At 34.8% G+C, this 57,671-nt stretch carries 39 protein-coding genes (2 of these 39 only partly in view); 17 read left to right on the forward strand and 22 right to left on the reverse strand.

Translation table 11 applies throughout. The features are described 5' to 3' along the window. Together GSY47_RS23145 and GSY47_RS23150 are read right to left on the reverse strand one after the other, a co-directional pair. On the reverse strand, positions 1-8 hold the 5' portion of the coding sequence (locus GSY47_RS23145) for a PKD domain-containing protein (protein WP_179004132.1). Its footprint begins 364 nt before the window's first position; 8 of the gene's 372 nt are visible here — the first part of the coding sequence; its start codon is at positions 6-8; its stop codon lies beyond the left edge, outside the window. A 115-nt stretch (positions 9-123) separates the two neighbouring features. Continuing rightward, positions 124-1,029, reverse strand: a complete 906-nt coding sequence (locus tag GSY47_RS23150; RefSeq protein WP_179004130.1) for a LysR family transcriptional regulator — start codon at positions 1,027-1,029, stop codon at positions 124-126. An 85-nt stretch (positions 1,030-1,114) separates the two neighbouring features. On the opposite strand from GSY47_RS23150, the gene GSY47_RS23155 reads away from it, so the two are divergent. Both GSY47_RS23155 and GSY47_RS23160 read left to right on the forward strand, forming a co-directional pair. Further along, positions 1,115-1,876 carry a type 1 glutamine amidotransferase domain-containing protein gene (locus tag GSY47_RS23155; protein ID WP_179004128.1) on the forward strand — a complete coding sequence of 254 codons (762 nt, stop codon included), beginning with the start codon at positions 1,115-1,117 and terminating at the stop codon, positions 1,874-1,876. A 143-nt stretch (positions 1,877-2,019) separates the two neighbouring features. Continuing rightward, positions 2,020-3,177 carry an iron-containing alcohol dehydrogenase gene (locus GSY47_RS23160; RefSeq protein ID WP_179004126.1) on the forward strand — a complete coding sequence of 386 codons (1,158 nt, stop codon included), beginning with the start codon at positions 2,020-2,022 and terminating at the stop codon, positions 3,175-3,177. A gap of 234 nt (positions 3,178-3,411) precedes the next feature. On the opposite strand, the gene GSY47_RS23165 is transcribed toward GSY47_RS23160, so the two are convergent. Next, positions 3,412-5,823, reverse strand: coding sequence for a toxin-antitoxin system YwqK family antitoxin (locus GSY47_RS23165; RefSeq protein WP_179004125.1), 2,412 nt, complete (start codon positions 5,821-5,823; stop codon positions 3,412-3,414). Between the two features lie 253 nt (positions 5,824-6,076). On the opposite strand from GSY47_RS23165, the gene GSY47_RS23170 reads away from it, so the two are divergent. The 5 genes from GSY47_RS23170 to GSY47_RS23190 all read left to right on the forward strand — a co-directional run bounded on the left by GSY47_RS23170 (position 6,077) and on the right by GSY47_RS23190 (position 14,229). Beyond that, a complete protein-coding gene (locus tag GSY47_RS23170) occupies positions 6,077-7,072 on the forward strand; it encodes an NAD(P)H-dependent glycerol-3-phosphate dehydrogenase (RefSeq protein ID WP_179004124.1) in 996 nt (331 codons plus the stop codon). Between the two features lie 402 nt (positions 7,073-7,474). Next, the gene (locus GSY47_RS23175; protein WP_179004123.1) at positions 7,475-10,156 is read left to right on the forward strand and encodes a TonB-dependent receptor; all 2,682 of its coding nucleotides are present in this window, start codon (positions 7,475-7,477) and stop codon (positions 10,154-10,156) included. Positions 10,157-10,168: 12 nt separating this feature from the next. Then, a complete protein-coding gene (locus GSY47_RS23180) occupies positions 10,169-11,479 on the forward strand; it encodes a DUF4876 domain-containing protein (protein ID WP_179004122.1) in 1,311 nt (436 codons plus the stop codon). Positions 11,480-11,490: 11 nt separating this feature from the next. Then, positions 11,491-13,086, forward strand: coding sequence for a DUF6850 family outer membrane beta-barrel protein (locus tag GSY47_RS23185; RefSeq protein ID WP_179004121.1), 1,596 nt, complete (start codon positions 11,491-11,493; stop codon positions 13,084-13,086). Between the two features lie 3 nt (positions 13,087-13,089). Continuing rightward, the gene (locus GSY47_RS23190; RefSeq protein ID WP_179004120.1) at positions 13,090-14,229 is read left to right on the forward strand and encodes a cytochrome-c peroxidase; all 1,140 of its coding nucleotides are present in this window, start codon (positions 13,090-13,092) and stop codon (positions 14,227-14,229) included. A 139-nt stretch (positions 14,230-14,368) separates the two neighbouring features. On the opposite strand, the gene GSY47_RS23195 is transcribed toward GSY47_RS23190, so the two are convergent. The 4 genes from GSY47_RS23195 to GSY47_RS23210 form a co-directional block, all read right to left on the reverse strand. Beyond that, positions 14,369-14,776, reverse strand: a complete 408-nt coding sequence (locus GSY47_RS23195; protein WP_179004119.1) for a hypothetical protein — start codon at positions 14,774-14,776, stop codon at positions 14,369-14,371. A 113-nt stretch (positions 14,777-14,889) separates the two neighbouring features. Continuing rightward, positions 14,890-15,909 carry a phenylalanine--tRNA ligase subunit alpha gene (gene pheS / locus GSY47_RS23200; protein WP_179004118.1) on the reverse strand — a complete coding sequence of 340 codons (1,020 nt, stop codon included), beginning with the start codon at positions 15,907-15,909 and terminating at the stop codon, positions 14,890-14,892. A gap of 114 nt (positions 15,910-16,023) precedes the next feature. After that, on the reverse strand, positions 16,024-16,473 hold the full coding sequence (locus tag GSY47_RS23205) for a hypothetical protein (RefSeq protein WP_246611380.1): 450 nt from the start codon (positions 16,471-16,473) through the stop codon (positions 16,024-16,026). Between the two features lie 165 nt (positions 16,474-16,638). Then, positions 16,639-16,995, reverse strand: coding sequence for a hypothetical protein (locus GSY47_RS23210; protein WP_179004116.1), 357 nt, complete (start codon positions 16,993-16,995; stop codon positions 16,639-16,641). A gap of 254 nt (positions 16,996-17,249) precedes the next feature. Here GSY47_RS23210 and GSY47_RS23215 point away from each other — a divergent pair, with 254 nt between their 5' ends. The 4 genes from GSY47_RS23215 (at position 17,250) to GSY47_RS23230 (ending at position 21,080) form a co-directional block, all read left to right on the forward strand. Continuing rightward, entirely contained in the window at positions 17,250-17,795 is a 546-nt protein-coding gene (locus tag GSY47_RS23215) for a CvpA family protein (protein WP_179004115.1), read from the forward strand. Between the two features lie 259 nt (positions 17,796-18,054). Beyond that, a complete protein-coding gene (locus tag GSY47_RS23220) occupies positions 18,055-19,158 on the forward strand; it encodes a helix-turn-helix domain-containing protein (RefSeq protein WP_219071549.1) in 1,104 nt (367 codons plus the stop codon). Between the two features lie 247 nt (positions 19,159-19,405). Continuing rightward, complete coding sequence (locus tag GSY47_RS23225; RefSeq protein ID WP_179004112.1) at positions 19,406-20,398, forward strand: alpha/beta hydrolase; 993 nt, start codon at positions 19,406-19,408, stop codon at positions 20,396-20,398. A gap of 7 nt (positions 20,399-20,405) precedes the next feature. Next, complete coding sequence (locus GSY47_RS23230) at positions 20,406-21,080, forward strand: hypothetical protein (protein ID WP_179004110.1); 675 nt, start codon at positions 20,406-20,408, stop codon at positions 21,078-21,080. A 228-nt stretch (positions 21,081-21,308) separates the two neighbouring features. Here GSY47_RS23230 and GSY47_RS23235 read toward each other — a convergent pair whose 3' ends face one another. The 11 genes from GSY47_RS23235 to GSY47_RS23285 all read right to left on the reverse strand — a co-directional run bounded on the left by GSY47_RS23235 (position 21,309) and on the right by GSY47_RS23285 (position 45,072). After that, entirely contained in the window at positions 21,309-23,717 is a 2,409-nt protein-coding gene (locus tag GSY47_RS23235) for a glycoside hydrolase family 95 protein (protein WP_179004108.1), read from the reverse strand. Between the two features lie 185 nt (positions 23,718-23,902). Then, on the reverse strand, positions 23,903-25,849 hold the full coding sequence (locus tag GSY47_RS23240) for a sialate O-acetylesterase (RefSeq protein ID WP_179004106.1): 1,947 nt from the start codon (positions 25,847-25,849) through the stop codon (positions 23,903-23,905). A 114-nt stretch (positions 25,850-25,963) separates the two neighbouring features. After that, positions 25,964-27,469 carry a cellulase family glycosylhydrolase gene (locus GSY47_RS23245; protein WP_179004104.1) on the reverse strand — a complete coding sequence of 502 codons (1,506 nt, stop codon included), beginning with the start codon at positions 27,467-27,469 and terminating at the stop codon, positions 25,964-25,966. A 97-nt stretch (positions 27,470-27,566) separates the two neighbouring features. After that, on the reverse strand, positions 27,567-29,804 hold the full coding sequence (locus tag GSY47_RS23250) for a glycoside hydrolase family 3 C-terminal domain-containing protein (RefSeq protein WP_179004102.1): 2,238 nt from the start codon (positions 29,802-29,804) through the stop codon (positions 27,567-27,569). An 87-nt stretch (positions 29,805-29,891) separates the two neighbouring features. Beyond that, positions 29,892-31,457, reverse strand: coding sequence for a GH39 family glycosyl hydrolase (locus tag GSY47_RS23255; protein WP_179004100.1), 1,566 nt, complete (start codon positions 31,455-31,457; stop codon positions 29,892-29,894). Positions 31,458-31,679: 222 nt separating this feature from the next. Then, complete coding sequence (locus tag GSY47_RS23260) at positions 31,680-33,686, reverse strand: glycoside hydrolase family 97 protein (RefSeq protein ID WP_179004098.1); 2,007 nt, start codon at positions 33,684-33,686, stop codon at positions 31,680-31,682. A 190-nt stretch (positions 33,687-33,876) separates the two neighbouring features. Beyond that, positions 33,877-36,276, reverse strand: a complete 2,400-nt coding sequence (locus GSY47_RS23265) for a glycoside hydrolase family 31 protein (RefSeq protein WP_179004096.1) — start codon at positions 36,274-36,276, stop codon at positions 33,877-33,879. 127 nt (positions 36,277-36,403) lie between these two features. Next, positions 36,404-38,887 carry a glycoside hydrolase family 2 TIM barrel-domain containing protein gene (locus tag GSY47_RS23270; RefSeq protein WP_179004095.1) on the reverse strand — a complete coding sequence of 828 codons (2,484 nt, stop codon included), beginning with the start codon at positions 38,885-38,887 and terminating at the stop codon, positions 36,404-36,406. A gap of 77 nt (positions 38,888-38,964) precedes the next feature. Then, positions 38,965-40,332: a hypothetical protein gene (locus tag GSY47_RS23275; RefSeq protein WP_246611381.1), complete on the reverse strand. Its 1,368-nt coding sequence runs from the start codon at positions 40,330-40,332 to the stop codon at positions 38,965-38,967. Between the two features lie 24 nt (positions 40,333-40,356). Beyond that, entirely contained in the window at positions 40,357-41,931 is a 1,575-nt protein-coding gene (locus GSY47_RS23280; protein ID WP_179004093.1) for a RagB/SusD family nutrient uptake outer membrane protein, read from the reverse strand. A gap of 12 nt (positions 41,932-41,943) precedes the next feature. Then, positions 41,944-45,072, reverse strand: coding sequence for a SusC/RagA family TonB-linked outer membrane protein (locus GSY47_RS23285; RefSeq protein ID WP_179004092.1), 3,129 nt, complete (start codon positions 45,070-45,072; stop codon positions 41,944-41,946). Positions 45,073-45,653: 581 nt separating this feature from the next. Between GSY47_RS23285 and GSY47_RS23290 the strand changes: the two genes are divergently transcribed. The 3 genes from GSY47_RS23290 to lepA all read left to right on the forward strand — a co-directional run bounded on the left by GSY47_RS23290 (position 45,654) and on the right by lepA (position 49,077). Next, entirely contained in the window at positions 45,654-46,370 is a 717-nt protein-coding gene (locus GSY47_RS23290) for an NUDIX hydrolase (protein WP_179004091.1), read from the forward strand. A 46-nt stretch (positions 46,371-46,416) separates the two neighbouring features. Continuing rightward, positions 46,417-47,118 (forward strand): NUDIX hydrolase, encoded by a 702-nt coding sequence (locus GSY47_RS23295; RefSeq protein WP_179004090.1) that lies wholly within the window; start codon positions 46,417-46,419, stop codon positions 47,116-47,118. Between the two features lie 162 nt (positions 47,119-47,280). After that, positions 47,281-49,077, forward strand: a complete 1,797-nt coding sequence (gene lepA / locus GSY47_RS23300) for a translation elongation factor 4 (protein ID WP_179004089.1) — start codon at positions 47,281-47,283, stop codon at positions 49,075-49,077. A 97-nt stretch (positions 49,078-49,174) separates the two neighbouring features. Here the strand turns inward: lepA and GSY47_RS23305 are convergent, their stop codons facing one another. Then, on the reverse strand, positions 49,175-49,699 hold the full coding sequence (locus GSY47_RS23305) for a hypothetical protein (protein WP_179004088.1): 525 nt from the start codon (positions 49,697-49,699) through the stop codon (positions 49,175-49,177). Positions 49,700-49,949: 250 nt separating this feature from the next. On the opposite strand from GSY47_RS23305, the gene GSY47_RS23310 reads away from it, so the two are divergent. Further along, entirely contained in the window at positions 49,950-50,567 is a 618-nt protein-coding gene (locus GSY47_RS23310) for an outer membrane beta-barrel protein (RefSeq protein ID WP_179004087.1), read from the forward strand. Between the two features lie 79 nt (positions 50,568-50,646). Here GSY47_RS23310 and GSY47_RS23315 read toward each other — a convergent pair whose 3' ends face one another. Continuing rightward, positions 50,647-51,141, reverse strand: a complete 495-nt coding sequence (locus GSY47_RS23315) for a hypothetical protein (protein WP_179004086.1) — start codon at positions 51,139-51,141, stop codon at positions 50,647-50,649. A 167-nt stretch (positions 51,142-51,308) separates the two neighbouring features. Here GSY47_RS23315 and GSY47_RS23320 point away from each other — a divergent pair, with 167 nt between their 5' ends. Next, complete coding sequence (locus GSY47_RS23320; RefSeq protein ID WP_179004085.1) at positions 51,309-52,268, forward strand: helix-turn-helix transcriptional regulator; 960 nt, start codon at positions 51,309-51,311, stop codon at positions 52,266-52,268. Positions 52,269-52,307: 39 nt separating this feature from the next. Here GSY47_RS23320 and GSY47_RS23325 read toward each other — a convergent pair whose 3' ends face one another. Together GSY47_RS23325 and GSY47_RS23330 are read right to left on the reverse strand one after the other, a co-directional pair. After that, positions 52,308-52,805, reverse strand: coding sequence for a DinB family protein (locus tag GSY47_RS23325; protein WP_179004084.1), 498 nt, complete (start codon positions 52,803-52,805; stop codon positions 52,308-52,310). Between the two features lie 47 nt (positions 52,806-52,852). Next, the gene (locus GSY47_RS23330; protein ID WP_109190986.1) at positions 52,853-53,332 is read right to left on the reverse strand and encodes a DinB family protein; all 480 of its coding nucleotides are present in this window, start codon (positions 53,330-53,332) and stop codon (positions 52,853-52,855) included. Positions 53,333-53,646: 314 nt separating this feature from the next. Between GSY47_RS23330 and GSY47_RS23335 the strand changes: the two genes are divergently transcribed. Continuing rightward, a protein-coding gene (locus GSY47_RS23335) for a T9SS type B sorting domain-containing protein (protein WP_179004083.1) crosses the window boundary here: on the forward strand, positions 53,647-57,671 show its 5' portion. Its footprint extends 31 nt past the window's final position; 4,025 of the gene's 4,056 nt are visible here — the first part of the coding sequence; the start codon lies at positions 53,647-53,649; the stop codon falls past the right edge of the window.

The following is a 57,671-nucleotide window of genomic DNA, read 5'->3' on the forward strand; positions in this document are numbered from 1 at the left end:
TTTTTCATAATTGGAAATTTTAGTGGTTTGTATTCTCAAATTTATTCTTTTTAAAAGACATATTCAAAAGAATAAGAAAGAATTTTCACTCGAAAGACAAGGGTAATCAATTGATAAAGTGCATCATAAACGATTTCCAAAAAACAACTTCAGTTCTTTTTCAATGATATCAAAAAACGATTTTAAGTTGTTATTCTTCGGAGCCAATAAATACACGAATTCTTCTGGCACATGAAAACTGTTCCACAATAACTGTAGTTTATTCTTTTTAATAAATTCTCTCGCGTTACAATTCCATGTAGCCGCAACTCCTTCATTTTTGCCTAAAAGACGAAGCATTTCTGATTCTGAAGGAATAATATAATTAGGAACCATCGAAGGTCTTTTTTTATTGAAAGCATGAAGCCAAAACACTTTTATATGCGGAATTCTCGCATCATGGCTGTACCACTTTTGTGCATTGAGCCACTGTTCGATTTCAGTAAAATTATCTGATTTTAATTTCTGACGGAATTCAGTTATATCCAAAGAAGTTGGAGCAACTAATATCAATTTGATTTTTCCAACAACTTCGTAAGTTGTATCAAACGTATCAAATCGTTTTGTGGTAATGGCAAAATCTAATTTTTTAGCATCAACTAATGCAAAGAGTTCATCGTTTTCTGCGAAAGTAAAATCGATTAAATCAAATTTTGAAATCAGGAGATTTCCAACACACTCAAAAAGATGTTTCGAAATGCCGACAGATATTAAACGATTCGCATCTTCTGCTTTAGCTCTGAAACTAGTTTCGACACTTTCGAGACGATCAAGCGCATCTATTATCAAATTATTCAGTAACTTAGCGTATTCTGTTGGTTCAACGCCTTTTGATTTTCGGTTGAATAATTTATTACCAACATGCGCTTCTAACATAGAAATTTGCTGACTAACCGCAGGCTGACTCATAAACAACTCTTTGGCGGCTACTGAAAAATTACCATTTTTATAAACCGCCTTAAATGTTCTGTACCATTCAAGATTTACCATGATATAAATTTGTTTATAACAAACATAGTTTATTTTATTTTTACTGATATCACATAAGCCGTAAATTTGTTCAAAATTTAATCTTATGAAGAAAATAGCATTACTCGCAATAATTGCATTTACAGCTGTAAGCACATCTGCTTTGGCTCAAAAATCAAATAAAAAAAGAATGAAAAAAGTATTATTTGTTGTAACCAGCAACGATAAGCTGGGCAATACAGGAGAAAAAACGGGATTCTGGTCTGAAGAATTTGCTGCTCCTTATTATGAATTATTAGATCAAGGTGTTGAAATTACAATTGCGTCTCCCCTTGGAGGACAACCGCCAATTGACCCAAAAAGTGCTGATCCTGCTTCGGCAACAGAAGACACCAAACGTTTTGACGCTGATAAAGTTTTACAAGAAAAATTAAAAAACACTTTAAAACTATCCACTGTTAATCAAAAAGATTATGACGCTGTATTTTATCCAGGAGGACATGGTCCGCTTTGGGATTTGGTGCAGGATCAAAACTCTATTGCTTTAATTGAATCCTTCTATACGCACAATAAACCAGTAGCTTTTGTTTGCCACGCTCCTGCTGTTTTGAAAAACGTAAAAGTAAAAGGGGAATATTTAGTAAAAGGTAAAAAAGTAACCGGATTTACTAATGATGAAGAAGAAGCGGTTGGTTTAACAAAAGTGGTTCCGTTTTTATTAGAAGACGCTTTAGCCTCAAACGGAGGTATTTTTTCTAAAGGACCAAACTGGCAGCCATATGCAGTAGAAGACGGACTTTTAATTACAGGTCAAAACCCGGCATCATCTAAATTGGTAGCTGGAAAATTATTACAGAAATTGAACTAAAGATTCTGAGATACTAAGTTGCTAAGGTTCTAAGATTTTAGCAACTTGGCTTTTTATCAAAAATTAAAAGAATAAAATTAACCCGATGCTAAAAAAACTTAGAATCTCAGTTTCTTAGCATCTTAGAAACTCTAAAAAAAATCATGTTAAACTTTGAATTATACAATCCAACAAACTTAGTTTTCGGGAAAGGACAAATTGAAAAACTTTCAACTCTAGTTCCAAAAGAAGCTAAAATTCTTTTGGCTTATGGCGGTGGAAGTATTTTTAAAAACGGAATTTACGATCAGGTAATTGCCAACTTAAAAGGTTTTGAAATTGTGGAATTTGGCGGAATCGAACCGAATCCAAGATTTGAAACTTTAATGAAAGCGGTTGATGTTATTAAAGCCGAAAAAATCGACTTTATTTTGGCTGTCGGCGGTGGATCTGTGATTGATGGTGTGAAATTTATTTCGGGTGCTGTGAATTTTGAAGGAAATCCGATTGACATTTTACAGAAACGCATTTTGATTAAAGAAAATGCAGTGCCATTTGGAACAGTTTTAACACTTCCAGCAACGGGAAGTGAAATGAATTCAGGTTATGTGGTAACGATTGAAGCAACTCAGGAAAAATTATCTTCCGGCGGAAGCGCTTTGTTCCCACAATTCTCTATTTGTGACCCGACAGTAATTGCTTCTTTACCAAAAAGACAACTTGAAAACGGTGTTGTAGATGCTTTTACGCACGTAATGGAACAATATTTAACGTATCCAACTGATGCTTTTTTACAAGATAGAATTGCCGAAGGAATTTTACAGACTTTAATTGAAGTTGGCCCTGGTGTTGTTAAAAACCCAACCGATTATACTTTGGCTTCTAATTTTATGTGGAGTTGTACAATGGCTTTAAATGGATTAATCCAAAAAGGTGTTCCGAGTGATTGGGCCACACACATGATTGGTCACGAATTAACAGCTTTATATGAAATTGATCATGCCAGAACTTTGGCAATTATTGGCCCAAGTTTGTATACTGTAATGTTCGAAACTAAAAAAGGAAAACTGGCGCAATACGGAAGACGTATTTTCAACTTAACTGGTTCTGATGAAGAAGTAGCAAAAGAAGCGATCAACCAAACAGTTGAGTTTTTCCATACTATGGGAATGGACACAAAACTTTCTCAATATACAGAAGACTACAGTAAAACAGCCGATTTTATCGTAAATCGTTTTGATGAAAGAGGCTGGAAAGGTCTTGGCGAAAAGCAATTAGTGACTTTAGATAAAGTGAAATCTATTGTCGAGCTTTCTTATTAATAGATAAATTCCAAATTTTTTAAATTCCAAATTCCAATCTTAATCTGATTGGAATTTGGAATTTTTTTTATTGAAAATTAATAAAAAAGGCGTTCTAACTTGCTCGTGAACGCCTTTTTAAAATACTAAAACAAAACTAACTAACTCAAATCTTTTTAAATTCATTAAAATTCTAATTTATAAAGACTTACAACGTAGCGTTAATTATTTTATTGTGTAAGGTTAAAATATTTTTTATTTAAAATCTTGATTCATTTTCTGTTCCAATAGTTTAGTCAGATTTTCGATCTCTGTTTTAACATTTTTCAGCTCAACACTATCCTTTTCCATTAGTTTTTTTTCCTTTAAAAACAATTTCAAATCATAGGAATTATTGCTGTTTTTCAATATTAGAGTTCCTATTTCAGGCTTTTTAGCTTCATTAATTCTTAAACCAGCAATTAAACCGCCTTTTAGTTCGTTTCCGAATAATAGCTCAACATCTTTTTCCGAAGAAATTTTGTCGGCAATCAAATTGAAATTTTCTTCGATCGTTTTATTGTGGTTTAAATAAGAGCTAAATACTGTACTAAAAATTTCGGCATCTCTTCTCTCTTCATCATTATCTTCTTCTAACGTAGTAAACAACTTTGCTTCGATTGTATTATTTATTTCATAATACAAAACGCTTCCAGGTTCTGTTGGTATTGCACTATTAACTTCTACTGATGAACTAGTCACGAGCAATTTGTTATTAATACTGAACTTCCCAATTGTTTTACCATTTATCTTTTCGAGAACTATTTTTCCTTTTACTTTCTTATTAAACTCTTCCAGTTCAATAGCTTTATTTTTTAATTCAAAATGGTATCGGTTAAAATAATGCATTGCAAAAATATCAAAGTCAAAACTTTGCAGAATTCCATTTTTCCAATATTTAGAAACAAACTGGCGGTCTAGTTTGATGTATTCTGGGCCGTCAACTATTTTACCGTCTTTGTAAGTAGATTTGATGTTATAATTTGGATATTGATACTTCTCCAAATTCTCCAAATAATTGTTCGAATATTGATATTTGACAATCCCATTTTCATAATAATCAACATGATTAAATTCGTTAAAATTTGTAGCAAAATAACCAGAAAAAGGTTTGTCATTTTTATAAGTTCCAACATAAGAATCCTGTCTGTCCGAAGTAATTAAAAAAGATTTATTAACGATTTTGGTTCTTTTCCCATTTTCAAAATAGATCGTTTTCTGAATATTGTTTTCGTCTTTTTTATCGTATTCGCTTCTATAAAAAATCTCCTCTGTTATATTTCCTTTTTTATAAATCGTTCTGTTTTTAGCTGTTACTAAATCCCCGTCATAAGGCAGATCATTTTTATATTCCAGTTTTCCTGTTATCTCCCGATTATCATAAAAAACTGTTTCTCCGTTTTTAATATCGTTTACAACTGTGTACGTTTTGATTGGATCGTCGAGATAATAATCAAAGATTTTCTGTACGCCATTTTTTTTGTAATCAGCAACGTTGATTAATTCGTTTTGTTCATTTTCATTTTTGATGACAAATGTTCCGTTAAATGGTTTTCCATCCTTGTAAATTCCTTTTGCTACAATAGATCCAGACTCATCTTTTACAATGGCTTCGCCTTCTTTTAAGCCTTTGCTGTAGTTTTGATTGATGAATAAATCGCTTGCAAATCTTTCATCAAAATTACCTTCAAAAGGCTGTCCGTTTTTATAAATTCGTTTGGCTTTTATCGTTCCATCGGAGTTGTATTCTATCTGATCGCCTTGTGCTTCTCCTTGAGCATATTTTACCATTTTTAAAACTTTACCATTTGGATAATACAGGGTTTCTTCGCCATTTTTTTGTCCGTTCTTATAAGTAATTTTGGATTTAAGAGCAACTACAAATTTGTTTTGAAAGTAATAGTCGTACACAATTCCATTTGAAATTTCTCGTCCGTATTTTTCAAAATCATTTTCATTGATGGTCTGCAACATTTTCCCGGATTTATCGTAATTGATCTGTTTAAAAGGCTCTGTAGTACCACTTGCAATATCGTACCAGATTTCCTGAGCCAACTGTTTTGAGTTGATCCAGAATATTTTCTTTTTTATGACTTCTCTCTTTTTCGCATTTCCAATTTCATCCCGAATAATTACACCTTCCATCATTCGAATCGGTTCTTCTTTTTGTGCTTCATTATCAGCTTTGTTCAATCGGTAATCTTCCCAATTTAAAACCTCTTCAAAATCGCCATTTTTGGGTTTTCCACCTTCGTATTTTCCTTTCATCAAAACCGTTCCATCTTCATGGTAAAGGATTGTTTCGCCGTCTTTTCTTCCATTTTTGTACTGAACAGTTTTAAATTTTTTTCCATTTGGATAATAATAGGTCAAATTAGAAACCGGAGAAAAATTATAAAATTGATAAAAAGAAGCATCGAAACCATCCTGATCAAACCATACAACATCTCCAACATAATTATCTTCATTATCCTGAAAAGCATATCCTTGAAACTGCGGTGTTTTATTGATGTAGAAATCTTCTACTAAAATCAGATTTCCTAATTTCTTGAAAGGCTGCATTCTATAAAAAGAGGCATTTTCTTTGGATGTAGTTTTCCAATTGGCATCGAAATAAAGTGTTTCCATATTTTGGGAGAAAGAAAATAATGTAGTGAAAACTAAAATAAGGGTCAAAAATTTATTTGTCATAATTGAACGAAATTTCTCTAATATACCATTTTTTACACAAATTTAGTTTTTAAAGCTGAAAAATATATTCTGAAATTCAGCTAGTTTTTATTTAAAGAAAACACAGCAGAAGGCCTTTGTCAAATTTCTTAAATCAGATTTTGCTTTATTAGCACATTATTAAGTACTTTTGTTTCAAATTAATAAAATAATGAGCGAAAAGTTAAAATTTGCAGTAATTGGAGGAGGAAGCTGGGCCACGGCAATTGCAAAAATGTTATGCGTTAATCTTTCAGAAATTGCCTGGTACATGCGTAATGATTCTGCAATCGAGCATATTCAGAAATACAAACACAATCCGAATTATTTAAGTTCTGTTGAATTTGATACCAACAAACTCAAATTAACTAATAATATAAATGAAGCAATAGAATATGCAGATTATATCATTTTTGCTATTCCTTCTGCTTTCCTGGATGCCGAATTGAAAAACATGACGGTTTCTTTGGCTGATAAAATTATTTTCTCTGCCATTAAAGGGATTGTTCCAGAAACGAGTTTAATCGTTGGCGAACATTTCCATATTCAATACGATATTCCATACTACAATATTGGTGTAATTACAGGGCCTTGCCACGCAGAAGAAGTAGCATTAGAAAGACTTTCGTACTTAACAATTGCCTGCGGAGATCCTGATAAAGCAAAAACGGTTGCCAAATCACTTTCTGGAAATTACATTAAGGCTAAAATCTCTGATGACATCATCGGAACTGAATATGCCGCAATGTTGAAAAACATCTATTCAATCGCTGCCGGAATCGCTCACGGTTTAGGTTATGGCGATAACTTCCAGTCGGTTTTGATGAGTAATGCGATTCGCGAAATGAAAAAGTTCATTAGAAAAGTACATAAAATGAAACGTAACATTAATGATTCGGCTTATTTGGGCGATTTATTGGTTACCGGTTATTCAGTTTTCTCGAGAAATAGAATGTTCGGAAATATGATTGGTAAAGGGTATACTGTAAAAAGCGCCATGATGGAAATGAGCATGGTTGCAGAAGGTTATTATGCAACAAAAAGTGCTTATAAACTAAATCAGGGTTACGGGGCTAAAACACCAATTATCGATGCGGTTTATGCGGTTTTATATGAAGGAAAAGATGCGAAATCTGTCTTTAGAAAACTGACTGAATCTTTGGATTAGATTTTTTTTAGAGGATAGAATATAGAGCAAAGAAAATAGAATATAGAGAATAGAAAAGAGCTGGAAGAATTAATCTTTCGGCTCTTTTTTTATTGTATAAATCTAAAAAAACTAGAACTAAGTTAAAAGAATCAGCCTTAATTAACAGGAAATAACTTGATTCAGAATACATCAAACCTACATCGTCTCTAAAAAATATTCGCATCTTATTCTTACAAAAAAATAAAAACACTACCTAACTGTTTATCAGACACATAAATCTAGAATTTAAAAACTCATTATTTGCTATTTTCTCACAAATTGAGTGATGCACAATTTTACAATTCCCTTATTTTTCATTGCTTCACAAAGAAATATCGGTAGATTTGCATCATTATTTTTATTTGTTCTAATTAAGCATAGATGCGTTTCATTGCCATTCTTTTATTGTTCAGTCAAGTTATTTTTTCACAGAAGACAATTTCTGGTCAAGTTTTTTCCAAAGAAACTTCGACCGCTTTAGCAGGTGTGTTTGTTCGCGATACCAAAACCGAAAACTGGACGATTTCTGATAAAGATGGAAAATTCAGTATGATCATTCCTTACTTTCAGGATATTGAATTGAACTTTTCCATTCTTGGAAAAAAAGATATTAATCAGACTTTAAAAAACGGACAAAACTCAATTACGGTTTATTTGGAAGATAATACGCTTCATTTGAAAGAAGTAATGGTTACAGCCAATAAAGAACGTAAATACTCTGAGTTGACTCTTGGAACAAATGCTATAAATAATGTTCAGGCTTTTACGCTTGATGATGTTTTAGAACAGCTTCCTGGACAGACTACTTCCTCTTTTAATCTGAATTCTTATAAAAATATTATTTTCAGGACAGCATCTGAAGTGGGTTCTTTTAAAAGCAATAAAGCTTTTGGAACTGCATTTATGATCAATGATATTCCGATTTCCAACAACGAAAACATGCAGGCTTTAAGTCCAAACACACCTACTTCAGCCGGCAATGATTATGGCGTTAATACAATACCTTTCAATAATCCAAATGTTGGTGTTGATCTTAGAGAAATTTCAACTAATAATATCGAAGAGATAAAAATCATTCAGGGAATTCCTTCTGCAAAATATGGGGATTTGACTTCTGGACTGGTTTTGATCACTACTAAAGTCGGAAATAGTCCTTACAGAGTTTCGGCTTCCCTTAGAGATGGTACAAGCGAATTGAACTTGACAAAAGGAATTCAATTAAACTCCAATAATTCCATGAATTTTGGAATTAACTTTTTGGATTCTAATTCCGATCCCAGAAATAATTTATTGAGTTATCAGCGTATCAGCGGGAGTTTAGCATGGAAAACTACCGATAAACATTCTAAAATAAAAAATACTGTAAACCTATCTATAAGATCAACTCTTGATGATGCCAAACGTGATCCTGATAAAATTGCGGCAGATATCATAAAAAATGAAAAACAAGGGTTTTCTATCTCTAATAATTTCATGTGGAAACCTTCTAATTTATGGTTAGATGGTATCAATGTAAACAGTGGTTTCTCTTATGACAGGCAGTTTTCTAGAAAAGAGAGATGGATAAACAGAGCTTTAACGGCTGCAACTGATTCTAAAGAAGAAGGTATTCATGATGCTTTTGTTCTTCCATCGCAATATACCAGTATCAGTACGGTTGAAGGTATTCCGATTTCAACTTTCGTAAATCTTGAAGCCACAAAAACGATTACCAATAAAGCCAACTGGATTCACAGCTTATCATTTGGGTTATCAGGAAGATCAAGTTCCAACAAAGGAGACGGAAGAAAAAGCAGTGCAATTGGCTTAATCAATTATTATGTTTTGGATGACGGAGGCGACACCAGACTAGGTTATCGAGATTATGATTTTAACAGAACCCGAACAGAAAATCAATTTTCTGCTTATCTGGAAGACAGAGTCTATAAAAAATTTGAAGAAGATAAAATCCTAAATATTGATTATGGTGTACGATATGAAAATCAGTCTGGAAATGTATCGTTACAGCCACGTATTAATTCATCCTATTCTTTAAATAAAACTTTCAGAATTCGAGGCGGATTTGGATTATCATCCAAAGCGCCTTCGCTTAATCAATTGTACACTGGAGAGCGTTATATAGACCGTTTATTAGGCAACGGAATTTATGTAAATCCGGGAGTGTATCAAAAAGCATGGATTTTGACTGTAGTAACTTCTGGAGATAATTTGAATTTAAAACCTTCGAAATCATACAAAACAGAAGGCGGATTAGATGTTAATCTTCCTTTTGCCAATATTAATTTAACGGGGTACTACAACAAACTTAAGAATGGTTTTACGGGACAGATGGTTCCTATCTCAAAAGAAATTCCAAAAGTAAATATAACTACAAACGGAACGGAAATACCAACGTATGAAGTTATGGGAACAGATAACTTGTATTATCTAACAAACAGCATTCAAAACAATGCCAATTCGGAAGATATGGGTATTGAAACCATAATAAATTTTCAAAAAATCAAGGCATTGAACCTTGATGTGAGCATGAATGCAGCTTATGTGAGATCTAAAGATTTAAGTGAAACGATAACCTATTATGCGTCCACAGATCTTTTATCGGCAGAAAGATATGGAGTCTATCCTTCGATGCCTATGACAAATGAGAATTTTACAGCAAGTTTTAACTTCAGTTATCATATTCCAAAAGCTGGTTTATTATTGTCACTAAGAAGTGAGCACATCATTTTACGCACTTCCTACCTTACTAACAGTAATTATCCAAATGGCTATTTAGATAATCAATTGGCCTATCATGAAATTCCAGAAGCAGATCGTACAAATTCACAAAAATACGGACATATTATCCGCAGTACGCTAAATGACTCTCAAAACAAGCTTGAAAACATGCTTCATAATTTTCATCTGCGTCTTTCCAAAGATTTTCTAAACGGATTTAGTGTTTCATTTTATTCGACTAATTTTTTAAATCTGAAGCCTTATTACGAGAAAAACGGCATTAGGAGTCCGTACGATTATTTCGCAAAATTCTCTTTTGGAACCCGACTTAATTATCAATTCTAAATATATACACCTATGAAAAAAACACTCTCTATTTTTATATTGCTTTTTGCATTAATAATTCAATCTTGTAGCAATGATGATAACGAAAACGAAGCCTTAAAACCAGTTGATTTTAGTGTTTCGCTTAAATATGATGTCACTTTTAACAGTCAGGTTGTTAAGAAAGCCAGTGTTACAATTGTGAATACAGAAACAGCCAATAAATATACCGTAGAATCTGATGAAAGCGGTGTGGCTACTTTCAAACAGATTTTACCAGGAACTTATACAATTACGGCAACCAAAGTGATTGCTTCTGCTGAATTTACAGAGACTTTTGGTTACACGCCAACAGAAACTGAAATTAACTTTAATGGTGCCGAAAGCAGTGTTATTGTAAATGCAACAACACCTACAAGCAACATCGAAATGAAAACTTCTAAAGTAGGCGATTTCGTAATTAAGCAAATTTACTACGCTGGATCTGACACTAAAAAAGGAGCTATTTTTAGAGATCAGTTTATAGAAATCTACAACAATTCTAATACTGTTCAGTATGCAGATGGTTTATACATGGCGTTGTTAACTGGATCTACTTCAACTACTGTTTTAGCTTACTCATTACCAAACGGACAGTTTGATTGGAGCAAATCAGAAGGCATGACTGAGGGTAGTACTGCAAATACCGATTATGTTTATGCATTAAATATCATTAAAATTCCAGGAAGCGGCACACAATATCCAGTACAACCCGGAACAAGTATTGTAATTGCACAAAATGGTATTAACCACAAAGCAAATTATGTAGACAACAAAGGTAAAGCCGTTAGTATTCTAAGCCCGGAATTAACGGTAGATTTAAGTACAGCAGATTTCGAATCATTTTTAGGAGACTATTCTGGTGATTTGTATCAATATGACATCCAGAATCCTAATGTTCCAGATGTAAACATTGCTTATTGGGGAAACAGCAACAATGACATGATATTAGACTCAAACGGAAGACATGCCTATGTTATTTTCAAAATGACGGATGCAGAATTTACAGCATTGAAAAAATATAAAAACCCTAAAGGAGATGCCAACCTAGCGCTTCAAATTCCTGTTAGTGTTCTTATTGATGGTGTTGACACTACAAAAGATTTAGGTTCAAACTTAGTTCCTAAAAAACTGCCTTCTCAAATTGATGGAGGAAATACGTATGTTCCTTCAGGAGCTTATTCTTCAAAATCGGTAATGAGAAAAACTAAAACTACAATTGCCGGTAGAATTGTTCTTCAGGACACAAATAATTCTACAAATGATTTCGTAGAAGTAACAGCAAATCCAAGAGGATTCAACTAAAATTTTCTTTAATGAAAATCAATAAAATTAAAATATATTACAATAAAAGTAATGCCTGGAAATCCTGGGCATTGCTTCTTTTATTGTTTTCTTTCGTTTTTACAGTGAATGCACAAGACACTATAAAAGTGCAGAATCACATTATTGATAATCAGATCAAAAATCAAATTTTTAAATACCCTATCGCGTTTACTAATCCTGATATTAAAGATTTCACCTTTACCGAAGTTTCATATGAACATCAGCAAAATGAATTTGCAAGAAAACAGATTGCCAACGAAATCAATACGTATCAATTTTTAGCGCAGGGCTATTTTACAACAAAATCGAAATGGAAGTTGTTTGGCGATTTAGCCATCAAAAAAATACTGGAAAAAAATCTTGGCTGGGTACTTTCCGATGATCGTGCAGAAGGCCAGGAAGTGATTAACCCGCATTACTTTTATGTTCCCAGAAAAGCCGATTGGGACAATCAGGTTTATGCTTTGAGCGGTGGATTTTCTAAGGACATTACCAATCATTTATCTGTGGCTGTTAAAGCTAATTATGGTACCGAAAAATTCAGCAGAACTTTAGATGCCAGATCACAAATCATAAACAGAAATTTGGGTGGAGAAATGCAGATTGGCTATCAGTTAACTAAAAATCATAAAGCCTTTGCTTTTGGCAGTTATGCCGAAAATCAAAAAGATTTCAATTATACATACAATAATGCCAATTTAAATCTGGAAATCTATCCGGAAACTTATCTTCGTTTTAATGCTGGTTATGGTAGAATTCTAAATTCTTTTAGAAATAATGAAGGAGGCTTTACTTATACCTATATTGACCAAATAAATAAACTGGGACTAGGCTATACTTTTTCAAATAAGAAAACAATTATAACAGCTTTATATCACAAACAAAACTCAAACAATATTTTTTATTCCAGTTCCTACACGCTTAAATCAAACGAACGGTTAAAACTTAAAACAAACTCCAATCATGCCGAAATATTCGCTATGCACAAATGGAATAAAAAAGAAATTCAATCTACTTTGCAATACGATCAAAGCGATTCAAAAAATTTTGACACAAAAAGTAATGGTTACAATTATACTAATTCCTTGAGCAAAGTTAATTGGACAGCCTCATTGGCCCAAAAAACAGGTTCCAAAATTGATTATTTAGTGGGTTTGAATCTGCTTTATCAGCAAAACGAATACGATGATGTTTTGGCCACAACGCATATTGAATTAAATTCATTAAACACGGGAATTTATACGAGTAAAGATTTTGCTTTCGCTAAAAGTAAATTGAATGCAACGGCAAGTTTCAATATGTATTTCCCGCTTCCATCGAAACTGGACTATTACGATACTTCGGGAGGAACGAATATTAGATTTTTTGACGAAGTGATTCTTTACGATTACGCTGTCAATACGACGAATTATTTTGCTCCAGCATTACGTTTGCAATATAGTTATCCCACAAAAAACAACAAAACAGTTGTTTTCTTTACCAATCTAAAAGAGAAAATCGCACTTAAAAAACAAACTGATTATCCAGTCAGTATTAATACGAATACCACCTATTGGGTTCAAATGGGTGTACAATTAAATTATTAAAGAATGAAAACGAAATTAATTAGTATAGGAACAATGATCCTTTCACTCATCATGCTTTCTTATGCTAAGATTGAACCAAACTTATCTATTGCCGAATTAAAAAGATTATACAGCAGCGGCGATTATCAAAAATGGCCAAAGCCTGAAGTAGACTCTATAGTTTATACTCAAGGTTTTGAAGACATCGGAACTTTAGGCAAACCCGAATTTCCAGAAAACAATCCGTATACAGAAGAAAAAGCAGAATTAGGCAAAGTACTCTTCTTTGACCCAAGATTATCCAAATCCGGACAGATTTCGTGTGCCAACTGCCACGATCCTGAATTAAACTGGGGCGATGCTAGAAAAGTATCCTACGGAGAAGACAGACAACAAGGAACAAGAAATGCACCGAGCTTAATGAATATCGCGTATTCTAAAGTTTTCTTTTGGGATGGAAGAGCGAAATCTCTCGAAGATCAAGCCAGTTTTCCGATACAAGATGCTAAAGAAATGAATTTTCATATCGATTTAGCCACAAAACGTTTAAACAAAATAAAAGGTTATAAACCGTACTTTAAAAAAGCTTTCGGAAAAGAAAAACTGACTCAGGAAGAAATTTTAAAAGCCATCGCCACTTTCGAAAGAACTTTAATTAGTCCGAAAAGTAAATTTGATAGATTCATTGAAGGAGATTCTACTCAATTAACCAACAGACAAGTTCTAGGTTTACATTTATTCCGTACCAAAGCACGTTGTATCAACTGTCACAATACAGCCAATTTCGCCGATAATAAATTTCATAATGTTGGTCTAACGTATTACGGCAGACAATACGAAGATTTAGGAAGATACAATGTAACAGGAAAAGCTGAAAATGTAGGCGAATTTAAAACGCAGTCTTTACGTGGAGCGGCTCAAAATGCACCATACATGCACAACGGTTTATTTCCTAATTTAAGAGGTGTTTTAAATATTTACAACGCCGGAATGCCTCAGCCCAAACGAAAAGAGAATCAGCTAAATGATACTTTGTTTCCAACAACTTCTAAACTGATAAAAAAATTAGATTTAAGCCAGTCAGAACTGGTTGCTTTGGAGGATTTTATTATGAGTTTATCAAGTACTGCTTACAGAATGAAACAGCCTGTTTTACCACAGTAATTTTAGTGATCAGTGGTCAGGTTTTTAGTATTCAGTGTAGTTACTTAAAAAACAAAAAGTCAGGAGAAAAATAATCTTCCTGACTTTTTGTTTATGTGTAACGTCTGTAACTGATCACTAAGATCCTGACCACTGACCACTACTTTACCATGATTCCTTCAACAAACAAAATCGGTACTTCTTCCGTTTTATTTTCGTCAAGCGAATTGGCTTTAAAGATAAATTTCTTATCGTATAATGTATTTCCGATAAAGAAAGTTACCATGAATTCGTTATTTAGTACTAAAAGGCTCTTCTCTACTAATTCTATTTTTACAACAGAAACCGACGGCACCTCAACAAAAGCATGGCGCAGAATTGAAGTTTTTTTCATTTCGCCGTCAATAGTTCCAAAAGCTTTTGAAACTACCATTACGCTGTCTAAGTTAAAATCACTGTCGTTAACCAGATAAGCGTACCAAACTTTTTCCATAAAATCGTCGCTCCATTCCTGCACTGCGGCAAGAAATACGTTTTCGACTTCTGGAATTATTATATCTTTTTTCATGTATTAAATTTTAAAAACCTTTGTCAAAGTTTGAAACTTCAACAAAGGTTTGCTGTTATAAGTGTGATTCAGATTTCAGAATCAATCTAAAATCTAAAATCAGAAATCTAAAATTAAATATTCGATTTAAACTGTTCTAAGAAACGAACATCATTTTCGTAGAACATACGGATATCGCCAATTTGGTATAAAAGCATTGCAATACGCTCTACTCCCATTCCGAAAGCAAATCCGTTGTATTCGTCTGGGTTGATATCACAATTTTTCAAAACGTTTGGATCTACCATTCCGCAGCCTCCAATTTCCAACCAGCCTGTTCCTTTTGTAATACGATAATCGGTTTCTGTTTTTAGTCCCCAATAAATATCAATTTCTGCACTTGGCTCTGTAAATGGGAAATAAGACGGACGAAGACGAATCTTAGATTTTCCGAACATTTCTTTTGTGAAATACAATAACGTCTGTTTCAAATCGGCGAAAGACACATCTTTGTCAATGTAAAGTCCTTCAACCTGATGGAAAATACAGTGCGAACGAGATGAAATCGCTTCGTTACGGAAAACACGTCCCGGAGAAATGGTACGAATTGGCGGTTTATGATTTTCCATATAACGCACCTGAACAGATGATGTATGGGTACGCAACAACACATCAGGATTGGTCTGAATAAAAAACGTATCCTGCATATCTCTTGCTGGATGATATTCTGGCAAGTTCAATGCGGTAAAGTTATGCCAGTCGTCTTCAATTTCCGGCCCTTCGGAAACGTTGAATCCGATGTTGGCAAAAATATCTATAATCTGATTTTTTACGATAGAAATTGGATGACGAGAACCAATAATTACTGGTTCTGCAGCACGTGTTAAATCGCCAAAAATTCCTTTTGATTCTTCTTTGCTTTCCAGTTCTTCCTGAATCTGCTTTACTTTTTCTTCAGCAACAGCTTTTAAAGTGTTGATTACCTGTCCAAAATCTTTTTTCTGGTCATTTGGAATATTTTTAAACTCATTAAAAAGTTCTTTCAATAATCCTTTACTACCTAAATATTTAATACGGAATTGTTCTAAAGATTCTTTGTTTTTTTCATTAAAGGCCTTCGCTTCCTCTATATGTTGTTTTATCTTATCTATCATTTTCCTTCAATAATTGAAATACAAATTTAGTGTTTTTAGTTTAAAATGTGCGGTCACAGTCGCAGTTTTAAGAATTTTACAACTGGACTAAAAAATCAGGGGGAAAATTTCCAATTACTTTATCAGTTCTATTTTATTTTCAATTTCCTTGACTTTTTTCAGCCAGTAATCAATTCCTTCCTGATTTTTAACAATTTCTTTTCTGTTTTTGGATGCTACTTTTCCCAGTTCAGCCCAATTTTTATTCCAGTCTTTATCTCTTTCGATATTAGTTGAAGGCTCAATTCTGGCGCGCCAAAAGTCTAGATTTTTAAAATAACCTTCTTTCAGCTTATCAAAATATTCTATCAATTTTTCTTTTGAATTCGGTATATAACCCGGCCCACTGCAACCACAGGAATGAAATGTAATTCCGACCGAGTATAAACTTTTAAGATGTTCCCATTTTTTGACATCGTCTTTTTTAAGCGACTCAAAATCGAGTCCCATATTTGCCATTAGGTCGCCACATTCCGGACATTTGGCTTCAAAAACCGATTTTTCTCCTTTTTTAATATCGCCCATTAATCTTCTTTTAAATGTCTTTCGACAATTAAAACAAGCATAATGAGGCTTATAGGAAGTCATGGCGTATCTACACATTTTTTAGTATATAGTGGTCAGTGGCTTACTTAGTTCCTGTTTACAACACTGAACACTAAGCAACTGAATACTGAACACTAAAAAAATCTAATCAATCAATTTTCTTTCTAAAAAGTAATTCACGATCGCTTCCTTCATTAAAACAGATTGTTCTCCCGCTTTCAAGGCAGGCAATTGTTCTTTTACTTTATAATGTGGCCAGCCTTCGGCATCAAAAAAATCGAATTCATAAAATCCGTAAGGTTCCAGCAATCTACAGATGGCAATATGCATTAGATTTAGCTTTTCATCTTTTTTAAATTCACGGTGCACTTTTCCGAGTTCCTGCACTCCAATTAGGTAAATTATGGCATCCAAATCTAAATCTTCGCCTTGCGAAAATTGATTGGAAAGTATATCAACGAGCTTTTCCCAACGCTCTTTTAATTGTGTATCTCTAGACATTATATGATTTTAGATTGTTGATTTTAGATGTTAGATTGCGAAGTGATTTAATGATTATTATCTATTCCGAATCATCGGAACTGCAATCTGAAGTCTAAAATATGAATTGACAAAGATACATACTCTTTACATAAAATGCATTATAGAAGCTTTGTAGTTGTATTTAAGTTCAAAACCTTTGTCACTTTGTCTCTCTGTTCCTCTGAACCTTAAAAAAACCATATATTTGCGCCATTATAAAACACCCGCAAAACATGAGTTTTTTTGATATTATTGTAGCTGCACTTCTGGCTTTTAGTTTGTATAAAGGCATTAAAAATGGCCTTTTTGTTGAAGTTGCTTCTTTTATTTCTTTGCTGCTAGGAATTTATCTTGCCATTAAATTTTCTTCTATAATGACTGGAATGATTTCAAAACATGTTTCATGGAATCCTACCAATATTCAGATTACAGCTTTTATCCTGACTTTTATTTTAGTTGTAATTGGAGTTTATTTCCTGGCAAAAATATTAACTGGAATTGCAGATTTTGCCATGTTAGGCTGGATGAATAAACTCGGAGGCGGATTTTTCAGGGTTTTAAAAACTATTTTGATTCTGAGTATTTTTATTGCTCTTTTTGAGAAAATCAATTTCAATAATACATTCGCAAAAAAGGAAACGCTCGATAATTATATTTTTTATAATCCAGTAAAAAAAGTGGCTGCTTTTGTTTATCCGTCGATTGAGAAATGGTACGAAACATTTAAAAAAGAACATTCTGAGAAACCAGAAGAAGAAAAAGAACAGACAGACAAATAATAGTTACATCGTCTAGAATTAAACCCGACAGGTTTCAAAAACCTGTCGGGTTTGTTATTTAAAAGCTTCAGAGAAGCGACATATTTATAGAAATTAAATCGTTCGAATGTAAAGGAGCTCCAGAGGAGCGAAATATATGTCGCTTCTCTGAAGCTTTTTTTAATAACCTACAGAAAACACCACGCATTCAAATATTTACGAGAAATATTTTATCTTGCTCCGTATTTCCAACAACCGATTTTAACCAAAAATCTAAACCATGTTGTACTTAACGGGTATTAAAATTACGTTTTTTCTGGTTGTGATTCTCGCCAGCAAAAAGAACAAAAGTGAAGCCGATAAAATTCTGGCGCTTTGGCTGTTTTTTACGGGTTTTCATTTGTTTTTATATTATCTGCATTACCAAAATGATTTTTCCTCTTTTCCTTTTCTTTTAGGTTTAGAGCTTCCAATGCCTTTATTGCAAGGGCCGTTTTTGTATTTGTACACTTCGGCTTTGACCAATCAAAATCAGAAAAAGAAATATAATGTAGTACACTTTCTGCCTTTTCTGATTGCGGTTTTAATTCTGACTCCTTTTTATTCGCTTTCTTTTCAGGAGAAATTAAAGATTTTTCAGAATGATGGAAAAGGATACGAAAACCTGATTCTGATTTTGTACAGCGCTATTTTAATTTCCGGAATTGCCTATGCATTACTTTCACTTCGGAAACTTTCGAAACATCGAAAAAACATTTCAAATCAATTCTCTTTTACTGAAAAGATTAATCTGCGTTGGCTTCAATATTTGATTTTTGGGTCAAGTATAATCTGGCTCGTAGTTATTTTTTATGAAGACAAACATATCTTTTCTGTTGTCGTTTTTTATCTAATGTTTATTGGTTATTTCGGAATCAAGCAAGTTGGAATTTTTACGAATCAGCCTATTTCACAAAATGATAATTTTCAAAACCTAGTTTTAGAAACGGGTTTTGTTGAAGAAAATCAAACTGAAAAAGTCAAATACGAAAAATCCAGTTTGAGTTCAGAAGAGCTTCAGTCCATTCATCAAAATTTGACTGAGATTATGCAGACTGAAAAACTCTATAAAAATCCTGATTTAACTTTAACCGAATTGTCTCAAAAACTAAATGTTCATCCTAACATTTTATCTCAAGTTATTAATTCTGCTGAAGGCAAAAACTTTTACGACTACATCAATTTACAGCGCATAGAGGAATTTAAAAAACTTATTCTTTTACCCGAAAATCAAAAGTTTACTTTACTTTCTATTGCTTTTGAATGCGGTTTTAATTCGAAAACGGCTTTTAACCGAAATTTCAAAAAAGCAACCGGACTTTCTCCTTCTGAATTTTTGAAGTGATTTTTTTAAACACATAGAAACATAGTTATTCTGTGCGTTGAAAGGTATTCCATTTGTAATAAAAAACATAGCTATGTGTGAGAAACTAGTTTCTTTTAGTTTACTTTTTTACTCAAACAAAAAACTATGTTTCTATGTGTTTAAAATTTTAATCTCAAAGCATATAAAACTAGAACCACCTTACAAGTTGGGGCGACCAGCATAATATTGGAACACATCTTTGCAGAAATTTTAATCAATTCTTGCAATGAAAACCAAAACACTTTACTCAGCCGTAATCGCAGTTTCCATTTTCTTTTTTATGGGATGCGAAAACGAAAATGACATTAATGAATCCGGATATTTAGTTCCGAAAACGGTCGATGAAGATCCGTCGATTCCATCCATTTTTGTAAACGGAACACAATTACATTCCGAAACTTTTGGAAATCCTACCAATCCAATGTTGATCTTTTTACACGGAGGCCCAGGTTCTGATTACCGAAACGGATTAAACGTACAGCAATTAGCCAAAGAAGGTTTTTATGTTGTTTTTTACGATCAGCGAGGTTCAGGATTATCTAAAAGACATGACAAAAAAAGTTATTCCATTCAATTAGTTTTGGATGATTTGACGGAAGTAATCAAATATTATAAAACTTCTCCTAGTCAAAAAGTATTCTTATTTGGTCATTCCTGGGGCGCGATGCTGGCGTCTGCTTATGTCAATCAATATCCAAATTCCATAAACGGAGTAATTCTCGCAGAACCAGGCGGACTCAACAAAAAACTCCTTGACGAATATGGCGAGATGAGCCGGAAAATCAACATCTTTTCTGAAGTAACAAGCAATCTTTTATACGTCGATCAGTTTATAACGGGAAAAGAAAATCAGCATGCCATTTTAGACTATAAATACGGCATTTCTTCGAGTTTTACTTATGCGAAAGGAAATGATGAAGGCATTCCCGGGCCGTCACCGTTTTGGAGAATTGGCACAACTGTTTTGGAAAGCTTTGTTGCTATTTCTGAAAATGAAGGATTCGATTTTACGACCAACTTAGATCAATATCAAACGAAAGTTTTGTTTTTATACGGCGAATTGAATAAATCATACGGACTGACTTTCGCGCAAAAAGAAGCTTCTTATTTTCCGGTTTCAGAAATTGCAGAAGTAAAAGGAACTGGTCACGAAATGATTTATTTTAAATGGGAAAATGTCGAGCCTTTAGTATTGAATTATTTAAATAACCTAAAATAATTCGGTCATGAAAGCAATAATAGCCTTAATCGTATTTCTTATTTCTCTTCTAACAACTCACATTTCACAAGCACAAACCATTAACTGGGAAAGTCTCGAGAAAAATCAAAAACATATTTTAAACCTAAATGCCGGTTGGGATTATAGTTTTGTTTACGGATTGAGTTATGGTTATCATTTAAAAACCGAACTGCCAATTATTCTAGAAAGTTCGATTTCTTTAGCTTCAGGCGAAGTTATTTTTGATGATTTTAAAACCAAAATTGGCGGACAAATACATGTTTATCAAATAAAAAATTTCCGTTTCAATGCTTCGCTACATGGAATTTACAGACGTTACGAAAATCCGCTAGTAACATTGCAGAATTTTGGTGTAGATGCTGGAGTTGTTATCGGTTATTATGAACCAAAATGGTTTGCTTCAGGAGAATTTGGTTTTGATAAAGCAATTGTAACGCATTTTAAACATTCTGATATTTACAAAGATGTCTATCCCGATGTAAAAAATGGCTGGTATGAACCTTCAACAGGCGGAAATTTCAATTTCGGAGTTCAGGGCGGTTATTCTTTTGATCGAAGTGATATTACGTTACGGGCAGGAAAAGTGATGACGCAGGATTTTAAAACAACACCGTTGATTCCTTTTTATGTACAGTTGGGATATAATTATAAATTGGATTGATTTATTTTAAACACATAGAAACATAGATTTTTTTTCAAACTAAGAAAAGGATAATTTAAAAAGCTAGCTTTCACACATAGAGCTATATCTATGTTTGTTTATACAAGTGAAACGCCTTTTTGACGTGTAGAATCACTATGTTTCTATGTGTTTAAAATTATTCACAATAAGCAAACCCGACAGGCTATAAAAACCTGTCGGGTTTAACTCTAAAATTAGATATAGAATTTAAATATCGATTTCTATACTTTCTCCTTTTTTCAATATAATTTCTTTTTTATAATTACCGAAAACCAAAGTTGTTTTTCCTCCTGTTTTAGAAGAAATTACAGCATGAGATAGATTTTTATTGTTCCAAGTCATTTCGATTTCAAATCCTCCTCTAGCACAGATTCCTTTTACCGAACCTTCTGACCAGGCGTCTGGCAAAGCAGGTAATAATCGGATTTCGTTTTCGTCTGATTGAACCAGCATTTCAGCAACTGCTGCTGCGCCTCCAAAATTCCCATCAATCTGAAATGGCGGATGCGCGTCGAATAAATTCGGGTACGTTCCTCCTCCTCTTCTTGGTTTTTCTGTTTTCTTTCCGTCAGGATCTACATAACGAAGTAATTCACGGAACATTTTATAAGCACGATTTCCATCCCAAAGTCTTGCCCAAAGATTAATTCTCCATCCTTTTGACCAGCCTGTGGTTTCGTCGCCTTTTATTTCTAATGTTTTCTTTGAAGCTTCGGCTAAATCTGGCGTTTTTAAAGGCGTAATATGGTCGCCTGGGAAAAGTCCGAATAACTGTGATTGATGACGGTGTTTTGGGTCATTATCATCCCAATCAAAATACCATTCCTGAAGGTTTCCTTTTTTACCTATTTGATAGGGATACAGTCTTGAAAGTGCTGTTTCCAGTTTTTTTCTAAAATCGGCATCTGTATTTAATATTTTTGAAGCTTTTATAGTTTTATCAAAACATTCGCGAATCATAGCCAAATCAGCTGTTCCTCCGTAGAATGTTGCACCTACAAAACCATCTGCCAGTTTATATTGATTTTCTGGTGAAGTCGATGGCGAAGTAATTAAGTTTCCATTTTTATCGTTAACCAACCAGCCCAAACAAAATTCTGCAGCACCTTTCATTAACGGATAACCTTCTTTTTTCAAATAAGTTACATCTTGACTAAAAGTATAATGCTCCCAAACATGGGTACTCAACCACGCTCCCGCCATCGGCCAGCATGCCCACATTGGGTCTTCTTTTCCAAACTGTCCAACCGGATTGGTCATGGCCCAGATATCTGAATTGTGCGCCGCAGCCCAACCTTTATCAACACCATAAAAAGTTTTGGCTGTAACTTTTCCTGTTACCGAAAGGTTTTTAATAAAACTCAAAAGTGACGAATGCATTTCGGAAAGATTGGTGTTTTCTGCCAGCCAGTAATTTTCTTCCAGATTGATATTCATCGTATAATTACTGCTCCAAGGCGGACTTAAATGCGGATTCCAAAGTCCTTGCAAATTGGCTGGAACGCCCAAAGTTCTTGAAGAACTGATTAACAGATAACGTCCATAATTGAAATACAAGACTTCTAGGTTTTTATCTTCTTTTCCGTCAGCATAACGCAATAAACGTTCATCTGTTGGTAAATCCGGAGCGGTTGTTTTTCCTAAATCTAAGTTGACACGATTAAAGAATTTTTGATAATCGGCAATATGAGATTCTTTTAGTTTGTCGAATGCTTTTGCGTAAGCTTTATTCAGATTTTCTAATGCAATTGATATGTCGTCTAAACCTTCTGATGCCGGATTTTTGTCAAAACCGTTAAAGCTTGTTGCAACAGAAACAAAAATTATGGCTTCAGTCGCATCTTTTAAGGTTAAGGTTTCTCTGGAACTTGTAATCGTTCCGTCTGTTTTTTTAATTTGAACTAAACCTGTAAATCTTGTTCCTCTATCTTTTAAATTCAGATATTTTGGGAGAACACTATATCCTGCGTTTTCATGAATTGGCGCAACGCCTCTTAGTACCATAATATTGTTTCGCACTTCTACATTTGATTTTAAAAGGCTTTTTAGATTAATATCAAAATTTAAAGCTCCTTTTTGATCTGCTGTTAATTTGATAATCATAACTTTATCTGGAGCCGACACGAAATATTCTCGCGTATATTTGATACCCGCCATTTCGTAACTTACTTTAGAAATAGCATTCGAAAGATCCAATTCGCGATGGTAATTTACTGCTTTTCCTTTTTCGGAATTATTGATTTCTAATGTTCCTAAAGGTGCATACGATTCGGAATTTTTTCCCTGAACTTTTTTGTTGAGTTCTTCTGCCAGTTTGTAGTTTTCGTTTTGTAAAGCTTCACGAATTGCGGGAATGTTTTTGTAAGCTTCTGGGCTCATATTGGCATTTACGGGTTCGCCCGACCAAAGCGTAATGTCATTCAGATAAATTTTATCTGAATTGGCGCCTCCAAAAACGGTTGCTCCCATTTTTCCGTTTCCTAAAACTAAGCTTTCTTCAAAGAATTCTGCGGGTTGTTTGTACCATAAAACATCTTTGGATTGTGCTGAAATGTTTGTATAGTAAGACGTGAGAAGTAAGAGGAGAAATGTTTTTTTTATGATTTCTAGATTCATAGACTTATTCTTTTGGGTCATGTTTTTTACATCTGGTATTTCTGCAATCTTGTCATTCCGAGGAACGAGGAATCTTCGCTAGTAGCTCGACAAAGATTGAGGATTTACTTTATGGAGTTTCTTGCGAAGATTCCTCGTTCCTCGGAATGACAAAACTATCGTGTTAATCTTGTATCATCAAATAATTACTTACTCACTTTATATTGTTCATTCGCCGTTAGCATTTCCCAGTTGTCGGTTCTAAATGGCGACGCTGGAAATTTCTCTTTATTGAAAAGATTGATTTGTGTGTCATCATCAGCCCAGCCGTAATGAACCGCTACCGGAGTTTGAACTTTATCGTTTGAAACAATTATTTTGTTGTCTTTAATTATCGCTTTCGTGGCATGAAAAACTTTGTCTGAACCTGCAATTTCGAAACCTTTTAATTCATCGTTATTCGGCGTTGATAATCCGCTGCCGATGTTATCGAAAGTGAGGATAATTTGGTTTCCTTTTATTTCCTGCGATTTATAAGTTGGGCCACTGTGCACTTGTTTTTTGCCGTAAAGATTGTTCATTGCGATCGCCGCCAAACGTAAACCAATATCTTGTTTGTTGGTTGGATGAATATCTTTCGCATTTCCGATATCGGTTGTAACGGCCATTCCGGTGTTTGGCAGTTTTAAGGTTTCAGATTGTGCTTCACGAAGTTCTGCCCAACGGCTTCCTTTTTGGCTGTTGCCGCCGAATTCATCAAAGGTGGATAATTGAACGAAATAAAAAGGGAAATTTCCTTGTTTGAATTTGGTTCTCCAATCGGTAATCATTAACGGAAATGATTTTTTGTATTCTGCCGCTCTCCAAACATTCGCTTCTCCTTGATACCATAAAACGCCCTGCATCGCATAAGGCACTAACGGATTTACCATCGCATTGTACAATAATGACGGATAACTGTTTGGCGAAACTTCAATTCTCACTTTTACCACGTTAAATTTCCAAAGTCCTTCTAACGGAAGACTTGAATCTTTAAAATCGATTTTTAAATCTTGCGAATCGCCGTAGATACCGCCGCCACCGCTGTAATCTGTAATTCTTACAGCGATTACGTTTGTTCCTTCTTTTAAGACATTTGCCGGAATTTTGTAAACTCTTTTGGCATCCCAAAGATTGTTTGTTCCAATTTGAACGCCGTTTACAAATGTTTGGTCTTCGTCATCGACTTTTGCTAAATGTAAAGTGGCTTCTTTTTTGGCTTGTTCTGCTGTTAGAACAATGGTTTTGCGCATCCAGACAATTCCATCGATGTTTCCGATTTGTTGGTTTTCCCAAAGTGATGGTACTTTTATTTCCGGCCAGTTTTTATCTTGGAAATTTGCGTTTTTAAATTGCTCTTCGTTTTCCATCGAAACATCAAAACCCTGTACTTTTTTTAAGTTTTCTAAAACTGATTTTTTATAGGTTTCAAAAATCGCATTGATATCTACGGTTGGAACATCTGCAATCATGGCTTTAAAATCGGGACTGTTTTCGAAAGCTTCACGGCTTGTCCAAGTCTCCACATTTGTTCCTCCCCAGGAAGTATTGATGATTCCGATTGGGATTTTTAATTCTGCATACAGTTTTCTGGCGAAATAGTAGCCAACTGCTGTGAAGTTGCCCACATTTTCTTTGTTTGCTTCTTCCCATTTCCCTTGTTTTAAATCGTCTTTTGGAGTGCCGCTTAAATCTTGTGCCACACCAAAATGACGAATCATTGGATAATTAGCAGTTTCAATTTCCTTTTCGGCATTCATGGTTTTGAAAACCTGAAATTCCATATTAGATTGTCCGCTGCAAATCCAGACTTCGCCAACCAAAACATTTTTGATGGTGATTTTATTTTTTCCAATTACGATTAACTCGAATGGCCCACCGGCTTTTTCAGCAGCTAAACTTACCATCCATTTTCCGTTTTTATCTGCTGTTGTTTTCTTAATTTGTTTGTTGAAATGAACTTCTACGCTTTCATTCGCATCAGCAAAACCCCAAATCGGAATTTGCTTGTCTCTTTGGAGCACCATTCCATCAGAGAATATTAAAGGCATTCTCACATTAGCATTAGTTAAAACACTAATTAACAGAAAAATAAATAGTAAACTCTTTTCCATTTTTTTGATTTAAATATTTTTTGAACCATATAAGTGATATAAGATATTTTAAGTTTTTATTTCGCACTGCGCTTAAATTTACTTATATCACTTATATGGTTTAAACTAAATTTTTTACTTTAATCCGTCTATTAAAGCGTTTAAAGCTTGTGTGTCGAAGACGGTATTATTGGTTCTGTTCATGATTCCGAAACCGTTGTTTCCTAGACTTCCTTCATCCCAATAAAAAGGTAATAATCCGTTTGCTTTTGCTGTTTTGACTACCGTTTTTAAATAATACGCTCTTGAATTTAAATGTAAAGTCAGCGCATCTCCCGTTAAAGTTGTTCTGCGGATGGCTCCAAATTCTCCCAATAAAACTGGAATTCCTTTGTCAACAAACTGGGTTTTCATCAATTTGAAATTCTTTTCTAAATCGGCTTCTTCTCCCCAAGTTGCATTTCGTTCTGTATCGGTTGTAGAATGGAAACCATTTCCCCAATAATAGAACATTTTACCCCAAGTTTCATCTTTCGTTAAACCGGCAAAATTCCAAGGTGAATAATAATGAACCTCTACCATCATTCTGCCTGATACTTTATCTGTAGGCAATGTAGTCATTAATTTGTTTGTTTTCTCGATATCTGTTGTTGGCCCTTGAACTACTAAAACACGAGTAGCATTTTTTCCTCCAGTTGAGCGAACAGCATCAATAAAAGTTTGATGATACGACGTTAAAACTGCCATTTGCGTCGCATCTTCAACAGCCGGTTCATTGGCGCTGGCAAAAAGCAAATGCTCGTCAAATCCACGTAAATGCGTTGCAATTTGTTCCCAAAACGCTTTTTGTTTGGCGTTGTTTTCTACTTTTTTAGCTTCGATAATATTGTTTTCCAACCAGCCGCCGTCCCAGTGAATGTTTACTACAACATACATATCGTTATCAACACAATACTGGACCACTTCTTTTACTCGGTTTAACCAATCCATTTTGATTTTTGCTGTTGCTGCATTTTCTAAATTTTGATTCCAAGAACATGGAATTCGAATAGCATTAAAACCGTTTGCTTTTACAGCATCGATTAAAGCTTTTGTTACTTTTGGATTTCCCCAAGCCGTTTCTCCGCCTGTAGCTTCCAAAGTATTTCCGATATTCCATCCTAATTTGATTTTTGCTGCCAATTCAACCGCAGAACTTCCCATTCCGGATGCATCAGCTGCAATTGGATTAGTATTATAACTTGGGTACAAACCTGTAACAACTGTTGTAGCAGTCTGCGAAACTGCTATCGTAACCGTTTTTGCCTCATTTGAACTTAAAGTGACTGAAGCCGTTCTAGTAGCAGTTTCTGTATTTTCTGAAGCTGTTATTCTAACAATAATACTTCCTTTTGTTCCTGTTGTCTGACTCACTTTTAACCAATTTGCAGAACTGGTCAAAGTCCAAGTTGCAGCTTCTGAATTAATAGTGATATCCGAAGTATTTTCTTTGCTGTCAAAATCAATTTTGGCTGTACTTGCTGTTAATAATTTTATAGTGGCTTCTGAAGCATTTTCTTTGTCTGAGCTGCAGGCTAAAACGCCTAAAAATGCAAAGCATAAAATAAAGCTCAACAGATAATCTTTGATTGTTTTTTTCATTTGGTTTGGTTTAAGTTAAGTGTAAGTTTTTAAAATCAACGCCAGCTTGTAGTGGGCTGGCGTTGATAGTTTGGTTATTTTATAGCAATAACAAGTTTTATTTAACTGTTACCTGAATTTCTTTTTTAATATCTCTTGAAGAAGTTCCCAATTTGATGGTATATTTCCCTGGTTCAACTGTCCATTTTTTAGACGCAACATCGTAATAAGCCAATTCTTTTACTGGTATTTTGATCGTTACTTTTTCTGAACTTCCAGCTTTTACATCTGCTTTTTTGAATCCTTTTAATTCCTGAGCTGCACGCGTAATTTTAGAATCGGATTTTGAAGTATACAATTGCACTACTTCTTTTCCGTCTACTTTTCCTGTGTTTTTAACGTCAACAGTAACTTCGATTACATCTGTTTGAGCATAAGATTCTTTATTTGATTTAGCGTTATCAAGTGTAAAAGTTGTGTATGATAATCCGTAACCGAAAGGATATAATGGTGCTACATTTTTTGTATCAAACCAACGGTATCCAATCAAAAGTCCTTCTGCATAATTTACCGCTTTGTCTCCAGGGAAACTGTTTGTGGCATGCGCTGGAGAATCTTTTAAAGCAACTGGCATTGTCCAAGGTAATTTTCCTGACGGATTTACTTTTCCTAAAATAACATCGGCCAAAGCATTTCCACCTTCAGAACCGTTAAACCAGCTCCAGACTAAAGCAGAAGTTTTTTTGCTTACTTCATTAATATCAAACGGAGCTCCAGCCACCATTACGACAATCGTTTTTGGATTAGCTTCTATTACTTTTTTGATTAACTCTTCTTGTCCAAAAGGCAAGTGTAAATCTCTACGGTCTGAAGCTTCTGTTTCGTAATCACGGTTTGAACCTGCAAAAATGATTGCCACGTCTGAGTTTTTAGCTGCATCAACCGCTTCCTGAACTTTTGCCGGATCTAGTTCGTCAATTGTTACCGGACCATTAGCGGTAATATTTCCTAAATTTCCTCTGTTCTTTTTATCATAACGCTCTAAGTATCCTTCCGCATAATTGATTTTAACTGATGAAGGCAATCTATTTTTAAGACCTTCAAGCGGTGTAACTTCTCTTTTTGTTTTTACACCGGCTCCAAATCCGCCAAGAGCGTTTTTCTTTGTTGCATTGTTTCCGATAACGGCAATAGATTTAACTCCGTCCAGTTTTAATGGCAATGCATTGTTTTCGTTTTTCAATAATACGATTGCTTCAGCTGCAATTTTGTAAGCGTCTTGGTAATGTGCTTCGGTTGCGATGCTTCCTTTTGCACGAGTTCCGCCTCCCATTGCCTTAACTTGAAACAATGTTCTTAAAATTCTTTTTACATGAAGATCAATTTCTTTCTCAGAAACTTCTCCAGATTTAACCGCAGCAATTAATTTATCGGCTAAGAAAAATTCATTGAAAGGTTTTGGTGTTCCCATTTCAATATCTAAACCGCTTTTTAAAGATTTTGCTGTAGAATGCACCGCAGCCCAATCTGAAACTACAATACCTTTAAATCCCCATTCGTCACGAAGAATTTTATTCAACATATAATCGTTCTCACATAAATATTCTCCTCTGAATTTATTGTAAGCACCCATGATACTGTATGCTTTTGCTTCTTTTACCGAAGCTTCAAAAGCTGGAAGATAAATTTCACGAAGTGTACGCTCGTCAATTTGTACATCTACAAAATCACGATTTGTCTCCTGATTGTTTGCCGCGTAATGTTTTACACACGCCATTACGTCTTTTTCCTGTAAACCAACAATCAAAGGCACTGCAATTTTTTTGTTCAAAAACGGATCTTCAGACATGTATTCGTAAGTTCTTCCTCCAAGCGGTGTTCGTACCATATTGATGGCTGGCGAAAGCAACATGTCTTTGTCTCTTGCTCGTAATTCTTCTCCTAAACTGGTTCCAAAAGTATGTGCCATTTCTGCGTTCCAAGTTGCGGCCAAAGCACCTCCTGCTGGATAGTACGTTGCAAAATCGTTTGTCCATCCTGCCGGAGCCCAATTGTCTCTTGAAATTTCCTCACGAACTCCCAACGGACCATCGGCCATTTTTAATTCTGGAATTCCTAAACGTTTTACGCCTGCATTGGCAAACATACTGTTCCCGTGAAGCATTCCGATTTTTTCTTCTAATGTCATCTGCGAAATCAATTTGTCGATTTCTGCATCATGGTCAGTGCTTATTTCTTTTCCAACATATTCTTCGGTTTCTGCCGAACTTGAAGCCGTTGTCTGCGCATCATTTTTACAAGAAGTAAACAATGCAAAAACTAGAGCTGCTGAAAGGAACATCATTTTGTTTTTCATAGATAGTTAGGTGTTTTGTGATTTAAAGATTTTTGATTCCTCACCTCTCATCTTTAAATTCGTTAATATTATGTTTGTGGTTCTTTTTTATTGTTTAATTAAATTCAGCATCACAACATCATTTTCATTGATTTTAAATTCCTTGCTGAAAGTTCCTTTTCCGTCAATTGTAATTTTTTCTGTCGAAATGGGTGCGCCGTTATTTTTCTCTTTTATTGAATTTACTTGTTGACGTGTTAACTGACTCGGCTTGTTCATCGCAAGATAATCCGCGAAAGCGTCATTTACTTTATAACCCACTTTGTAAATTTCTAAAAGGTATTTTCCTTTCTGCATTCCGTCAACTTCCACTTTTACTTTTCCTTTTTCTTTTGAAGGAAGGTCTTTTATATAATACGTTTGATTCAATTCTTTATCGCCTGGATGCGTATTTGTAAAATCCCACAATAAAACCTGAACATCTCCTTTTGCATTTTTAGCTGTCCAAGAAGCTTTATCCGAATTTTGAAGTTCTGTTTCTCCTAATTTATTCATTAAATAATAAGAGAAATAGGCCGGCTTTTTAATTCCCTGCGTATTCAATAATCCGAAACCGCCGTGAAAAGGCGTAAATCTTGGTCCTGCTTCTTCAAAAATATCCGTAAAAACCCAATATGACATAGAATTTGCCGCATTGCCGACTTGCTTTAATTTCTGCAAAATATACGCTGCCGAATGATAGCTATCGTGAATTGGATCTGCTGGCGTATAAGAAGAACTCCACTCTGTATAATGCAATTCTAAATTCGGTTTAACCGATTCTGTAATCTGTTTGCGTGAATTTATGATTTCTCCACTTACGCTAAATTCATCCTTACTTAATATCGTTCCCGAAGTTCCGAATTCGTCCAAATATCCGTGTTTCACTCCATAAGCGTGTGTCGAGATAAAATCAATTGGGACATTATTTTTAGCGCAAAAATCAATTGTTTCCGGAACCCATGCCGCACCGGCTGTTGCCGGCCCGCCTACTTTGTAATCCTTGTTTACTGCTTTTACGCCTCGAACAGCGTAATCGTATAATTTATAATATTCTTCCTGAGTACTGCTCCAAAAACCTGGTGATAAATTCGGTTCATTCCAGACTTCAAAATACCACGTTTTTACTTCTTCATCTCCGTAACGTTCCTTAAAGTGAGCTGTTAGATTTCTAATTAAATCTTCCCATTTTTTATAATCTTTTGGAGGTGTTACGTTTCCCTTCCACCAGAAAATCGTTTCTTTTGCGCTTGCTAAAGCATTGGGCATAAAACCTAATTCTACAAACGGTTTCATTTTCAGACTTACAATAAAATCGAATAGAACATCAACATATTGGTAATTGTATTCTGGATTTCCTTTTTCGTCTTCACGATAAACAGCCATATCATCTGTCAATAAACCATGAAAACGGATGTATTTAAAATCGCATTCTTTTTTCACCAATGCCAATTGTTGCTGCCAGTCTGCACGAAGACCTTCGTTTGCTCTTCCGGCTCCAATGCATTCTTTGAACATGGTGTTTAATTTTCCTGCTTCTTTTTTATAATCAACTTTTATGATTCGGCTTTCATTTTGTCCAAATAAATAGATTGAACTAAATAAAAATGTTGCTATGGTTAAAAGTTTTTTCATCTGAAAATGGTGTTTATTTTTTGCCACAGATTAATAGGATTCTAAAGGATTTTTTTCCTTTCTCTCGCAGATTTAGCAGATTAGGGAGATTTAAATCTTTTTAAACTGTGTCTATATTTTATTTACACAGAATTAGAATAAAAAATCTGCTAAATCTGCGAGAACATAAAAATCTTTTTAATCATTATTAATCTGTGGCTAAATATTTTATTCTATTAATATCTACAACTTTTTAAAACGAACCGCTCCACCGCCAGCTCCGCCTAATTTCAATTGTAATCTATCTGAAGCTTTTACAGTTTTCTTCGAAATTGCAACTGCTTCTGGATTGTGTGTTTGATCTGTTCCTTCAGCATCAACATAAATCTGTGCTTCGTAAGTGGCGTTTGGATCTAAGAATGATAATGAAACTTCTACATTTCTTGGTTTTTCATTTGTTAGAGTTCCTAAATACCAGTCAGCGCTGTTTCTGTCTTTTCTTGCTGTTGTGATGTATTCACCAATTTTACCTTCTAAGATTTTAGTGTCTTCCCAATCTGTCGGAACATCTTTTAAGAATTGCAACGCTGGTTTTCCTTCGTAATTTTCTGGAAGATCTGCCAACATTTGAATTGGAGAATAAATCGTTACATACAATGCCAATTGCTGTCCAACTGTTCCCTGAATTCTTTTTCCTGGATAACCTTGTTTTACCTCAACATCAAAAATTCCAGGCGTGAAATCCATTGGGCCAGAAAGTAATCTTGTAAACGGAATAATACTTAAATGGTTCGGCGGATTTCCTTCGCTCCAAGCGTTATATTCTTGTCCACGCGCTGCTTCTCTTGAAACCATATTTGGAAAAGTTCTTCTTTCTCCTGTATCTTTTATCGATTCGTGGTATAAAACTGCTAAATCGTATTGCGCTGCTTTTTCTAAAATATATCTGAAATAATTTACTCCAAACTGCCCGAAGTGCATTTGTTTCATATTCAATTTAGAACCAACGTGGCCGATTTTTACAGTATGAATTCCCAATTTTTTGTATAAAGCAAAACCTTCATCAACTTCTTTTAAATAGTTAATTAAGTTTGAGCCCGTTTCGTGATATCCAATTAATTCGATGTTCTTTTTCTTCCCGTATTCTACTACTTTTTCTAAGTCGAAATTATCAGCACTTTTCGTAAAGCTGAACATATGCATACGGTTTTCATACCAAGCTGGTGTCCAGCCTTTGTTCCATCCTTCAATCAACAAATGATGAAAACCTTCTTTTGCTGTAAAATCAATATATTCTTCAGCGTGTTTAGTTGTTGCTCCTTGTTTCTCGCTTTCCCAGAAAGTATATTTTCCGATGTGCATTCCCCACCAAATTCCTAAATATTTGTAAGGTTTGAAATAATTGTTGGTGTTTTTTAATTTGTTCGGTTCATTTAAGTTTAAAACCAAATAAGAAGTAATCAATTCACCTGCATTTTCTCCAATTTGAAGAGTTCTCCAAGAAGATGTGAAAGTATCTTTTACACGAACTTTAACGCCATCAGCCCAAGGCACTAAATCAGATTTTAATTCTGTTCCTTTTGTGTTTACCAAAGTCATACTCGCAAAATCGATTAGGTTTGCTTCATGGAAACTTAACGCTAATCCGCTTTTGCTTTCGATTGTTAATGGAGTTAAAACAGTATCTAATGTACTTACTGGTGCATCTTTAAATAAATATTCGTCACGATCTGGTCGGTTTGCAGGAATCCACCATGCTTTTCCATCTTCCTTTAAATTGAAAGTCGTTTTTTCATCCATGATGAAAATACTGTCTTTTACATTTTGTTTTGGATACACATATCTAAAAGCTACTCCATCGTCAAAAGCACGAAACTGAATCTGCAGTTTTCTTTTGTTTCCTGTTTTCTGCTGTAAATCGACTACCAATTGATTGTAGTGATTTCTGATGTTTTTCTTTTCTCCCCAAACTTGTTCCCAAGTCTCGTCAAACGTAGAAGTTTTGGCTCCTTTTATTTCAAAGTTCGAACTTAAGTCTTCATTTCCTTTCAGTACAAATCCCATATCTGACGGAGAAATCACTTCTGTTTTTCCGTGAGAAACGGCATATTTTGGAGCATTTTTTACCAGCTCAAATTTGATTTTGTTTTTTCCATTTGGCGATGCCAGTTCGTAAGCGCTTTTCGTTTTTTGACTGTAGCCTATTGCTATCGAAAACAATACGGCTGGGAGAATTAGATAGTTTTTCATGTTTTTTGGTATTATATTTTTTTTAGCCACTCCCGATAGCTATCGGGATAAAAGGATTTTTTTATTTTTCTCCCGCAGATTTGGCAGATTAAGCTGATTTTTAATTTTAACCTTTTAATCTGTGGCATTATTTTTAGCCACGAATTCACGAATATCATAAATTAAATTCGTGAATTCGTGGCTGACTTTCTTATTTTGCCCACTCCGTTTTAAAAGTGGTTTTTCCGTTTAATGGATTTACAGCTACCTCGAAATTGTTTCCGTTTTTGTTCACTTTTATTTCCTGAACAGCATCACCTTCTGGTAAAAATACTTTGGCTATTGCCGAAGTGGTTTTATCGCTTGCAAATACTTTTAATGTCAATTTGCTCCAATCCATATCTTTTGTAGACTGCGCTAAACCAATGTGCGGAATTGCAGTTCCGTCTTTTACTAAAACTACAATTGGCACTTCACCAGCTTTGATTTTATGCCAGCCAGATTGGTACACTTTTTTAGTTTGATAATCGATCCAAGTTCCTTCTGGAAGGTAAACGTCTCTTTCTTCAACTTCTTCAAAAAGTGGTGCCACCAACATACTTGAACCAAATAAATATTCATTATCTACTAACCAAGCTCCCGGATCGTTTGGATATTCTACAAAAAGAGCACGCATCATTGGTAAACCTTTTTGAGAACTTTCTTTTGCCTGAGCGTAGATATATGGCATTAATTCGTAACGCATATTATCTGCTTTTCTAAATCCTTCCAAGAATTCTTTGCTGTACAACCAAGGTTCGCGAGGCGGTTCTCCGTGGCTTCTTACGTGTGAAGTAAACATTCCGAATGGTGTCCATCTTCTGTAAATATTCTCAGGAGATTTTGTTGCGAAACCTCCAACATCATGACTCCAGAAACTGAATCCGCTTAATCCTAATGAAAGTCCGCCGCGTAATTCTGCCGACATTGCGCCGTTGGTAGTTTCAGAATCTCCTCCCCAATGTAAAGGGTAACGCTGTGATCCTGCCCAAGTACTTCTTGCCCAAATTAAAGTATATCCTTTTTCTTTCTGAGTGATTTCTGCAACTGCTTTATTGTATCGTAATGGATATAAATTATGCTCATAAAAACCTGTTCTTCCCGAATGATAAATTCCGTCTGGCGGAGCTGCTTCTCCAAAATCTACTTTGAAAACCGCAACACCTTCATCAAATAACTTTTTCAATTTTCCTTGGTACCAAGTAATTGTTTCTGGATTTGAGAAATCTAAAACAGCATCTTCGTACGGAAGATTTCCTTTTCTGTCTCTTACGGCTAAATTTTTATCCATGATTTCAGGAAATAAAGTGTTCTTTGGCGTGAAATAAGGCAATTGCCAAAGACAAACCTGGAAACCGTCTTTCTTTAAATCAGCCATCATTTTTGTAGCATCTGGGAAACGAGATTTTGCAAACTCGTAATTATTTCTCCAATCTACATCAAACCAGCCTGTATCAAAGTGAATAACATCCGTTGGAATTTTGTATTTACGCAAATCTCTGGCTACTTCTCTTCCTTCTTTTTCAGAGAAATAAGTGATTCTACTCATCCAGAAACCGAATGACCAAAGTGGTGGCATTGCCGCTTTTCCAGTCAGATTTGTGTATTGATCTAAGATATCTTTTGGTTCTCCGATAAAGAAAAATAAATCGGCTTCGTCGTCTCCAATGTACATTTCGTTGGCACTTGAGAAATACTTTCCAAAGTCAACCGTAATTGGTGTTGAATGGTGCATGAAAACGCCGTAACCACGGCTGCTCATGTAAAACGGAATCGGTTTGTACATCGTTTCGTTTTGGATTCCGTTAGCGTCATCCGTCCATAAAACTACTTTTGAACCGCGTTTGTTGAATTGTGTAAATGATTCACCACAACCAAATATTTTTTCGTCCGGCTCTAAACTGAAAGCCGCTCCCATACTTCTTGAATAATCGCTGTTTCTGCGAACGTAAGAAAACGGAAGTGTCGGTGTGTATGTATTTTTAAAATCGGTATCGTGAAGTGTGCTTGTCAGTAATTTTCCTTTTTCATCGTAGATTTTTACGTGCCAAGGTTTTGTCAAAATTTCAACTCGTCCATGTTTACTTGTGTAGCTGTGACCGCCTTCTATTTTAGCATATTTCCATAATTCAGGATGATTTGGCGCAACGCCGTCAACCAACATCAAGGATTCTTTTTGCGGATGAAATTGTGGCCCAGAAGTGGTTTTAATACGAACCGTTCTATCTGAAACAAACTGAATTTCGAAAGGCAAAACAGGAGATTCTGCATATTCTGTTGTCGGGAATTCGTTTGCTTTTTCTACATCGGGTTTCATCATCATGTTGTTGAAAGCCTGACGTGTTTTATAATTGTATCGCAGATACTTAATGGTTCCTTTTCCCGTTGCTGGATCAAAAGAAGCCAATTCGTCTGCGAAATAAAAAGTATTCAGATAGTTCTGAAAATCTTTACTGATATCGATTGGAGCATTCAGTACATCTGCGTTTTGAATTTGTGCTGTCGCTTTTGGCACAGCTAGAAATCCCAAAACAAAAGCAGAAACTAATGCGGTTAATTGTGAGTTTTTCATTGGTTAATAATTCTAGATGTTAGTTCTCCTGCAAGGTTTTTCAAACCTTGTAGGTATATTTTTTTTTCCTACTTAAACTATAAAAACACCTACAAGGTTTGAAAAACCTTGCAGGAGCGCTATGTCATTATTCTGTTGTTATTACAATTGTAGCTTGTTTTAAGCCATTCGCTTTAGCGGTTAATTCTAATCTACCTGATGCATCTCCAGATTGTATCACAACCAAACATTTTCCAGCCAAAGCCGTATGTTTAGTTCCTTTGTACGATTCGTGACTAACTGGATCTCCGCTGCAAACACCTACAATTTTTCCGTTTCCTTTTAAAGAGAAGTTGATTTCGTTATTCGCGTTTGGAGCCAAAGTTCCATTAGCATCTAGAATATCAACTGTAATAAATGACAAATCATTTTTATCAGCTTTGATGGTACTTCTGTCAGCAGTTAATTTTAATTGCGAAGGATTTCCAGCCGTTTTGATTTCTTTTTCTAAAACCACTTTTCCATCTTTACGAGAAATGGCTTTTAGAGTTCCAGCTTCAAAAGGAATTCTCCACATTACGTGTAAATCGTCTCCTTTTTTGCTTCTTTTTCCAACTGATTTTCCGTTTACGAAAAGTTCCACCTCATCGGCTTTATTGTAATACGCCCAAACATCAACAGTTTGTCCAGCTTTCCAGTTCCAATGCGGGAAAATATGAAGAACGGTTTTATCTGTCCATTCACTTTGGTACATATAATACACGTCTTTCGGGAAACCGGCTAAATCTACAATTCCGAAATAAGAACTGATAGACGGCCATTCGTAAGGTGTTGGTTCTCCGATATAATCGAAACCTGTCCAGATGTACATTCCTGAAAGGAAATCGTGTTTTTTAATGACTTTCCAAGTTGCTTCGTGCGTTGAACCCCAAGGAGTTTGGACTTGATCGTACGCTGAAACCGTATTTCCAGGATTTCCTCCTTCAAATTTTTTATCCCAACTAACCGGCCATTTTTTGATCGTATCTGAAACCGCATCATAATAACCTCTTGTCTGCAAACCTGAAGTCGTTTCGGTTGCAATGAATGGCGTATTTGGAAAGTTTTTTAAATGATGTTCATACGTTTGATGCGCATAATTGTAGCCTATTAAATCTAAAACACCCGATCCAGCAAGCGGATTAATCGATACATTTTGTTTCTCAAATTGTAACGTTACCGCATCAATATTCATGTTTACTGGCGGATTCATCGCTGCGGTCAACGGACGCGTTTTATCATATTGACGCGTAATTGCAGCTAATTCTGTAGCAATCTCAATTCCTTTTTCATTCCATTGTTCTGGGATTTCATTTCCGATGCTCCAAACAAAAATACTTGGATGATTTCGGTCTCGAAGCAATTGATCTATTAGATCTTTTTTGTGCCATTTGTCCCAATCGTTTCCGTAGTCGTATTTGGTTTTGGTTTGTTTCCACATATCGAAAGCTTCGTCCATGACAATGAAGCCCATTTTATCACATAAATCTAAAAGCTCTGGAGCAGGCGGATTGTGTGAGGTTCTAATTCCGTTTACACCCATTTCTTTCATAATCTCTAACTGACGTTCGATCGCACGAGTATTAATCGCCGCACCTAACGGACCTAAATCATGATGCAAACAAACACCTTTTATTTTGACTTGTTTTCCGTTCAGAATAAAACCTTTGTTCAAATCGAATTTAAAATCTCTGATTCCGAAATTGGTTTTGTATTGATCGATGATTTTATCGTCAAGCGAAATTTCGGTAACGGCTGTATATAATTCTGGTTTTTCAACCGACCATAAAATCGGCGTTTCAACTTCTGCCGATTGTTTTACGATTTGATTGGCATTGGCACCAATTGTTATATTTTGAGTAACCGATGTTACTTTAGTCTCTTCTTTAAAAATAGTTGTAGTTACTGTTGCCTTTTTTTCTTCAGCATATTGATTTTTGATAGTTGTTTCAAAATTAACGGAAGCTTTTTTGGCTGTAACTTTTGGAGTTGTAATATACGTTCCCCATTGTCCTACGTGAAGTTTATCTGTAGTTTCGATCCAGACATTTCTAAAAATTCCCGAACCGGAATACCAGCGTGAATTGGGTTGTTTTGAATTGTCAACCTTAACAATTATTTCGTTGTTTTTGTCTCCGTAATTTAAATATGTCGACATGTCATATTGAAAACCAATATATCCGTTTGGACGTTTTCCTAAATAATGACCGTTTATCCAGACTTCACTGTCTTTGTAAACACCGTCAAAAGTAATCGAAGTAATTTTGGTGCTGTCTTCTGCAGCGACTTTGAATGTTTTTTTGTACCAGCCTAAACCTCCGTTTAACGCTCCGCCTCCATAACCTGCCGGACTTTTTTCATCAAATTTTCCTTCGATGCTCCAATCGTGCGGCACATCTAAAGTTCTCCATTTTGTCGAAGCTCCAATGGTATCTTTATCGATTATGCTATCATTCAAATGAAAACTCCAATCTGCATTAAAAGAAATTTTTCTGCTATTGAATTTTTCGTCTGTTGATGATTTGCATGCCGTTAATAAAAGGGCACACACCAATAATAATCCTAGTTTTTTACACGAAGTTAGCTGCAACATAGTATTCTAAATTTTAATAACATGAAAGCAGTTTAATCCTGCTTTCATGTTATTTTTAAACTGAAAGATATTAATTTTTAGGGAATTATGTAATGAAATACAAACCATTCATCTTTTCCTGCATCATAAGATGTTCCGAACCAAATCCCTTTTTGGAGATAATCATTATTGAAAGCTTTTACCACTTTAATAACACTTACAGTCGGATTCATCCAGCTGTCTGGATTTTGAATCAGTGTATTTGTTCCTAAATTAATTTCATTTTTCTCTTCATCTATTGTAAATAATCCAGTTGTTACTACGCCGTTTTGGCTTCTAGTATAATTTAGTTTACCACCAAATTGATCAAAACGAATCCATGAATTGCCTGCAGCTGCAGTCCAATCATCATTCCAGCCCCAGTTATAAGAACTTGAAGCGCCTGTAGTCCATCCTTTTCCTTTTCCAATCCAGTCAACTGGGTTTCCATTTCCGTCTAAACTCCAAACTCTTCCTGAACCAACTCCGCCTGTAATCATTTTTAACAATTCACCAGAAGCAAAAGTTGGATCAAAACCTTCATCGTAACTTGGCCCAGTAACAGGCGGTACATAGTTGTCTGCATATTCTTTAGAAACAAAATTCCAGATATACCACCATGGTCCTTCGCTATTAGTTCTCATAATAGCGATTCTTAATTGGTTTTCAGTAAGTTTTAATATTTTAATATTATTTGTCCAGTTACTTGCATTTGCAATATAATTGTCTGGTCTTAAAATTGTTGCTCCTGTTGTTGTTAAAGTATGTGCATTGATATCTAAGAAATAAGTACCGCTTTCTTTAAGTGTTCCGTCAGCTTCATTAATTTTCATAAATGGACCGCCTTCAAGACTGAAAGTCATGGTTCTTCCCCAATGCATATCGGCATCTGTACTTGAATTAGCATTTCCTTCTGGTTCCCAGTTTGGCGTAAAATTACCCCACTCCACTGTAGTGCTAGGATCAGCATAAGACATTGCTCCAGGAGCCATACCATATTTACCATTATCTGCAATCCAAACTTTTTGTTTTCCTACTCCTCCAGATAATGCAGTCCAAAGCGGATCATTTACATAATTTAAGTTGTCCTGAGTTACTGTTATGGTAACTGGATCAAGTTCTACGATTCCTCCACCGGTAACTGCCGAGATTTTTATCGTATAATTTCCTTTGAAAGCATATTTAACAGTTTCAACGGCTTTATCTGATTTTCCTGTTACGTAATCCCAGTTTAAAATAACACCTGGAGTAGTATTTTTCAAGATTACTGTATTTCCTCCTGGATCTGTTGCAAGATCCTGAGTAATTTCAAAATGTATATCCGATTTATCCATCGCGCCATCTAGAGAATAGCTGTCAGGCGAGCAAGACGATACCAGCATTGCCAGCATCAAAAATGTCGTAATTAATACTTTTATATTTTTCATTTTTTTACTTTTTAAATTAAAAAACTACCAGCCTGCATTTTGTTTCAATACTCCATTAGATAATGTAATCTGAGTATTTGGAATTTGCTGTAATCCTTTTGTGTTTTGGATATTTACTGTAGAAATTGTTTTTGTAGTCTGCACACCTCCATTTAACAAAGTTGTAGTCTCCGCAATGGTTGAAGATGCTTTTCCAATTCCTTGACGCAGTAAATCCCAATATCTAACTCCTTCTAGAGCAAATTCTAAATGTCTTTCGTTCATTATGTTGTCATAATTAACTGGAATAGAATTAAAAGCTGTTTTGTACGCTCTTCTTCTAACATCATCAAAGTAAGCTTGTGCATTTCCGCTTCCTAATTCTGCCGCCATTAAAAGTACATCAGCATATCTTAACACTACATAATCCTGAAACTGACTGATATCCCAGAACTGGCTTCCCATCGTTAATGGAAGATCTTTTCCATCTTTATCTACCATTGGAGTATATTTTTTGTTGTAGTAACCTGTATACTCACGCTGATTGTTTATTTTATCGAATGGGATTTTTTCTTCTGCGATTCCAATTACTGTTGAAACACGTCTTGTATCATTAGCAGCATAAGCATTCCATAATTTAGAATTCACTGTTATACCCCAGCCACGTCCGTACGGATAAGAAGAGAATTCTCTCATTCCAAACATTACCAGCCAATGGTTTCCATCAGTATTTCCATTATAATCACTCGTGTAAGTATATTTTATAGAAAATACGATTTCTTTATTCGCTTCACCTGCATATTTGTCAACAGAAGCTGCCGGCCATAATGTAGAGAAATCCTCTAATAAACCGTGTCCGCTAGATGCTACCACATCTTCTAAATGTGCCAAAGCTTGTGCTTTAGTCACTACTCCTGCTAAATCCGTTTTGCCATAATATCCTGTGTAGTACAAGTAAACACGACCAAGTAAAGATTTTGCTGCCCATTTTGTAATACGTCCGCTAACTGTTGCGCTGTAAGCTGACGATGGTAAATGATCTGAAGCAAAAACTAAATCTTCTGCAATTACTTTATAGACTTCTTCTGGCGCTGCCTGAGGAATATTTTCTGTTGAAGGCTTAGTCAATAAAGGAATATTTCCCCATAAACGAACCATTTCAAAATACAAGTAAGCTCTGATAAATCTTGTTTCAGACTCATAAGTATTTCTTAAAGTAGTATCGCCTTTCCAGTCAATCTGATCCATTTTTGACAATAAAACATTACAACGATAAAGCGCTTTATAGTATGCGATCCAGTTACCGTTCAGCATATCAATATCAGATGGTGAACGTTGAATGTTAAACTCATCGATAGCAGCATAATTGTAACCGTCTGAATTTCCTGTTCCTCCAAAACAATCATCAGACATTACTTCACTAATTACTGGAACTCCTAGACCAGAAGCTCCTGTCGCCACCTGCATTCCATCATAACAACCAACTAATGCTGCGTATGCATCATCTGTAGTTTTATAAAAATTTCCATCTGTCTGTTGTGTAAGAGGTTCTGTTTCTAGACTGCAAGAACCAAGAGAAAGTAAACTCAAACAGAAAATATATAAATAAGTCTTTTTCATTTTTTTTATGTATTAAAGTTTAACATTTAGACCTAACATAAATGTTCTTGGTCTTGGATAGTAACCCACATCAACCCCTGATGAAAACTTTTGATCATCATTAGAAGAACCAAATCCTATTTCAGGATCCATTCCGTCATACTTTGTGAAAGTGTAAAGATTCAATACTGAGAAATACATTCTAAACTGACTTGCAAAAAATGGTTTTGAATGTTTCATTTTTGCTAAATCAAATCCTAATGTTACGGTGTTGATTCTTAAGAAATCTCCATCCTGAACGTATAGATCAGAGAATTGAGTAAAGTTTCTATTATCCTCTGTTACTCTTGGCATTGTGTTCGAAGAACCTTCTCCGTGCCAACGGCTTAATATTGCCGAAGTATAATTTCCGTAAGTATTTGCCTGATTTCTGTACGATTGTACGATTTGGTTTCCAGCTACTCCATTTGCATTAAGCGAAAAATCGAAAGCTTTATAACTAGCTGATAGAGAGAATCCGTAAGTAAAATCAGGGTTTGGATTTCCGATGCTTGTTTTGTCTGAGGCATCGATTTTATCATCTCCATTTGTGTTTACATAAATCAAATCTCCAGGTGCAGCATTTGGCTGTAAAACTACTCCGTTAGCCGATTTGTAATTGTCAATCTGTGCTTGGTTTTGGAAAACTCCTCCTGTTTTATATCCCCAGAAATATCCTAATGGATATCCGTTTTCTGCTCTATAAAACTCCCCTGAGTTATCGTAAAGTTCGCCATTTAAACCGTGGATAATTCCATCTGCATTTGGAATTGACCCAACCGTATTTTTATTATAAGCACCATTTGCACTTACGCTGTAATTAAAATCTCCAATTTTATTCTGATAGTTTAAACTTAACTCAACTCCTTTATTAACCACATCTCCTCCGTTAATAAATGGAGCATCAGCACCAGCAGTTGCCAAGATTGGAGCTAAAATAAGCCAGTCTTTGTTTGTTTTTTTATACACATCAAAGTTCACGCTTAATGCATTGTCCAAAAATCTTGCATCAAACCCAAGGTCAATTTGCTCTGAAGTTTCCCATTTTAGATCAGGGTTTGCAATGTTTTGAGGATATGCACCTGGTGTAAGTACCCCTTCTTTATCGCCAAAACTGTAGTTTGTATTATTAGATTTTATTAAAGATAAAAATTGGAAAGATCTAATACTCTGGTTTCCTACTTGTCCCCAGCTTGCTCTAAATTTAAGGAAGTTGAATACTTTTGAATCTTTTAAGAATTCTTCATTTGAAGCAACCCATCCTCCAGAAACTGACGGGAAATAACCCCACTGATTTCCTTGTGCAAATTTTGAAGAACCATCTGCTCTAAGAGTAGCATTTAATAAATACTTTTCTTGGTAATTATAATTTAATCTTCCAAAGTAAGACATTAAAACATTCTCAAACTTACTTCCTTTCATAGACATTCTCGCACCGTCTTTATTGGTAGTGTTATCAATCCATGCGTGTTCTAGGTCATTAAAAACAGAATCTGCATTGGCTGCTTCTATAGAAGTTGTATTGTAATTAATATAAGATGTACCAGCCATAGCTTCAAAATGATGATTATCTGCTACATTAAATTTATATGTCAACAAGTTATCCCAGTTGATGCTTCTGCTTTTATTCATGTTCTGATTTACTCTGTCAAAAGCGTTGTTAGCATAAATTGATAATCGATAAATTGGAGAATAAGAATGTCCTTCACTAACATTATAGTCAAGACCCAAAGTAGTTCTAAAAGTCAGGTTTTTAACTGGCTGGATCTGCAAGTACACATTTCCTAATAATTTTTGGCTGTTGCTTTCATTTTGATTATTGTACACCATTAAAGCATAAGGATTTGCTACACCAGTTAACCAAGGCTCTGTACTTCCTGAAGTATCAAAGTAGTTTCCGTTAGCATCATACATTGGCAGTAAAGGTGTTGCTTGAAAAGCACCTCTTAAAGAGTTGTTATATTGATTTCCAACACCAATTCCGTTTCTGTCAATGTAAGCAAAACTCAGGTTTTCTCCAATTGTCACAACATCTTTGTATAATTTATGTTCTGAATTGAATCTGAAATTATAACGCTCATAGTTAGATAAGTCTGGTCCTCCTACAACACCTTCTTGCCCTAAGTAAGACAAAGAAGCTGAATAAACAGAAGTCTCAGAACCGCCTGAAGCCCCAAAAGAGAAATTTTTTGTAGCCGCATTATCTGTCAGCATTTTATCCATCCAGTTGGTTCCAGAACCCATTCCTGCAATTTGAGCATTTGTAAAATACGGTGTATTACCCGAGTTTACTCTTGCTTCATTTAATATTGTTGCATATTCCCTAGCATCCAGCAAATCTACTTTTCTAGCTACTGACTGAACGCCATAGTATTGATCGAATGTGATTTGTCCAGTTGCACCACGTTTTCCTTTTTTTGTTGTAACCAACACCACTCCATTTGAAGCTTGTGAACCGTAAATTGCTGCCGAAGCTGCATCTTTTAAAACAGAAATAGATTCGATATCAGAGTTATTCAAATACGAAATATCCCCTGTAAGTACGCCGTCAACAACATAAAGCGGATTACTTCCTGCTGTTGAACCAACTCCTCTAATTACTACATTCAGGCTTTCTCCCGGTTGGCCAGAAGTAGAAGTAATTTGAAGACCCGCCGCCTGACCTTGAAGTGCCTGAAGCGCATTGGTAGTATTTGTTTTTGTTAGGTTTTCTCCACTAACCTGAGTTACAGCATTTGTAACCAAGGTTTTCTTTTGAGAACCATATCCAATAACCACAACTTCTTTAAGTTCTGCTGTTTCTGGCTGTAAAACCGCGTTGACTATTTTTTGATCGCCAACCTTAATATTCTGTGTTTTAAATCCCACAAAAGTGAATACTAAAACATCGCCTGTTTTGGCTTCAATTTTATATTTTCCATCAAAATCGGTAATAGTACTCGATTTTGTTCCCTGTACTTGTACAGTTGCTCCTGGAACTCCAAATCCGTCTTCGGCAGAAGTGATTGTTCCACTTACAGTTTTGGATTCTTGTGCAAATCCAAACTGCATCATAAATACGCTAAGCAGCACTGTCATAAAGTATGACAGCTTTGTTGTTTTAATACAATTTTTGCTTTTCATAATAAGAATTGATTAAGTTTAAGTTATAGTTAGTAATTTCTACCTTAAGAGAAATCTGGAAAAGCTTCCCAAGCAGTTAATGTCAAAAAATGAGGGCCTGAATCTCATTTCCAACATTTAGTACTTGCAAGACTATAAGCAGTTATTTTTTATCATTAAAATCGATTCGAAAATCAATTTCTAAAAAAACATTTGTGGTAAGTTTAAGTTAAGTTGTAGCTTTGCCTTTTTTACTTATAGTCAATTTGAATTTATCTTATGGTAAATTTGACTACAAGTGTAAAACAAATTTTCTATATTAACAAAATATTAGGGTTAATTTTTTTCAATTCTGAGAAATACTATTTCATTTTTATCAATGCTGTAAAAAGAGAAATGAAATCGAAATAAAAAATATAAGAAAATCAATGTTTTATAAAATTGACAATCAGTAGTTTAAGAATTAGGATTTTTAAAACCCATTTTTCGAACATTTTTAATTAACTGATTATCAATTTTTTGTTACGTTAAAAAAAATATAAAGCTTTGAAGAAGCCTAATAATCATTTTATTTATTTAATTTGTCAAAATTTATCTCAAATATGGTTGAAAATGTAGATGATAAAACTGCCTCAAAAAATGAGCACAGTGCCATGAACGCAATCACGATTGACTGCGTTATTTTTGGTTTTGACAAAGGCAGTCTTGAAGTACTACTGGTACAGCATGGTGAAGGTATCAGCAAGGGAAAATGGGGTCTGCCGGGAGGATGGATTTATAAAAAAGAAAGCACAGACAATGCCGCTCATCGATTATTGAATGAGCTGACTGGTCTTGATAATATTTACCTCGAACAGCTGAAAGCCTTTGGAGATCCAGATCGTTTTCCGCTGAGACGCGTCATTACAATTGGATATTATGCTCTTGTAAAAAGAGAAGATTACAATATTAAGGCAGGTTTTACGGCTTCAGACGCCAAATGGTATAAAATAAACAGCATTCCCGATTTGATTTATGATCATAATGAAATCTTGGCCTACAGTTTAAAACATCTTAGAAATAGAGTCCGTCAGACTCCAATCGGATTTAATCTACTTCCTGAAAAATTTACTTTATTACAGCTCATGAGATTGTACGAAGAAATTTTAGGAATCGAGATGGACAAACCTAATTTTAGGAGAAAAATTCTTCACATGAAACTTTTGGTAGCTTTAGACGAAAAACAACAAGATGTTTCACATCGAGCAGCACAGCTGTACAAATTTGATCCAGAAATCTATAAGAAATTAACTGAAAAAGGATTTAATTTTGAATTCTAATTTTCAGTACGTGAAATCTTTTTAAACTTCGAAACACAATATTAAATTGACAGAAATAACTACTAACGACCACAAACCAGCTGTTGAAGGAATCACAATTGACTGTGTTTTCTTCGGTTTTAACAAAGAGAGTCTCGAAGTTCTCCTCGTGCAGCACGCACAAGGTGAAAGTAAAGGTAAATGGGGACTTCTGGGCGGATGGCTGCAACGCGAAGAAAGTGCCGACGATGCCGCCCAGCGTATTTTGCAGGAACTTACTGGACTGGAAGATATTTATCTAGAGCAGTTAAAAGCTTTTACAAATCCCAAACGTGTTTTGGAAAGACGTGTCGTAACTATTGGTTATTACACTTTGGTCAATCGAGAAGATTATAATATCAAAGCGAGTTTAAAAGTTATTGAAGCCAAATGGTATAAAATAAATGAAATTCCAGACCTGATTTTTGACCACAATGAAATTTTAGAATTCAGTTTATTGCAGCTTAGAAATAGAGTGCGTCAAGCGCCAATTGGATTTAACCTTCTTCCTGAAAAATTTACTCTATTGCAACTGATGCATTTGTATGAAGAAATTCTAGGAATTGAATTGGACAAATCTAATTTTAGACGAAAAATTCTGCACATGAAACTCTTGACTGCATTGGATGAAAAGCAAAAAGACGTTTCGCACAGAGCGGCTAAACTTTATAAATTTGATGATGAGATGTACAAAAAATTAACTCAAAAAGGGTTTAATTTTGAATATTAATGCCAATTTTAATTCACATCTTTCAACTATCTAAGATCAGCATTCCAGAATCCAAAACTTTGCGCTATCTTTGCGCCTTAATAACACGCTTTAAAGCAATTGCTTTGGTGTGAATTATTCCCAAAAAATACTAAAACTCGTTTAGAGAACTGATATATTAAAATGAAGAAGATACGTAACTTTTGCATTATTGCACACATTGACCACGGTAAAAGTACATTGGCGGACAGATTATTAGGCGCAACACAAACCGTTACAGCTCGTGAAGAAAAAGCACAATTGCTTGACAACATGGACTTGGAGCGTGAACGTGGAATTACCATTAAGAGTCATGCCATTCAGATGGAATACAAATACAAAGGCGAGGAATATATCTTAAACTTAATTGATACTCCCGGCCACGTAGATTTTTCGTATGAAGTTTCGAGATCTATTGCTGCCTGTGAGGGAGCTTTATTGATTGTTGATGCGGCACAAAGTATTCAGGCACAAACGATTTCAAATTTATATTTAGCATTAGAAAACGACTTAGAAATCATTCCGGTTTTGAATAAAGTTGATTTACCAAGTGCAAATCCAGAAGAAGTTAGTGATGATATTATCGATTTATTAGGATGTAAATTAGAAGATATTATTCATGCTTCTGGAAAAACTGGTTTTGGTGTTGAAAATATCTTAGCAGCCATTATCGAAAAAATTCCAGCTCCAAAAGGAAATTCAGAAGAACCGTTACAAGCTTTGATTTTTGACTCGGTTTACAATCCATTTCGTGGAATCGAAGTAATCTTTAGAGTTGTAAATGGTGAAATCAAAAAAGGCCAGAAAATTAAATTCATGGCTACAGACAACGAATATTTTGCTGATGAAATTGGAACTTTAAAATTAAACCAGGTTCCTAAAAATGTAGTATCTGCGGGAGATGTTGGTTATTTGATTTCTGGAATTAAAGAAGCACGTGAAGTAAAAGTGGGTGATACGATTACTGATGCGAAAGTACCAACTACCAATATGATTACTGGTTTTGAGGACGTAAAACCAATGGTATTTGCCGGAATTTATCCCGTTGATACAGAAGATTATGAAGATTTACGTTCTTCGATGGAAAAATTACAGTTGAATGATGCTTCATTAGTTTTTACTCCTGAAAGTTCTGCTGCATTAGGATTTGGTTTCCGATGCGGATTCTTAGGAATGCTTCACATGGAAATCATTCAGGAACGTTTAGAACGTGAGTTTGATATGACTGTAATTACTACAGTTCCTAACGTTTCTTATTTAGCTTATACTAAAAAACATCCAGAAACTCCATTAATCGTAAATAATCCATCCGATTTGCCAGAGCCTTCAAAACTAGACAGGGTTGAAGAGCCATTTATCAAAGCTACTATCATTACAAAATCTGACTTTGTTGGAAACGTAATGAGCTTATGTATCGAAAAACGTGGTTTAATTACCAATCAAACTTATTTAACTACTGAACGTGTTGAATTAAACTTTGATATGCCTTTGGCAGAAATTGTATTTGATTTTTATGATCGTTTAAAAACAGTTTCTAAAGGTTATGCTTCTTTCGATTATTCTCCAATTGGAATGCGAACTTCTAAATTAGTGAAATTGGATGTCCTTTTAAATGCACAAACAGTAGATGCACTTTCTGCGTTAATTCACGAAGATAACGCTTACAACATCGGTAAAAAAATGACCGAGAAATTGCGTGAGTTAATTCCAAGACAACAATTTGATATTCCAATTCAAGCTGCAATTGGAGCTAAAATTATTGCTCGTGAAACGATTAAAGCACTTCGTAAAGACGTTACCGCAAAATGTTATGGTGGAGATATTTCGCGTAAGCGTAAATTACTGGAAAAACAGAAAAAAGGTAAAAAACGTATGCGTCAGGTAGGAAACGTTGAGATTCCGCAAGAAGCATTTATGGCTGTTTTAAAATTGAATGATTAAACTTTAGTATTAAGATTTAAGTACTAAGTATTAAGTATTAAGATATAACCCGATGACTTTCGTTATCGGGTTTTGTTTTTATAATATGTTTATAAAACTAATCATTATCAGAATACATCAATTTTGATAAAATATACTTTACTAGTAAACCTGTTCCAAAAGCTACCGCTGCAGGAATAAAAAGCTCAAATCGCATATAAGTTTCCTTGTTTCTCAAATAATAGTCGAAAGCAAAAGGCATCATGAGTGCCGTAATTACAAATCCAGCAATTGCGGCTATTCTTCTTTTCGGGAATCCCCAATAAGCTGCAAAGGATGCTATTACCAAAGAAATTAAAATGATCCAGATATTCATCTCACCCATCATAGCGGAAAATAAAGAGGAAGCCCACAAAATACACCACGCAACATTTTTCTTATCCTCTGTCTGTTTGCTTTCTTTTATTTCTTGAGACAACTCATCCTTAAAATCTAATACTACTTTATTGACTAAAAAATCTGCAATACCAGGATCATAGCCAATTCTTACAAGACTTTTTATTTCATATTCACTATCAAAAGTACCATTTCTCATCCTATTTCTTAACTCGGCTTCTTGGTTCTGGGTCAGTTTATTGTACATTTATTAGTCTCTTTTTTTTATTAATCAAAAATATCAAAAACAATAACTAAAATTTCTTACAGCATGATAAATTCTTCATTTTTTTATTTTAAATCTATTTCTATCGTTTAATTAAAACAAGTAAAAACCTGTTAATTTATACAAATATTAACTTAATAAATTGATTTTTAACGCGTTTGACTAAACTCAAAGTGATTTAAAATGAGAAAAAGTATTTTTAATCTTACAAACAATTAAATTATGTAAGATTATGAAAACTAAATTATCAGTTATTTTAGCCCTTTTTACCTTTTGTTTTGCAAACGCTCAAGAAGACCAAGCTGAAGCTGAAATGAATTCTGCAAAAGGTGTGACTTTTCAACAAGGAGATATGTTTCTTGAAGGTTCTATTAAAATTAGTACTGGTGGCACAGCCGATTATTATGGATTTAGTCCAAAGTTTGGCTATTTGCTAAATGATAAATTTGCAGTTGGAGCCAAATTAAATTATTCAAGTAACAAAGTAGAAGCAACACAAGTAAAAACAAATGTATTTGGGGTTGGAGCTTTTGCTCGTTACTATTTCTTAGAATTAGACAAAAAACGTTTTAAAACTTATGCTGAACTTGGTTTAGGTTATGGAAGAAACAAAACCGAAACACCACTTGTTGGCAGTGACACAGACAACAGTTTAACTGCCGATATTAATGTCGGATTAAACTACTTTGTTACCAAAAATATTGCGGTAACTTTTGTGCTAGCAAATGTTCTGGCTTACAACAGCGTTTCTCCAGAAAATGGTCCATCTTCGGATACTTTTCAATTAAACATCAATTTATTTGAGAATATTTTTGATCAGCCACAATTTGGAGTTTTGTACAGATTTTAAATCTTTATAATAAACTATAAAGCAAAGCTGTCTCAATTTTTGGGACAGCTTTTTTATTTAGTCAAAATTTTGGCTGATTTTACGCTGACGGCTGATTGAGAGACCATCCATCCAAAATTAGATTTTGAATAACCCTGTCATTGTCAGTTCCATCCTGCAAATTATAAATATTCTCTTTTGCAACAAAAAACTGAGTGAGTTTATGTGATCCATAAAATCCTCCTGTAACAATCGCAAAAAATCCAGCTATGAAAAGGAACACACCTAAAACCGAAATATAATAAAACAAAAGTCCCATTAAAACTGGAACTATCATCCAAGTTATTAATCTAGACTTAACCACAGATTTATCATGAATTTCTCTGCACGATGCGCACCTTGGAATCCCAATTAAAAGTGTTGAATATTTTACAGATCTGTATACAATAAGATTAGTACGATCATCAGTAACATAAAGCGCTACGAAATGTGTGTCTTTCATGTTTTTTATTTGCGATTCTTCGCAATAGGCACATGTAGTTTCTTTTGGCTCAAATCTCTTTTCATATTCATTGAAAATGTAGTTATTGATCATATATTTACTTTTAAACTTAATAATGTTGTTTGTATTACTCTCCAAAAATACCTTTTCCTATTTTAATAATTAAAAAAAAATGCCAAAAACTGTATCTTTGAATCTCTGCAAAAACTTAGTTCCGATAGGTGCTAAGATTACTGCACAAAATCTTAGAATTTAAAAAAATGCTCGACGAAACTCCAAAACGATTTGACCGAATTATCGCCATTCTAATCCAATTGCAATCTAAAAAGATTGTAAAAGCACAGGAATTGGCCGATCGTTTTGATTGTAGTTTAAGAACTATTTACAGGGATATCAGAACTCTTGAAGCATCCGGAGTTCCCATTTACAGCGAAGCCGGAGTTGGTTATGCTTTAATGGACGGTTATAGATTGCCACCTGTCATGTTTACTCGCGAAGAAGTGAGCAGTTTTATTGCAGCAGAAAAACTAATGCAAAAATTTACCGATCCTTCTTTGGGAACACATTATGCATCGGCCATGTTTAAATTAAAATCCGTTTTAAGAAGTACCGACAAAGATTACCTTTCAAATATCGAATCCAGAATCGTAATGCAGACTGCTGAACCGATGTTTAATGATAATTCGCCAAACACACTATCTGTTCTTTTTGAAGGTATTGCTGAGAAAAAACAGATTCTTTTGACGTATAAAACTTTTGAGAAAGACGAAACCACACAACGTAATCTGGAACCTATTGGAGTTTTTCACGATAATAATAACTGGTATTTTTTAGGATACTGTCATCTTCGAAAAGATTACCGTCAGTTTAGAACCGACCGAATTCAGGGAATCAAAAAAACCGACGTTAATTTTACAATTGAACACGATGATTTAGAAACTTATTTGACTAAAACAGAAACCTGTCCAACAACAAAAGTCCGCCTTTTAATTGACCGTAAAATAGCAAGATATTTAGCGAGCGAGAGAAAATATCATGGTTTTATTTCACAAAAAGAAGTTGATGATAAAATCGAAATGACCTTTATGTCCAGAGATATCAATAATGCATTTCCGAGATGGTTTTTGATGTTTGGAGATTATGCTGAAATTCTGGAACCTGAAGTATTAAAAACAAACGTTCTAAAATTACTGGACATCAATAGGAAAAGGTTATCATAAAAAAACTCCTGAAAACATTATCTTCAGGAGTTTTTTCGTTTATTTCTGTTTTATGACATTGTAAAAATTATAATCTGTATTGGAAGCATCAGTAATTCCGATATTTCTTCCTATAGTTACAATCTGTCCGCGGTGATATGTGCCGTGATTAATTACCTGAATCAGATAATCTGCAATTGGCAGTTCACATTCAAACCATGGATTTGTTATTTTAATTTCTGTGCTTAAATCTTCTTCAGACAATGAGTTGATGAAGTATTTCAATTTTGCAGATGAATTGAGCAATCCTTCAAAAATCTCTTCTTTAGATAATTCGTTTTCTGCCTTCTTTTGAGAAACATCTTTTTGAGAAATTACAGAAAACCAATATTCTTCTGTAGACCAAATATGGTCGAGTGTTTTCATTATGGTTGAAAAGCTCGAAGGCACTTCTGCATACAACAATTCATCTGACTTCGGCGAAAGCCAGTTTACAAATTGCTGGTTTACCCATAAATTATAATCGGCATAATTGGACATTATCTTCTTTAAACTCATTGTCTTAATTTTAGATTTGTATTATTAAGTTAAGAAAAAAATATCAATTATCTTTCCCAGAAAAACGGCGGTTCGATATTTAAGGCTCTTAAATACACATAAGCTTGTCCTCTGTGATGCACTTCGTTATCAATAAAATATAAGATATTCTGAATAATTGGAAATTCATACTGTCCAAAAAGATTAAAAGTTTCGCTGAAATCTTCAATAGACAATTGTTCCCAGTATGTATTGATTTCTTCTGTAGCTTCATCCCATTTTTCCAGATATTGTGCTTTAAAAATCAATTTTTCTCCTCCTTCTGAAAATGCTTCAGTTTGTTTCGTTACAATTCCTCTAAGTCCTGGAACTGCAATAGCCAAAAGTTCATCAACCAATTTTGCAAAAGGACGCATACCTCCTATTGAAAATTCGAAGAAATCTTTCTCTGGAAAAATCTCAATTAATCGACGTGTAAGAGCACGATGTCCTTGCCAGTGTTTCAATAAATCTTCTTGTGTAATTACTTGTGCAGCTAATGTTTTCATGGTTTTAAAGTTTAAATATTTTTAATACTTCAAAAGTAGAATGGGCCGGTGACAACAGTTTGTCAGTAGGAAAAATAATTTTTAGAATATTTTAGAATTCATTCTTTAATCGTAACAAAAACTAACGCTTCTCTTTCCTATTTAAACAACTTAGGCTCTTTATTTACAAGCGGTTCACTAATAATTTAACACAATTAAAATTCTCTTTCATTTTTGTTTAAATAAGGTTAAAGAATCATAAAATACTGATAATCATAATTTTAAATATAAATAATTTCGTAACTTTAAATAACCCTACTAATAAAATATGAATTATGAGAGCGGCTCTACTTCTACTTTTATTATTTTGTTCGGCTATATCTTCATCACAAGGAATCATAGTCGATACTACAAGCTTGGGTATTCCTGAACTGGTACGAACAGAATTAATGCAGAATGGCTGTTCAAACGAAAGTAATTTTAAATTCTCCTCGCGTCAGGGAATCGGTAAATTCACAAGTACTAATCCAAACTTTCCTATTTCCAGCGGTATCATTATACGAAACGGAATGGCCAAATATACCGAAGGATCCTATACCGGCAATAACGAAAGCAGTAAACTGAATAATGCTACCGATAGCGATTTACAGCAAATCAGTGATAGCAACGGACAAGTTGTACCTGTTACAGATGTCAGCTTTCTTCAATTTGATTTTACGCCTTTATCAAGCAATTTTAGTTTTGATTTTCTGTTTGCTTCGAATGAATACGGTGAATTTCAATGCGGATTTAGCGATGTATTTGCTTTTATATTAACTGATTTAACAAGCGGAATTTCTACAAATCTTGCTGTAGTACCAGGAACGACAACTCCAGTTTCGGTCAAAAATATTAGAGACCAGCAGTATAATTCTTCCTGTTTATCTGCCAATGCTACTTTATTTGACCGTTATAATGTTGCGAATCCTACTGAGTCTGCTATCAATATGAGAGGTGAAACCAAAGTTTTAACTGCTTCTTCAACTGTAATTCCAAACAGAACTTATCGCATAAAATTGGCTATTGGCGATTATAACGACAGCAATTACGATTCGGCAGTTTTTATAAAAGGAGGCAGTTTTATGACCACTATGGATTTAGGTCCCGACAGAATCATTTGTCAAGGCGAGAAAATCACACTTAAATCAGATCTAGTCGGGAATTTCAGTTATGTCTGGACACTAAACGGAGCAGTAATTCCAAATGAAACCAGCAATTCTTTGACAGTCGATAAAGCCGGAACTTATGGAGTTACAGCAACACTTTCCGGCTGTGTGGTTAAGGATGAAGTTGTAATTAACGATTTGATTATTAAAACTCCTAAAAACTTAACTGCTTGTTATACTACAACCGGCACTTATCAATATGATTTGACTCAGAACAATTTAACTGAATTAGGCATCGATCCTGCTAAATATTCTATTTATTATTTTGATTCTTTAGCTGCGGCTAATGCCAACCAACCTATTATTCCCGAAAGTCAGTTAAAATCTTATGTCAGTTCAGGGAATCAAACCATATATATAAAAGTGGTGCCTGTTTATGATAAAACCTTCTTTTGTGATAATTTAATTTCATTTAATTTATTGGTAACAGATCCTATCAATGTGATAAAACCACCAGACTTAAATGCTTGTGATACTGTTTCAAAAAATGTAGCCGTCGATTTAACTGTTCAGGAACCAATCATCTTAAACGGATTAAATTCTTCCCAATACAGAATCAGATATTATCAGAGCGAAACTGATGCAAATCTAGCCCGAAACAATATTGCAGATCCTAAAGTTTTCACTACATCATTATCACAATCACCGAAAACGATCTGGGTGCGTATTGAAAATATTTCAAATTCCGTTTGTTATACAACATTAAATTTCAATGTAATTGTTCATCCGTTGCCAATTGTAGATAAAATTCCGAATGTAATTGCCTGCGACAGCTACACCTTGCCACCAATTACAAATGGTGAATATAACACTTCAACAAATGGAACGGGAACGAAACTAAATCCTGGAGATGTTATTACCAAAAGCGGGACTTACTACATTTACAAAGGTCCTACTACAAACAGTTGTACCAACGAAAGCAGTTTTAATGTGACCTTGATTTACGAAATTGGTTTTAAAAAAGAAGCCTGTGGACAATATGTTGTACCACGAGTACCTGCGGGCGGTTTTTTCACGCAGTCTGGAGGACGCGGCGATGTTATTCCTGAAGGAACAGTATTTACAGCAAGTCAGACTATTTATTATTATGCTGTAATTAATGGCTCTGTATGTCGAGATATTCCAGTTCCTTTTACAGTTTATCCGCTGCCCGAAATAGACAAACCTGCGAATGTTGTTACCTGTGATTCATATACATTACCTGCTTTGACAAACGGAAATTATTTTACAGCATCAGGCGGTTTAGGCAAAGCTTTGAAAGCGGGAGATAAAATAACTTCCAGTCAGACGATATTTATTTTTGCAAATGACGGAAGATGTACCAATGAGCATTCTTTTAAAATTGATATCGTAAATTCTCCCATTTTTGTTCCAATCTCAAGATGCGGCAGTTTTACTTTACCTGCAATTGCTATTGGCGGTTATTATGAAAGTCCGGGAGGACAAGGCAAAAGTATTCTAGCCGGAACCGTGATTACCAGCTCACAAACTGTGTATTATTATGCGGCAACAACTACTTCACCCAATTGTACCGAAAATCTTAAATATGTAATTACCATAAAACCGCTTCCTCCTGTAGATACTCCCGTTAATAGATTGGAATGTGCACGTTATGTTTTACCGCCATTGGTAAACGGTAACTATTTTACAAAAACCAATGGTGGAGGAACACGATTAAAAGCAGGTGACATTATAACGGCAACACAAACTATTTATGTTTATTCAGTTGGTCCCGAATGTACAAACGAACATAGTTTTACTGTTCAAATAAAACCTCTTCCTCCTGTTGACAGTTTCACAGACGTAGTAACCTGCAACGATTTTAAACTTCCCAAACTGAGAAACGGAAAATATTACACTGCTACGGGAGGTCCGCATGGTTTGGGAACACAGTTAACAGAAGGAACTGCCATAAACACTACACAGACTATTTATATTTACAACGAATGGGCTGATTTTCCTTCCTGCAGTAATGAAACCTTTTTTAAAGTGAATTATCTAGGAATAGATGTCGGCAGTTTCAGCAACATAAATGTTTGCGACAGTTATACTTTGCCTCCGCTGACGTTGGGAAATTATTATGCTCAACCAGGCGGAAAAGGCTCAATTATTCAAGCAGGAACTATATTAAAAACCTCCCAGACCGTTTATGTTTATGCTGTTTCAGGCACACGCCTAACCTGTGTTAGCGAAAAGAGTTTTTCGGTTACGATTTCTCAAACTCCCATATTGGCGAATACTCCTGATGTTGCCATTTGCGAAAGCTACACTTTACCTCCTTTAGCAATTGGAAATTATTACAGCGGTCCCAATGCAACCGGAACTTTATTAACATCAGGCCAAAAAATAAATACCAGCCAGAGATTGTATATCTATGCGTCATCGCCTACAAATCCTAACTGTTTTGCTCAAGATGATTTTTACATTACTATCTATCCTTTAAAAAATTTCTCTGTACAAAACGGAATCATTTGTGTCGATTATCAAACTGGAGCATTATTAAATTCTGTGGTATTGAATTCCGGAATTAATTCACCAGATTATACTATTGAATGGTATTTTAATAACAACAAAATGGGTACCGGACCAACATATACCGCAACTCAAGAAGGTATTTATACCGTTGTCCCCGTCAAAAAAATACCAGATGTTGGTAACGACTGCGGTTATAATCCAGCCACTGTAACCGTCGAAAAATCAAGTCCGGCAATTGCAACCGTAACAGTTTCGGATGAATTTGAGGATGATATAGATATTACCGTAAACCTAACAAATGGTTTTGGAATCTATGAATACCAGCTGGATGATGGCGATTTTCAAACCAGTAATATATTTAAGGATGTAGATTCAGGAGAACACGCTATTACAATAAGAGATATTAAAGCAAATTGTGACAATCTTATTTTATTTGCCAAGGTGCTTAAATATCCTAAGTTTTTCACTCCAAACAATGATGGTTACCATGACACTTGGAACATTCCCGATCTTGCAGATCAGCCAGATGCCGTGATCACAATTTATGATCGCTATGGTAAATTCATAAAAATGATTAAGCCTTCTGGCGCAGGCTGGGACGGCAATTTCAACGGCAGTCCACTTCCTTCTTCCGATTATTGGTTTCAGGTTACTTATACTCAAAATGGCGTGGTTCAAGA

Source organism: Flavobacterium quisquiliarum (assembly GCF_019308285.1).
Taxonomy (GTDB): domain Bacteria; phylum Bacteroidota; class Bacteroidia; order Flavobacteriales; family Flavobacteriaceae; genus Flavobacterium; species Flavobacterium quisquiliarum.

Excerpts from the sequence above, each read along its gene's own strand:
- GSY47_RS23150 (WP_179004130.1), bottom strand. The coding sequence starts at position 1,029 with ATGGTAAATCTTGAATGGTACAGAACATTTAAGGCGGTTTATAAAAAT.
- GSY47_RS23155 (WP_179004128.1), top strand. The coding sequence starts at position 1,115 with ATGAAGAAAATAGCATTACTCGCAATAATTGCATTTACAGCTGTAAGC.
- GSY47_RS23160 (WP_179004126.1), top strand. The coding sequence starts at position 2,020 with ATGTTAAACTTTGAATTATACAATCCAACAAACTTAGTTTTCGGGAAA.
- GSY47_RS23165 (WP_179004125.1), bottom strand. The coding sequence starts at position 5,823 with ATGGAAACACTTTATTTCGATGCCAATTGGAAAACTACATCCAAAGAA.
- GSY47_RS23170 (WP_179004124.1), top strand. The coding sequence starts at position 6,077 with ATGAGCGAAAAGTTAAAATTTGCAGTAATTGGAGGAGGAAGCTGGGCC.
- GSY47_RS23175 (WP_179004123.1), top strand. The coding sequence starts at position 7,475 with ATGCGTTTCATTGCCATTCTTTTATTGTTCAGTCAAGTTATTTTTTCA.
- GSY47_RS23180 (WP_179004122.1), top strand. The coding sequence starts at position 10,169 with ATGAAAAAAACACTCTCTATTTTTATATTGCTTTTTGCATTAATAATT.
- GSY47_RS23185 (WP_179004121.1), top strand. The coding sequence starts at position 11,491 with ATGAAAATCAATAAAATTAAAATATATTACAATAAAAGTAATGCCTGG.
- GSY47_RS23190 (WP_179004120.1), top strand. The coding sequence starts at position 13,090 with ATGAAAACGAAATTAATTAGTATAGGAACAATGATCCTTTCACTCATC.
- GSY47_RS23195 (WP_179004119.1), bottom strand. The coding sequence starts at position 14,776 with ATGAAAAAAGATATAATAATTCCAGAAGTCGAAAACGTATTTCTTGCC.
- pheS (WP_179004118.1), bottom strand. The coding sequence starts at position 15,909 with ATGATAGATAAGATAAAACAACATATAGAGGAAGCGAAGGCCTTTAAT.
- GSY47_RS23205 (WP_246611380.1), bottom strand. The coding sequence starts at position 16,473 with ATGGGCGATATTAAAAAAGGAGAAAAATCGGTTTTTGAAGCCAAATGT.
- GSY47_RS23210 (WP_179004116.1), bottom strand. The coding sequence starts at position 16,995 with ATGTCTAGAGATACACAATTAAAAGAGCGTTGGGAAAAGCTCGTTGAT.
- GSY47_RS23215 (WP_179004115.1), top strand. The coding sequence starts at position 17,250 with ATGAGTTTTTTTGATATTATTGTAGCTGCACTTCTGGCTTTTAGTTTG.
- GSY47_RS23220 (WP_219071549.1), top strand. The coding sequence starts at position 18,055 with ATGTTGTACTTAACGGGTATTAAAATTACGTTTTTTCTGGTTGTGATT.
- GSY47_RS23225 (WP_179004112.1), top strand. The coding sequence starts at position 19,406 with ATGAAAACCAAAACACTTTACTCAGCCGTAATCGCAGTTTCCATTTTC.
- GSY47_RS23230 (WP_179004110.1), top strand. The coding sequence starts at position 20,406 with ATGAAAGCAATAATAGCCTTAATCGTATTTCTTATTTCTCTTCTAACA.
- GSY47_RS23235 (WP_179004108.1), bottom strand. The coding sequence starts at position 23,717 with ATGAATCTAGAAATCATAAAAAAAACATTTCTCCTCTTACTTCTCACG.
- GSY47_RS23240 (WP_179004106.1), bottom strand. The coding sequence starts at position 25,849 with ATGGAAAAGAGTTTACTATTTATTTTTCTGTTAATTAGTGTTTTAACT.
- GSY47_RS23245 (WP_179004104.1), bottom strand. The coding sequence starts at position 27,469 with ATGAAAAAAACAATCAAAGATTATCTGTTGAGCTTTATTTTATGCTTT.
- GSY47_RS23250 (WP_179004102.1), bottom strand. The coding sequence starts at position 29,804 with ATGAAAAACAAAATGATGTTCCTTTCAGCAGCTCTAGTTTTTGCATTG.
- GSY47_RS23255 (WP_179004100.1), bottom strand. The coding sequence starts at position 31,457 with ATGAAAAAACTTTTAACCATAGCAACATTTTTATTTAGTTCAATCTAT.
- GSY47_RS23260 (WP_179004098.1), bottom strand. The coding sequence starts at position 33,686 with ATGAAAAACTATCTAATTCTCCCAGCCGTATTGTTTTCGATAGCAATA.
- GSY47_RS23265 (WP_179004096.1), bottom strand. The coding sequence starts at position 36,276 with ATGAAAAACTCACAATTAACCGCATTAGTTTCTGCTTTTGTTTTGGGA.
- GSY47_RS23270 (WP_179004095.1), bottom strand. The coding sequence starts at position 38,887 with ATGTTGCAGCTAACTTCGTGTAAAAAACTAGGATTATTATTGGTGTGT.
- GSY47_RS23275 (WP_246611381.1), bottom strand. The coding sequence starts at position 40,332 with ATGAAAAATATAAAAGTATTAATTACGACATTTTTGATGCTGGCAATG.
- GSY47_RS23280 (WP_179004093.1), bottom strand. The coding sequence starts at position 41,931 with ATGAAAAAGACTTATTTATATATTTTCTGTTTGAGTTTACTTTCTCTT.
- GSY47_RS23285 (WP_179004092.1), bottom strand. The coding sequence starts at position 45,072 with ATGAAAAGCAAAAATTGTATTAAAACAACAAAGCTGTCATACTTTATG.
- GSY47_RS23290 (WP_179004091.1), top strand. The coding sequence starts at position 45,654 with ATGGTTGAAAATGTAGATGATAAAACTGCCTCAAAAAATGAGCACAGT.
- lepA (WP_179004089.1), top strand. The coding sequence starts at position 47,281 with ATGAAGAAGATACGTAACTTTTGCATTATTGCACACATTGACCACGGT.
- GSY47_RS23305 (WP_179004088.1), bottom strand. The coding sequence starts at position 49,699 with ATGTACAATAAACTGACCCAGAACCAAGAAGCCGAGTTAAGAAATAGG.
- GSY47_RS23310 (WP_179004087.1), top strand. The coding sequence starts at position 49,950 with ATGAAAACTAAATTATCAGTTATTTTAGCCCTTTTTACCTTTTGTTTT.
- GSY47_RS23315 (WP_179004086.1), bottom strand. The coding sequence starts at position 51,141 with ATGATCAATAACTACATTTTCAATGAATATGAAAAGAGATTTGAGCCA.
- GSY47_RS23320 (WP_179004085.1), top strand. The coding sequence starts at position 51,309 with ATGCTCGACGAAACTCCAAAACGATTTGACCGAATTATCGCCATTCTA.
- GSY47_RS23325 (WP_179004084.1), bottom strand. The coding sequence starts at position 52,805 with ATGAGTTTAAAGAAGATAATGTCCAATTATGCCGATTATAATTTATGG.
- GSY47_RS23330 (WP_109190986.1), bottom strand. The coding sequence starts at position 53,332 with ATGAAAACATTAGCTGCACAAGTAATTACACAAGAAGATTTATTGAAA.